Source organism: Sphingomonas sp. BK235, from assembly GCF_004345855.1.
Classification (GTDB): domain Bacteria; phylum Pseudomonadota; class Alphaproteobacteria; order Sphingomonadales; family Sphingomonadaceae; genus Sphingomonas.
Window position 1 is genome coordinate 56,875 of record NZ_SLXN01000012.1, and the last position, 44,947, is coordinate 101,821.

Here is a 44,947-nt window from a genome sequence, read left to right on the forward strand (position 1 = left end):
CGACGCCCCATGGCCCCATCATGAAGCGCGCGAAGTTGCCGACGGCGCCCTGCGCATACTGGAGCTGGCCGACGAGCTGTCCGCCCTGCACCACGAAGGCGTTGATGGCGTTGCCACCCATGCTGACCTGGGTGAAGAAGTCCTGGATCTGTGGCGCCGCGGCGGCGAACGACGAGCCCGCCTTCTTGCCGGCCTTGCTACCGGCGTCGCCGATGCCGTTGAGCCCCTGATGTGCGCGCCAGGCCGCCTTCGCGTAATCGTCGAGGGACAGCACGCCGGCGGACATGAGCGTGCGCGCCTCGCGGATCTCGGCATCGAAGCGCTTCTGCGCCGCGTAGAGCGGGTCGATCGCGACGCGCAGCGCCTCGGCGCGGCGCTCCATCTTGTCGAACGCGGCGGTGAAGACGGCGGCGCTCGCCTCGGCTTCCTTGCCGACGGTGTCGCGGATGCCGACGTTCATGTCGAGCTTGCTCGGGTTCAGGCCCGGCATCAGCGTCTCGAGCCTGCGCAGCGACTGCTGGTACTTCGCCGCCTTGGCCTCGGCGGTGTCGAACGCCGCCTCCATGTCGCGGCCGGCGCGCTGGGTGACCTTCGCCACCCGGTCCATCTCGGTGTTGCCGGTGCGCCCGATCTCCTTGAGATCCGCGACCACCTGGTCCTTACCCTGAGTGCCGAGACGGATGCCGACGCTACGCATGATCGTCGCCCTCCGGCTCGGTGCCCGGCTCCTCGCCGGTCAGGTTGTCGATGATGATCGGCTCGACGCGCGGCAGCACGTCGGCGAGCAGCTGCAGGTCGGCGCCGAGGTTGCGCCCGAAGGTCATGATCGCGCCGAAGTCGAGCCCGATCGGCGTGCCGGTGCCCGCGGTGCGGATCTGCCGGTCACACGAGGTCAGGACGCGCCAGACGTCCTCTTCCGCTTCGCTCTGGGGCTCGTCGACGACGTAGGCGCACGGCGCGCAGCGGCGCCCCTGGGCGGCCTCGCATGAGAGGTGGCAGAATCGCTGCCCCGCGTCGCCGCCTCCCCAATGCCACTCGGCGAGGCGGCTGAGCCGTTTCCCGGCTCGGCCCGCTGTCGCTCGCGCATGACGAACGGGGTGATGTACGCCTCCTCGAAGGCGTCGACCGCGATCGGATCGGAGAGCACCAGCGCCAGGTTCTCGGGCGAGAAGGGCAGCAGGTCGAAGACGGGATCGCCCTCGATCAGCAGCGGCTCGCCGGCGTCGTCGACCGCAGCGACGAAGACGTCGCGCCAGTCCTTCACGCCCTCCATGATCAGAGCGCGGGTCATGGCGTCGCCCATCTCCTCGATCATGTCGATCGCGGACATGGGCTCGGCACCTTCGAGCGTCTCGGCCAGCTCGGCCTGCGACGCCTCGCGCGCGGCGCGGCGCGCGCGGATCAGCATGGTGCGCGTGATCGGCTCGAAGAATACCTCGGCGCCCATGACAGGCGTCCAGACGGGCGCCGGCGCGGCTCGGTTCGCGATCAGCATCAGGCGTAGCTCGCCACGTCGTTCTTGAGCGTCACGACGACCGTGTTGCTCGCGCCCGGCTTGGAGCTCTGCCAGTTGTAGGACGCCTGGATGGCGCCCGGCCCCTGGATCGGGTTCTTCGCGCGCGGCAGGAACACGCGGCCGACGGTGAAGAGCAGCTCGTGATTGCCGACCTTCCAGCCGAAGACCAGCTCGATCGGCGTGGGCGGGCTCGAGGTCGCCGCGTTGAGGAGCGTGCGATCCTTGAACTTGATCGTGACCGAGCCCGTCATGGTGGCCATGGCGGGGTCGCTGTCCTCGATCCGGCCGTCGGGCTGGATGGTCTCGACCTTCTCGAGGTTGTTCGAGAAGGTGAAGTCGGCGCTGACGACCGCGCCCAGGACCGCGCCATCCTTGCGGATGTAGCCGGTCGCCTGCGGGAAGCGGGTGGTGGCCAGCTCCTCCGGGTTGGCCGCGCCGACGGTCAGGTTGGTCGGGTCGGTCTCGCCGATGCAGATGAGGCTGCACGTCGCGTTGAGCAGGCCGCCACGTGCCATGGAGATCCGCAGCTGGTTGCCGCGCGCGCCGCGATGCACCGAAAAGTTGGGCACCTCGGGCGAGCCGATCTCGATCGACATCGAGGGCAGCGTCTGTGCGCCCGAGCGGAAGACGTGGGTGAACACGTCCGCGCCGTTGAGCTGGACGGGACCGGCGGTGGTGGGATCGCCGAAGAACAGCTTGAGGAAGCGCGCAAAGTTGCGCACGTCGACCGGCACGACGATGTCGCCGTCGTTGGTCGCGACGTCCGGCGTCGGGTCCGAGGCCTCGCGGCCCTGACCGAGCAGATCGCTCTCGATGAGGCCGCGCTCTTCGCCCAGGCCATGCGACACGAAGGGCACGCGGAACCAGTCGGCGTCAGCGGCCGGCACGATGCCGGCCGTCGCCTCGAAAGCGCCGACGGCGCGCGCGTTTGCCCCGCGCGCGCGGGTGGTCGGGGTAAGAGCCATGCGGCGTCTCCTTGGGATCAGGTCAGGGGGGAAGAAGTGGCGTAGATCGCGACCAGGCTGAGCCCGGCGCCGCGCACGCCCGCTGCGTTCTCCGCGCGGACGTTCTGGGTGGCAGGCGCTTCGGCCTCGAGCCACTCGCACAGCCCGCCGAGCTGCCGATCGGAGTCGATCGCGCCGTCCAGCGCCTCGAGCGCGGCGTCGAGCGTGTCCTCGTCGGACATGAGGATCTCGAGCGGGATCCGGTGCGTCCAGTTGTAGGTAAGCGGGCTCAGGTCGATCGAGGGCTCACCCGGGTCGCCGGCGCGGACGATCGCGCGGCCGCCAGCACGAACGCGCGTAGGCAGGTCCTCCCGCTCGTCTAGCCCCACGACCTCGGCTGCGGGCAGCGCCGTCGCCACGAGCGCGATAACGGCGCGCAGCACCTCGAGGCGGCGGCTCATGCTTGCGGCAGCCTGGCGTCAAGCGCCTGCTCGAAGCGCGCTACCCAGCGGCCGGCGCTGGCATCCAGGTCGAAGAGCTTCGGCATGGTAACGCTCCGGGTGAGCACGAACATGAGGGTGAGCTTCGGCTCGCGACCCGCGGCGACCCGCCGGCGCGTCGCGGCGCGCACGTTGCTGCCGCCGCGGCGCGCGCGGCCGGCGACCAGATCCATGAAGGCGAGCAGACGCCCGGCACGGCCGCGGCGCATGACAAAGTCGGTGTTGAACCGGCTTTCGCACTCCTCCGGCGTGATCGCGCCCGAAGCGAGGCGCTGGGGGCGCTGACCGTTGCCGCGGATCCGTCCGCTCCTCGTCCGCGCCCGGGGCACGTTCGCGGTGGGGATCCAGAGGAACTGCGCGCCGCCTATCGGCCGGATGGTGGCGCCGCGGGTGAAGGCGTCCATGATGTCGGGCGCGCGCGACCAGACCAACCCGGCGGGATTGATGCTGTTCTTCTCGCCGTCGGGATAGGCCCGCGCGGTCCAGGTGTCCGGCATGCGATCGCCGAGACCAACCGAGCGGGTCTGGTCGCGCAGCTCGTCGCGCGTGCTGAGCGCGGTCACGAACATCGCCTCGGTCGCCGCTCGCGCGATATCGCCCTCGATCCCGTCGACCAGCTTCATGAAGTCGTCGAACGAGGCGGAGAGCATCAGATCTCAGAGCCCCCGATTTTCCAGCTCAGCCCTTCAAGGTCGAGCATCGCGTCGCCGAGCAGCCGGAACGACGTGCCTGCGATGATCAGCGTATCGCCGTGCCGCGGCTCGGCGACGTCGGCGCGTTGAATCTCGAAAACGTTGGTGCCCTCGATCGTGCGCGTCTCTGCGAGGTTGGCTTCGCTGTCCGGCTGGCCGCGAATGACGCGGATCGAGCCCGGCAGCGGCGCCGCGGCACCGCGCGGCTGGTACTGCGCCTCGACCGATCCCGGCCCCCGATAGAACACGCCCAGGGAGGCCGAGAACGGATCGAACATCACGCGGCGTCGCGGTGCGCGCGGATCTTGGCGGCGACGTCGGCCTTGGAGCGCGCATCACCGATATCGACGCCCTCGGCCGCGGCGACCTTCTTCAGATCGTCGAGTTTCAGACCGTCGAGATCGTCGCTGTCGTTGGCATCCGCGTCTTCCTCGTCATCGGCCAGCTCCTCGGCGAGGTCGGCCGCGACCATGTCGGCGGCGCGCGGTGCCGTCATCTCGAGCTTCTCGTCGCCGACCCGGACCACGGTGTCGACGGGAACGAAGCCGCCGCCATTGAGGTAGGCGGCGGTCAGGAGGAGGATCTTCATTGTGGTAGGTTCCTCGCTGTCGGCCGCCGGATGGCGCACCGATGCAGATGTGGGGGCGGCTTAGAAGCTGCCGTTGAGGCGGACGTTCGCCGTGGTGGCGCCCGCGGCGCGCGCGGCGGTGAACACGCCGATCAGCGTGTTGCCGGCCGCCGTGGCGGTCACGACCTTGGCCGTGTTGTCCCAATAGGCGCGCGCGCCTTCGGCGGCCGCGCCGGCGTCCTTTGCCAGGTCGTAGCAGCCGACCAGCTCGAACACGCCGCGGGCGCCGATCGCGAGGGCCGACTTGGCGACACCGAAGGTGGCGCCGATGAGCGCGCCGGCGCCGGCGGCGACGGCATAGGGCGCGGTGAGGGTGAGCGAGTCACCCTTGGCGGTGAAATTACGCATCGTGGGGATCTCCCGAAACGGCGCGGGCGGCTCGAGGCCGCCCGCGTCACGTCATGGCTGTTGGGGAAGGAGCGACTTAGTTGGCCGCGCCCGGGTTCTTGTAGAGGCCGCGGTGGTCGATCGCCTTGGCGCCGAACACGAGCCGGCCTTTGATGTCGATCCCGTCGACCTCGAAGCCCTGGCGCTCCTCGGTCTGCAGCCCCTCGTAGCCGGCGAGATACGCATATTCGATCGTGTCGATCGGCTGCGCGTTCGGGTCGGCGGCGAGGAAGAAGCTGTAGTCGAGGATCCGCGGCTCGACCTGCGGCTGCAGCGCCCGGTTGTAGTCCGGGTTGATGTCGCCGTTGATCGTCGCCTGGTAGTTGGCCGAGGTGAACTGGTTGGCCTGCTGCTCGCGCAGCGGACCCACCACCAGGTGCGCCGGGGTTGCCGAGGTGAAGCGGCCCTTGGGTGCGCGTTGGGTGCGCATCGCGGTGCGGCCCGCCTGCAGCGAGTCGATCGAGATGTTGGAACCCGCCGCGGCCAGGTTGCCGTGGCTGGCGTGGAACAGCGGCACACCGTCCGCCATGAGCGGGTTGCTCAGCAGGATCGCGTAAACGACGTCGCCTTCGACCTGCGCGGCCTCCTGGCCCATCGCCTGCGGGATGCGATCGAACGCACCGAGATCATCGTTGATGATCGTCTCCCAGGTCAGCGAAATGATCTGGCCCCACTTGCCGACGGTGTACTGTTCGGCCGAATCGCCGACCGTCGCGTACTGGTACTCGGCGCCCTCAGCGACCTGCTGCATCGCCGAGATGTCGGAGAGTGCGACACGGCTGACGGGCCGGAAGTCGGGCACCGAGACCTGGCGCGAGAAGGGACGGAAGGTCCGCGGCGCCAGCTCGTAGCCGCGACGCAGCGTCCGCGTCACCGTGTTGGCGAGCACCGCCGGGAAGTCGCCGGTGGCGTGCTGGCCGGCGTTGCGCGGCTGGCGGTAGCGGAACACCGCCATGGCGACCTCGGGATCGCTCATGTTGCGGGTGCTGACGCCGGTCGAGTCGAGGAAGTCGCGAGCGAGCACGATCAGGCGGCGGCCGGCGAAGCCGCGCGCGTCGGCAGTCAGCTCGTTGCGCGGGTTGGCGCGGTGCGCGATCGCCAGGCTCATCGCGTCGGCGCGCGCCTGGAACTGCGCGGCGGGGATCGTCGCGGGCGAATAGTTGGTGATGACCGGGGCGGTCGCGGCGATCTGGTCGATGATGCGGGTACGGGCGTCGGTGATCGACACGCCCTCGTTGACCAGGGTGTCAGCGAAGGCGCCGTCGAGGCGGGCCCGGCTCACCTCGTTGCGGATGGTCGATGCTCGCGCACGCTCCGCGACGATCGCCTGCTGAGCAGCAGCGCTCGCGGCGTCGGCGATGTTGGTTGGCTGGGACGGGTTCTCGATGGTGGTGGGGGTGTTCTCGGTCGACGCCGTGGTCGCCGTTGCTTCGTCGCCCATGATAGGCTCCTTCTGGTGTGAAACGGCGGCAGGCGCCGGGGTTCTCGCCGCATTTGCGATGAGGGGGTGAGGCGGCACGGCGCGGAAGCCAAACTTGCTCGGGTCGAGCATGTTGGTCGCGGTCGCGTTGCCGGAGATCTCGTCGATGAACTTCATGGCCAGCGCTTCCTGCGCGCTCATCCAGGTCTCGGCGTCGAGGAGCGGACTCAGCTCCTCCTCGCTCATGCCGGTGCGCGCCGCGTAGATCCCGACGAGCTGGCGTTGGAGGAAGTCGAGGCGGTCGGCGACCGTGCGCAGATCGTCGGCGTCGCCGTAGGTGCCGTCCGACGGCTTGTGGATCATCATCACCGCGTTCTCGGCCATGATGATGCGGTCGCCAGCCATCGCGATGACGCTTGCGATCGAGCCCGCGACGCCGTCGACGATCACAGTGACCTTGCGGGGCGACTGCTTGAGCGCGTTGTAGATTGCGAAGCCGTCGAAGAGCAGGCCGCCCAGCGAGTTGATGCGGACGGTGATATCGTCGGGCGCATGCTGGATGCGGTCGACCATCCACGCGGCCTCGAGACCGTCGCAGCTGTCACCGACGATCCCGTAGAGCAGGATTTCCATGAGGTCAGTCCTTTCGGGGCGGGGTGCCGGCGGACGGCTGGAGGGCATTGCCCACTTGCGTCACGCGGCGAGGATCGCAGTCGAAGGTGAGCGACGCGGCATCGACCTTTTCAGCCCAGCGCTTCCACCGGGCGAGCAGCGCGTCGGGATCCTCGCCGCGCTCGCGGATCGCGGTCTCGGGATCCATGAGGCCGGCGCGCACCATGTCGCGGATCGCCATGCCCTCGCTGGCAACGTCGAGCATCGCGCGCGCCGGCGGCGTCCACGCCACGGTGCAATCGTCGGTAATGTGGCCGGCGAGCTGAGCCGCACGCAGGAACCAGGCGCCGGCCGGCTCGCAGAATTGCGGGATCAGCATGTTCCACGTCCAGCTGTCCAGCTGGCGGTAATACTGGATCCGGCCGATGCGCCCCGACGAGAAGTTGACGGCCTCGAGGTCGCCGAAGACGTCATACGGCAGGTTCATGCCGGTGGCGAAGGTGCGCACCGAGATCTTGGTGAAGTCGGCATAGCCCTCCACGCCGGGAGGGTTCGCGAACTTGATGTCGGAGCCGTAGGGCAGATCCTCGATCAGGCCGGGCTCGATGAACTCGGCGCGATCGTGCTCCTCCTGCTCGTCGTCCAGCTCCTCGGCCGAGCCGATGCGGAAGACCGCCCAGCTCGAGGCGATCTTCTGGCGCAGCAGCTGCGCGTCCTGATAGTCGCGGAAATCCTGCATCGGCAGGATCACGGGCGCGAACCAGCTGGCGCCGTGCTGCTGGCCGGGCCGATCCTGCCGGAAGACGTGGATCACGTCGCGCGCCGGTACCGGCGTCGCCTGCAGGTTGCGCATGGCGATCGAGCCCGGATGCTGGGGGAAGAGCCAATAGGCCTCGCGAGTGCCGAGCTGGTCCAGCTGGATCCCCGACACGTAGGAGCCACGGTCGAAGACACCGTTGCGGGTAGCGTCGAGGTGATCGGGCTCGAGCAGCTGCAGCTGGAACGGCACCGGCAGGCCGTCACGCGCGAACCGCGCGCGGTACCGCGCCAGCACCGAGCCGCTCTCCACCACCGTGCGCGCCGCCTGCAGCTGGAGGCCGTAGAGGTTCTGGCGCCCGTCGGCGTCGCACGCGGTGCTCTCGAAGTGCGCCCGTGCGAGCGCGGTGAGCTCCTCGTCCGGCGCGCCGCCGCGCAGGACCTGGAACGTGATGCCCGTGCCGACCAGGTCGGTCGCGATCGCGGAGACGGCGCGCTCGGCATACGGATTGTTGCGCACCATGTCGCGCGCGGTCTGCGCGAGGACTTGGGCGGCGCCCTGCAGCTCGTAGTTGGCGTCCTTCGCGGTGCGGCGCCACCCTTGCGTCCGCCGCGAGCTGGTGGCGCCGTCATACTGCGCGCGGATCCCGCGCAGCGAGGCGCGCTGGGTCTGCGCCTTCTCCAGACGGACCATGGCTTCGGCGCGCTCGGCCGCATAGCGCGGCGCGATCGCGGCGATGGTGCGCTCGATCAGGCGCATCAGCAGCCGTTCCGCCACGCCGGCGCGCGGCGGCGACGTCGCCCGCTGCCCGGCGCCGACGCGATCGCGTCCATGATGCGCTGCTCGGCCGTCAGCATGGCTTCTGTCGACTGATAGGTGACCTCGCGGCCATCCGCGTAGCGCACGCGCATGACGCCGCTGGCGATCGCCGCGCGCAGCGTGTCGAGGTCGGTCTGCGAAAACGCCATCAGCGCCGCCCTCCGAAATGGCTGCCCCGGGGTTTCCCGGTCAGCGGGTTGATCTTGCGTGGCTTGGGTGAAGCCGGTGCGGGCTTCGTCAGCGGGCGAGAGGGTGGGACCTTTGAACCTGCTACCGGTTCGGACGGTGGCACTTCCGCGTTGATCGTCCGGATCTTGGTGCCGATCGCATTCGCCCATTTGGCGGCCGACCAGCGATCCAGCCCCAGCGCGTAGACGGCAGCGCGCGCGTAGACGCGGCAGTCGATCGCCTCGTTGCGCTCGCGGGTCTTCTGCCACTCCTGGCGGGTGAAGCCGGTGCGCTTGTTCTTCGTCGTGATGAGCTGCTCGGCGACGAGCTGCTGCAGCCACTCCGCGTCGACGCCCATCGGCAGGTGGATGTACCCAGGCGGATACGCTTCGCCGTCGAGCGGCTGCTCGAGCCGCAGCCACGCGTAGGTCTCCGACTTGAAGAGCGAAACCGCAATCGTCCAGAGCTGGACGCCCCGGGCGACCTTGGTGCCGCGCACCGTCACGTCGACCCAGGTGGGTCCCATCACCGGCACCGAGGCGTTGAAGCTGCCGGTGCCCTTGATCGCCATCACCTCGCGCGGGTGGCGCCGCGCCCAGGCATAGACGTGGGTGGTCGAGTGGCCGTCGCCGGTGTCGATCGCAAGCTTCGACATGCGAAGCCGGCGGCCGGACGGCGTCTCCCACTCCTCACCGAGGAAGGCGTCCATCTCCTTCCACACGTCAGGCTTCGACGGATCGCCGTGGAACACGCGGTGCTCGATGAGCACGCTGCGCATCCCCTCGCCCCAGCCCCACACGCTCGCCTCGACGCGGTCGCGCTGAACGTCCGAGCCGACGGTGATGCGGGCGACCCACTCCGGAGCTTCGCCCAAGGTCAGCTCCTGCGATCGGCGCTCGTAGAGCCGCTGCCAGTCGGGTGCTTCGCCCTTCTCGACCCAGGTCAGCCCGAGCGCGGTGTTGGTCCAGACCTTGTAGGTGTCCGGCGTCTTGCGCGCCTCGAGGAAGGCGGTGACTGTCGCCGACAGCTTCACCCAGGAGGAATAGGCCTCCCAGATGTGGAAGCCGGCGATCCCGGTGAACGGCGCGGTAGCGCGCCACTCGCCCTTGAGCACCGCGCCCCAGCGATCCGCGTCGTCCCAGATGCAGCCATGGTGCTCGCAGATGTAATGCGCGGTGTCAGGCCGGTGCGCCCCGGCCTTCGTCTTCTCCCACCGGACCTGCTCCCACTTGAGCACCTGGTGCTCGCCGCACTGGTGGCACGGCACGAAGAAGAAGCGCTTGTCCGACTCCTCGAACTTGGCCTCGATCCGGCTGGCGCCGGCGATCGTCGGCGTGGAGCCCGCCAGCTTGCGCCGGTTCCAGAAGTTGTTCGTCCGCTTGTACGCCAGCGTGAGCGGATCACCCTCGACGCCGGCCGACGCCGGGTAGCGGTCGACCTCGTCGGCCAGGATCACGCGCATCGGCCGCGAGGCGAGCGACGCCGGGCTGTTCGCGCCGACGATCACGAGCTGGCCGCCCGGGAAGCGCTTCTGCAGCAGCTTGTTGCCGCTGTCCCTGCTCTTGGCCTCCGCGATCTTGACCCGGAGCCGCGGTGAATCGCGCACCATCGGCGCCAGGCGGTCGGTCGACCAGCCCTCCGCCATCTCCAGCGTCGGCTGCATCACCATGATCGGTGATGGATCCTTGTCGATGAAATAGCCGGCGATGTTGTTGATGATCTCGGTCCACCCGACCTGGGCGGACTTCATCACCACGACTTCCTCGATCAGCGGATCGCTGACCGCGTCCATGATCCCGCGCTGGAACTCAGCTCGGCTCGTGTCCCACTGCCCGGGCTCGCTGCTTGCCTCGGGGCTTAGCTTGCGGTGCTTGTCCGCCCACTGGCTCACCGTCAGCCGCGGAGGCGGCGCGAACACCGGCCACCAGGCCGACGCCGCCTCCGCGATCTCCAGCGTCGCCACCAAGTGGCTCGCTATTGGGCTCGATCGGCTGGGCACCGACCGTCGTCCCGGAGAGCTCGGCGAGCGCTTCATGCACGAGCTCCGTCAGCTTCTCCTGGATCGCGATCGGCGACTTCATCGCCGCGATCGCCGGGGCGCATTTGCTCGGCAGCGCGAGCAGCTTGGCGCGCACGCGGGCGAAAGCGCCCTGCACCGCAAGGTTGACCTCGGCCCGGGGCAGCAGCTCGCGCCGCCGCTCCGCGTTCTTCATCGCTGCCTCGTCGGCCTTCTCGGCCGCGAGGCGCGCCTTGTGCTGGTCGAGCGTCTTGCCCTTGCCGGCGACCGCGTTGGCGCTGGTCCAGGCGGCGACGAACTCGCCGAGCGTGGCGCCGTCGCCGGGCAGCTCGCCCTTCGCGCGCAGATCCGAGATCCAGCGGCTGGACTTGCCGAACAGCGCCGCCACTTCACTCAGCGTCGGCCTGTAACCCGCCAAATCCATGGGTTTTCGCCCTCCATGATGATGAAGTGCGAGAATCGGCTGTAGCTAGCGCGATCGTGCGCCATCGCCCCCCGCATACCTCGGCCGCGCCGGAGGACCCTTCGGGTGGGGGGTACCCCCCCCCCGGGGGGGTGGGGGTCGGTCGACCCGGGAGCCGAGGGGCGCCCGAAGGCGCCGCCCGGCCGGCCCGCTCAGTCGAACTCTATGCCGAGGCCGTCCAGCTCGTGCTCGATGGCGTCGATGCGGCGTTGCAGCTCTGCCACGACCCAAGGCCGCACGGCCAGGAGCATGGCGTCATCCTGGTACTGGCCGTTGAGGGTGACGCCGAGAGCGCTGCCCTCCTTCACCGCGTCGCGACGGATGGCGAGCGAGCTGCGGTCGTCGACCAGGTGCTTCGCCCGGCCGACGTCGGCGAGCTTCACGCCGCTTTCCCCATGGTGCCTTCCTGGGCGGCGCGCTCGAGCACGAACTCCTCGCCGGGCATGGTGATGCCGAAGCCGAGGTCGCGCAGCTTGTCGCCATGCGGTCCCTTAAGCGCGGCGCGCACCGCGGTCTTGTCGACCGCCTCGGTGACCCGGACATAGTCCTTCGCCCAGCGATGCTTCTTGAGCGCGGCGACCGCCTCATCCTCGGTGCCGGGCACGATCACGCTGCTGCGGCCGGCCTTGCTGCCGACGAGGCAGCCGAGCAGCTCCATTGTCTTGCGCTTGGCGGGCAGCAGGCCGAAGCCCGTGCGGCGCCACCACGGCTCGATCTGCTCGCGCAGCCCGTCCCGCTCGGCGACCAGCGGCGCGATGATGGCGTCGGCGACGGCATTGGTGTCGGCGATCGCCTTGTCGCGCGCAGCCTCGGCCGTCTGGATCTCATAGCCGAGCTGGGCGAAGCGCTCGAAGAGCGGGCTGGCCTGCTCGAGCGAGCCGTTGATGCGCAGCTTTACGGTCATGCCGCGGCCGTCGGCGTCACGGCCGCGACGATCGGCGCGACGGCGATGCCGGCCGCGGCCGCGGGCGCCGCGAGCAGGGCACGCAGCGTGCCGAGCGTCACGCCGACGATCGCGGTGTCCGGATGGCCTGCGCTGAGGAGGTCGGAGAGCGTCTGTGGTGCGAGCTGCATTACCAGATCGCTCCTTCCTTGGTGATGCGCAGCGGCGGCCGCTGCGGGGTGGGCGAGCGGAGCACGGCGCGCATGTCGCGACAGAGGCGATCCAGCGCCTCTTCGACCTCGAGCACGTCGCCGGTGGATTGGGCCAGCCCCGCTCGGTGGACCAGCTCGTCGAAGCGCGGTGTGAAGCGTTCGAGCTGATGCACGTTCAAGCGGGGCTGGGGCGCCGCGCGCATCGCGCGGCGCAGCTGCTGACTCGGGTGACTTAGGCCCGACGAGGGGGGCGCGGAGAGAGCTGTGGTCATCGACGGCCTCCCCTCAGACCCGCGCAGGCCGAGCGCTCGCGGAGGTGAGCGACCGGGCCGCTGCGGGCGCAGCTATGGCGGGGTCGTTTGTGCCGGTTTCGTGACCGCTTTTCGCCGTGCCCTTGGGGGCAGTGCCCCTAAGGGCACCCCTTTCCCCACTGGTCGAGGCCAGCGACCAGGACGGCGCGCGCGCGGCGGTTCGACATGCGCCACCGCCGCGCCGACTCGGTCAGCGGCAGGTGATTGACGATGATGGCGAGCAGCATGGCGGTATGCGGCGCGCACGCGGCGCGCCAGGCGGTATAGCGCTGCTCGAGCAAGACCGCGCCGATCCGCTCGGCCGAAGCCGCGTTCGGGCCGCCGCCGGATCCGCGAGCGCCCCACTTCGCCGTGCGCACGGCGACGTCGGCCGAGATTTGCTCGTGCGCGGCGATGATGCGCTCGGCCGCGGCGAGCTGGTGATGGTCGATGGCGCCGGTGCGATGGAGGCGCGTGAGGGCGCCCTCCTGGCGCTGAGCCAAATCGAAGAAGTGGTGGGTCTCGGGCGTGCCCTGCCGGTGTCCGTACAGCTCGCGCAGCTGCACGCGCTCCTCGATGCCCGGCGCCAGCTCGATCGTGGGCGCCTTCGCCTTCTTCCGCTTGCTAGTCGGCTTGCGCCGCGGGCGCGGCGCGCCGAGCACCAGGTGTGCGATGCGCTGCTGCTCGCGCTCCGCCGAGCTGCTAGCCGCCGCCGTTGGCCGCGCGGCGATCGGAAGGTGTTGCATGAAGGTCCCCCGCTTCGAGCGCGGGTATATGCTCCAGGATCGCGATCAGCGGCAGGTGACCTTGGGGGCACGGCACCCCGGCCATGATGTCCTTGTCGACGACATAGCCTTCCCGGCGTAGCTCCTCGAGCACCAGCTCGCGGAAGAGGCCCGGAATGCTGATGCCGCGCTGCGCGCCGGGCACGCGCTCGATCATCTTGGCAACGGCAAGCTGGTGGACCAACGCCTTCGCCCGCGTCTTACTCACGCCAAGGGCGGCCATAATGTTGTTGATCGACGGGCTCTGGCCGGTGCGCGTGATGTACGCTCGGATGAAATTGTACGCCTCGTCCCGCCGGCTGAGGGGCTTTGCGCCATCGGTATTCACCGCGATTGAAACACCCATCTGGCCCCTCATCCCCGACCAGAGAACATAGCGCGATCATCGGTGAATTGCCATATACGCACGACGAAGCGACCAGTGAGGGGCGCTATTCGCGGTATCTTGGTGCTGGTACGCAACACCTATGGAAGGCGGGCTCATCCCCCACTGGAGCGAAGCGATCCGCGCGTGGGCAGCGGACACCGTCCTCGTCGAGGCCGTGTGGGCGTTCGGGTCACGCGTGAAGGGCGGGCATCGGCCCGACAGCGATCTCGACCTCGCGCTGATCATTGCCGGCGGCGACAACCAGGAGCGTACCGGCAATGCGATTTTTCTCGGGCCGAGATGGAGGGAGGAACTGCAGGCACTGCTGCCCGTCGTGCTCGACCTCCACTTTATGGAGCCCGATGATCAGGTCGTGCCGCCGGCGGTGCGCGATCACGGCTTCCTGATTTACAGTTCACCAGCATTGTCGTTGCGTAGCGCTCTAAGCGCCGCCACCTCAAGATAGACCTCACGCTACAAGCACTGCCCTTAGAAGCGAGCACAAGCAACGAGCACCAGGGTGATTCCCCCAAACGTCAATCAAAATCGTTCTTTTCGCTGTTGCAGGGCTCGGCCAGGGCGCTACGATCGCTGGTTTAGATACAGCCGTTGATTGAGTTTATCAAAAGTCTTTTTATCAAGGTCATCATAATGAGCCCTTCCTTCGCTAGAATAGCACTAAGCAACTGGCGTCAGTTTGGCGATGTAAACATTGATGTGCATCCTCGGCTTACTATAATCACTGGTGCAAACGGGGCCGGGAAAAGCACCATACTCAACATATTTTCTCAGCACTTTGGCTTTGCGAAGCCGTTGATATCCACGCCAAAGCGGAGACGAGGCGGTGGATTATTTTATGATCTAGGATATTACAAAAGGGAGTCCGTAACCCTTTCAGGTCAAATATTTAAGTATGATGATGAGATCGAACATCTTAAAGATTTTGACGATGAAGATGTGGTTGAAACTCCGCCGTCACCCACCGGTGAGTTCATTCCTATTGGGCATCTAGTTTATACGAATGGCATTCACGCTTCAATCGGGTACCAAGACCAGCAAGCAAACGTGTACGGAATACTGGTACTAAACCAGCAGCCAGTGATGGGGGTTCAAATCGGCTCGCATCGCATGAATGCGGCGTATCAACCCGTTCAAGGCTTGTCTTTGCAAGCTCTTGCGCTTGACCAAGCCTATGCTCTGTACCTGAACGAAGTGAATGCCAGGATGAGTGGCGGGCATACCGGATCATCCGCGCTTTATCGGATGAAGGAAACGCTCATAGCGATGGCCGCCTTCGGAGAGGGCAACGCTCATCTCGAGGCCAATCGAGATTTGAAGATTACCTTTGATGGATTTGAGGCCGTTCTACGAAAGGTACTGCCACGAGAGCTTGGCTTTCAGAAACTTAGCATACGCCCGCCAGAGATAGTTCTTAAGACAAGAACTGGCGAGTTTGTTGTCGATGCTTCATCAGGTGGAATTTCCGCGATTTTTGAAATCGCGTGGCAAATTTACCTCTTTTCTGTGGGAAAATCTCACTTTGTAGTCACCATCGATGAACCAGAAAACCACCTTCATCCCTCAATGCAACGCACTATCCTCTCGAACTTGATTGACGCATTTCCAAATGGTCAGTTCATCGTGTCCACTCACAGCCCGTTCATCGTGTCGGCTGTCGAAGACTCTTTCGTTTACGCGCTCAGATATATCGACCCGATTAGTGAGCAGTCCGGCTTACCATTAGGCAGCCGTCGAACTGTCATTTCCGAGCGGCTTGATCAAAGCACGCGAGCCGGCAGCGCTAGCGAGATACTCCGGGAAGTTTTGGGAGTCGACGTCACTCTCCCTCAGTGGGCTCAAGGCAAGCTAGACGCGATAGTAGAAAAGTTCGGAAGTACTAAGTTAACTAAGGCCACACTTGAGAGTCTTCGAGCCGACTTAGCCAAGGCAGGATTCGCAGAGTACTATCCTCAGGCGCTCGCCAAGCTGGTCAAAAACAGTGATTAAGCTCCAGAAGTTGGATGAGCCAAACGTGCTCGCTCTCAACAGCGCGACATGGCTGGCCGCGCTTCAAGTCGCCATAGCCTCGGGCGATGCGCAGGCTATCAAATTGGCTCAATCACGATACAATCATAAGGAAATCAAAGATCGTTTGATTGAGGAAACGTCGGCTAAATGCGCCTACTGTGAAAGCAAGATTTTACATGTCTCGCCCGGAGACATAGAGCACGTTCAACCGAAGTCCGCGGATGTCACCAGAACCTTCCAATGGGATAATCTGACGCTCTCGTGCAGCTCTTGCAATAACAATAAGAGAAATCACAGCGGCGTGGTTGACCCCTACAATGATGTCATTGGGGATCACTTTCAATTTCTAGGGCCGATGATGTTTCCCGTTTCCGCTAATACAAAAGCGGTTTTTACGGAAAGGCAGTTGAAGCTCAATCGACTTAGGCTTGTAGAGCAGAGAATGACTCGCCTTAGTGCTGTTTCCACACAGATACAGCTAATAGTGAAAACATCAGATGATGACTTGAAACAGGTTCTTATTGAAGATTTAGTTGAGAACGATTGTGCTGACGACGCTGAGTACTCGGCTTTTGCAAAAGCCTTGGTAACTAGCCTTCTTCCTGCCGCCATCTCAGGGGTCGATGACGGATAGATAAGCGAAGAACGAATTGTGCGCTACACCGCTCTTGCCGAGATGCCGTCGGCAGTATGAACAAATTTCAAGCTCAACCGAGGCGGAGATACCCTCCGGCGCAGTGCTATATGCCCCCTCTACCAACACCGTCGATCTCGCCCTTGTACCCACACGATACCCGCTGGCGAGGACGTGCGATAACGCCCATCAGTGGACGATTGTAGGACGCGGCAAGGCTCCCGACTTTTGCCATTCATTCATCCGCAGTATGCTTCCAAGCGCCTCGATCTTACCAGTACCCCGCTGGTCTCATCGGTGCCGGACACGCTGCAGCTCGGCGACCAGGAACGCCACGGACCATCCGAGGAGCAGGACACCATTGATGCCCTCGATCGCCCCCACGATCCGCCACGGCACCGCGAGCGGCGCGTCGGAAAAGCCGATGGCGCCGAAGGTGATCGTAGAGAAGTAGAGCGAGTCCTGGAGCGTGGCAGTCGCGCCGATTAGGAGGTACACGAAGGCATAGAACCAGATCTCCAGACCGGACAGCGTGAGCAGGCCGAGCACCACCGCGCTCGTATAGGCGGCGCCGCGGAGCGAGAGCGGGTTCAACTCGGACTCGGTCCTGCCGCGGTCGAGCGCGCTCAGGGCGCGCCCGATCACGAGAAGGCCGAGACCGTGGAAGAGCGCGGTTGCGAGCACGAGGATAGTCGACAGCGCCAGCTCGACCCACAATGACGGTGCCACCAGCAGCCCGCTAGAACCGTCGTGCCTCGTGGCCGATGGTGTCGCATGTGCCGCGAAAGCTGTACGAGGCAGCGCCGTCGACGGTGATCCGCCCCGTGCGGCGATCGATCACCAGCTTGGGCTTGTTGAGCCCGTTCAGGCGGTAGCTCGCACGGATGGTGTCTGGTCCTTCGACCATGTCGTGGAGGTCCCACCAGCCGTTATCGCCACCCGAGTGCAGCGGCGGTATGAGCGACTTGGGCAGGCGGATACGACCGCCGCCTTCCCAAGTCTGAACCATCAGCGAGGCGTCGAATACCTCTGTAGTGGTCTCGTTGTAGCGGCCGTAATCGTAGCGGCTCTTGTCTCGGTTCCACGTCCAGGTCGTGCCGCTCGCGATTCCCGCCTTGCTCCCGTCGCCGAAGCAGACGAGGCCTAGGTCGACGTTGCGGCCATCGACCACCGGCGCATCGTTCCCGACGTAGCTCGGGGCCGCCTGCTGGCGCTCCGGTGGGCGCGAGTAGCCACGATCGGGCTCGTAGCCGGCAGACGGTCGGCTGGCGGGTTGCCCGGTGTAATTAGAGTTCGGACGGACCTTCGCGGACTTACCGCAGTCAGGCGGCAACGTCGGCTGGATCGAGCTGTACCGCCCGTCCATGGTGGCGATGGTGACGCACTGGCGGCGTTTGGCATTCCACCAGTTGGTATAGGCGCGATCATCGCCTTGCTCCGCGCGCACATCGACGTACCCGCGGCGCCGGATCTCCAGCTCGCCCTGTCCTGCGCGGGCGCCAACCATGCCTTCGAGGCCGGTGGCCTGCGCCGTGGCGGTGCTCGGCAGCGCGGGCAGCAGCAGCAGCGCGGCGGCGAGAAGTGGCGAGGCGTTGGTCATCGACATGGCATTTCCCCTGTTTGCCGGCCTGGCCCCGACCGGACGTTGGCTCGTCACGGCTGCGGCACCACCGCGTCCATCACGGTCAGCGGCTCTCCGCCGCTCGAGCCCACCCGCGACTGTGTGATCAGGATCGTCGTGCCCGGACGCAGCGCGGCGCGTACCTGCTCGTAGAAGGCACGCGGCAAGCGCAGCCGGTTGATCACTCCTTCATCAAGCGGGCGTCCGGCCTCTTCCTCATGTCCGGGGAGGCCAATGTACGCCCAGCGCGGCGATCCGTCAGGTGCGCTCGTCAGCGTGATGACGTGGCTGCCGGGATCGTTGTCGTTCACCGCCGCGACGCTGCGTCCGATCTCGACGCCACCTCGCATCACGACCACCTGGCGATCCGACTTGGAGACGATGATGGTCATCGGACCGCTCGTTGACCGTTCGGGTTGCCAGCTGAACTGCTGCCGGTCGAGCAGCGTGCGCTCTACCCGGCGGCCCTTCGCATCGACGGGCGCGAGTAGGCTCGTCTCGGTGCTGCGGACGTGGCTCGCGGCGTCGCCGTCGATCACGACCGTGGCACCGAGCGAGGTGATGCCGAACAGCTCGCGCGAGAAACCATAGGGCAGGTGCACGCAGCCGTGGCTCTCCGGATAGCCCGGCAGTCCGCCCGCATGAAGCGCGACACCGTCCCAGGTGAGCCGCTGCTGGAACGGCATAGGCGCGTTGTTGTACTTGCTCGAGCGGTGTTGCGCGTCCTTCTGGAGGATCGTGAAAACGCCCGTCGGCGTCTCGTGCCCGGGCTTTCCGGATGAGACCGAACTGACCCCGATGCGGACGCCGTTGCGGTAGACGGTCGCCATTTGGCGCGAGAGGTCGACGTAGACGACGACCTGTCCATCGGGCGCGACACCCGGTGCCCACACCCACTCGCCGGGTTTGAGCCGCTCGGCCATGTGGACGAACTCGGTCGGCGAGCTGGCCCGCGCACCCTGTGCGAGAGCCGGGAGCGCGGACGCGATAGCGGCGCCGGCCACCATCGCCTTGAACACAGGGCATGACATATCGCTAGTCCCCCTTGATCGGGGGCAACCTGAGAGCGTTCGGCGTTGCTTTGCAAGCATATATTGCACCGCACCGACCTATCGCTCAGTGTGCGGCATGGACTTTATGAAGTGGCTCAACTCGCTCGACGAGCTCCTCTACGAGGTCATGAGTTGGCTGCTCTTTTTTCCAATTACGCTCATGCGCGCTATCTTTCGACCGCTCGGCATCATGCGCGAGATCGAGCGCGAGGCTACTCTCCCCGACGATGAACGCTACGGCGCCGTGCTGAGCCCGCCGCTCTTCCTCGCGCTGGCGTTGCTGCTCGGGCATGCCGTCGCCACGGCACTGGGGCAGACCGATAAGATCATCGCGAGCCATCATGGACTCGCTGATCTGATCAACGACAACGCCAGCGCGCTCGTGCTCCGCGTGATCGTATTCGCCGCTTTCCCGCTCTTCTTGGCAGCTCGTCTGGTGCGCCGCCGAGGCGCAAAACTCGACCGCGCCTCGCTCCAGCAGCCCTTCTACGAGCAATGCTATCCTGCCGCTGTATTTGCGCTAGGCGTGAGCATCGGCACCAGTCTCGGCATCGACCCGCATCCGACCGCGCGGCTGGTCGGTCACTGGCTTGTTGCTGTCGCCGTCGTGAACTACTGGCTGGTAGGTATCCGCTGGTTCGCGGACGCGCTCGATATCGGCGTAGTGCGAGCCGCCGGCAACGTTCTGATCGCCTTCATTGAAGGCACAGTTTTCCTCATCGGTGTAGGCTTTCTGTTTACCCGGTAGGTGCCGCAGCGATAGCTCCACCCGCTCCGCTGACGTGATCGGTGCTGTTCATCGCCTCGCTACAGCCGCCTGGAAGATGGCACGTCACCGCGGAACGGCGGCCGAAAGCAGACGGGCGGCTATCCTGCCAGTTGCGGACACTCAGGCAGGCGACGATCGGCGCCTTGGCGGTGAACCGAGCGCTTCACGGGCTCGACCGAGGCGGAGATGACCTCCGCCGCGGTCCCTCCGACTCGGCAGAAAAGCTAGGGTCTGTCCATGCCAGCCGCCTGCGATACCCGCGCGATACCCGCGCCGCCGGCGCCCGCGTGGCACGCGATCGCGCCCCCATAGCCAGGAGGCGTCAGGTCCTACGCCCGGTCGGCTGCTCCCGGCGGCGCCGGGCGCGGGCAGCGGTTTCGATTGCCGCAATCATGCGAACTCGTGCTCGGCCGGAACGAAGCGCGGCTCCACGTCGATCTCATCAGCGCGCTCTCTCACCTGCCGGATGTCCCACGCGAGCTGCATCCGCAGCATGGTCTCCGCGTTGAGGCCGAACACCTTCTCGAAGCGGATAGCCATCTCAGGCGACAGATCTGCCCGACCGTTCAGCAGCGTGCTGAGAGCCTGCCTGGTGACGTGCAGCAGGCGGGCCGCCTCGGTCACGCTGAGCTTGTGCGCCTCCACGATCTCGCTGGCGAGCCACGCGCCCGGGTGGACGTAGAAGCTGGAGTGAAGCTGAATAGCCATCAGTGATAATCCTCCAGATCGAGGTCGACGATCGCGCCTTCCTCATCCAGCGAGAAGGTCATCCGCCAATTGCGGGTGACCGTCAGCGCCCACGTTCCCGCCCGATCGCCGCTCAGCTGGTGCGCCCCGTAGTTGGGGGGCGCGAGGAGCGCGTCAGTCGAGACAGCCTGATCGAGGAACAACAGCATCAGCCCGATCCGGCTGATCACCTCGGAGGGCAGGCCCTTGGCCTTCCCGGTCTCGGCGAATCGGCGGAGGGCTTTGTGACGGATGCTCTCGATCAGCATGCGTCCATCTAGGAGCTAACGACCCGCGGTGTCAAGTGTCACGCGACAGGCGACGGAAGATGACGCGTGTGATGGCGTTGGCAGCGGCAAGTTGCTCGAGGCGCAAACTGGACACGAAAAGAAACGCTCGCCGGCTACGCGCCCGGTCCACCACTTTCCGCTGCGTCCTATGACAGGCACGTTGACCCAAAATGAGGTATGGAACACAACAAGAACGGAGAGAGTGAGTCGTGAGCATCCCAATATTTCGCAGCTCGCCAGGCTGCGAACATTCGTGTCCACGGTGTGACGTTATGTGCGCCGAGCTTGCCGGTCTGAGGTCAGACCTGGGGCAGGACGTTCACCGTCGCGAATCGGATCATCAGGCAAGGCCGGATCCTCAAACAGCTGCGCTTCTTGCAGCCGCGCGAGCCCGGTGGGCAATCGCCTGGCGAGAGCACGAGCAAGCTCGGCGCCGCTTAGATCGCGGAACACCAGTAGCTGCGCCTCAAACATCGACGCCAATGCTGCTTCACTCGGCAGTGGAACGCGCAAGCTGAGCCAAGTCGGGCATGTAGCTAGATCCTCCGCGGGGGGAGGAAGGATGCTAGGTGATATCCGGCCGAACCAACCTTCTAGAAATTGCTGACGCTCGGCAGGCGCCACTCGCCGCAGGTGCAGCGCTGCCTGAGCGTACTTCAGCCACTTAGGCTCGTTCTTCAGCTTCTTATTTTCGAATTGCGAGACGGCCTGTTGGGTCAGGCTTAGCTGATCGCCAACCTCATGAGCTACGTCGATCGCCGAACGCGCAAGCTCTGCAGCCGACCAGCCTGCCGCGATCCGTTCGGCCTGGAGGCGCTCAGCCACGAGGAAGATGCCTTTTTCCACGCCATGGGCTTAGATCAGCCTCACGACTGCGACCCCTACAATATGCTTGTAGTCCATTGTGGCTCGTTGTAGCAAAGCCGTGATGACCGACCCCGAGCGAGATTCGATGCATCTGGCGCTGAGATCTGCTGTTAAGCAGATCGGCAGCCAGGCGGCGTTCGAACGCGCTACGGGAGCCAAGCAGCAGAAGGTTTCCTACTGGCTTCGCGATGGCAAGGTCCTGCCAGGCGAATACGTGCTCAAGGCCGAGAAGGCGCTGCAGGATCTCGGGTCGCCAATTACCCGTCATGATCTGCGCCCCGACCTTTACCCGCGCGAAGAAGCCGTCAGCCAGTCGGCCGACGAGCTGCAGGCCGCGCGATGACCTGTTCGGCTGATCATACCGCTTCGCGCGCGCTTCCCCCCAGGTCACGCGCGGACGCCGGACAGGGGCGGGGAGCGTCGGCCGATTCGAATTGCCGGTCGGCGCACCCGTCCCTTGAAGGCTCACCATCTTCCCCCATCGGTCGCCGGCAGGCCGGCCGGTCCCCGCGACTTACTCCCGGCGGGGAAGCAGTCTGCCATCCCCTTCACCATAGGGGCGCCGGCCAGGTGTCACTGTCGGCGCCCCGCAACCCGGGAGAGCATGCGTGAGGCGTGCATCACGATCAGCGGCATTGTCGCCGCGCGTTCGCCGCGATGAGGCGCACCAGGCGGTGCGCGCCGCGCTGCGCGCTTTCGTCGGTACCGGGACACCGCTGACGGTAAAGATGCTGGCGAACGCTTCCGGCGTTCCCGACAAGACGATCGTCTGCGCCATGGCGGAGGTCGGCTCCGAGCACTGGCGCCCCATGCCGTTCGACCGATTGCTGTCGATCGCCGCGGTGCTCGGCGCCGAGTTTACGGCCGCCTGCCTCCAGCCGGCGCGGCAGGGCGCCTTCGACCTGCCGATCGCGGCGAACCTCGATCCTGCTGCGCTCATGATCGAGGTCACGACGAACGCACAGGCGATCGTCAGCCTCGCTGCGGACAACGATATCTGCGCGGCGGACCTCGTGAAGATGGACCCGCTCGCCCTCGCTCACATCGATCTCGGCGTCCGGATCAAAGCCGCTTGCTGGCAGCAGGCCGCATGACGGTTCATCGTATCTGGCGTGTCTTTGAAGGCGGCCGCCTATCTCAGATCCTTCTTTGGGGCGATTGGATCATACCCGGCGACCTCATCATCGGAGACCTGTCGAAATCCTTGGCGCTCAGCACTTTCCACGAGAAGGTTGCTCAAGGGGTTGTCGAAGGCGTCGACTCCAGGTCCATACCTGATATTTCCACCGTTCTTGAACGTCAGACCACCGACGATCTCAAGAGGTCCGCCGTTGTAGAAAGCTACGCAGCCGTCGAATGTGCAGCGCGTAAAGCTGTTTCCGTCGAGAACAATCCCGTCATCGACGAATGTACGGTCGACGTATTTCATTCAAAAGCTCCTGTCGTAGTGGGCAACTCGACAGTAGCCGAAGCCGGGGACGCCTCAAGCGTCCCCGGTGGAGGGCGGCCATGACGCGCTCGCGCATGCGGCGCCTCGTGCGCAGGGAAGTGGCGGTGCAGCTAGCCGCGCGGGCAGCGTTTGATCGCGCAGCTAGAGAGCGATTCACCCTCCAGATGCTGGCTGTTCTCGCCCGCGCGCCGCCTGACACCAGCTGAGCCGCCGCTCGGTCAAAACACGATCAACAACGAACCGCCGGACCTGCAAGCCACGTGCTTTCGGGAACGGCTTTCTGCTGCCCGGAGCTTGCCAGTGACCGCCGTCGATCTCGACACGATCCGATCCGACATCAACGTGCTTCGCGGCGAGCTGGTCGCTCATGGGGGCATGCTCTTCGAGCGCGAGGTCTCCGACCTGCGTGGCGCCGTTCACGCGCTCGCGATGCCGGGCTCCGCTGTCCGAGAGTTTCCGATCGGCCGCGTGCCGCGTGGCGTGCGCCAGATCCGCGCCAGCCTAGTGGAAGTGCGCGAGCGCTACGAGCAGGTGCTGCTGAGCGGCACCTGGCGTCACGGTGCCCGCGATGGTCTGGTTGATCTCAACCGCGCGATCGCGGCGCTCACCATCACCCTCGCTCGCGCCACTGAGAAGGCCGCAGCATGAGGCGCCCCGACCACCAGCCAGATCTGCGTCCGCTCGAGAAGCGCCGCCACCCGCTCGAGCTGCCGCTCGGCTTCGCTGGCGCGCTGGTCGGGCTCAGCCTGCTCGCGCTCGCCTTTCACGCCCCGGGCGTGGCGATCGCGATCCTAGCCCTCTCCCTCATCGTCCTTCTCGCGATCCTGCGAGATCTGATCCTCAACGGAGGTCGATAATGGCTCACGTCACCGTCGCCCGCTCGCGCCGCCACGATCGCGCTCGCGCCGCTCTCCCAATCCGCCCCGTCGCATCGCAGCCGCTGCAGGCACAAGCCGGCGATCCCGCCCCGCTTCTCACGGTGTCTGCGCAGGTGGTGATCGGCTTCCTCGCGCCCCTGCCGGTAATCCAGCTGGGCCACTGGCTGCTCGGCTGGCCGAGCATCCTCGTCATGTTCGGTGGCCAGTGATGAGGGAGGCGCTCGCCTTCGGGCAGCCGGTCGAGCTGCTGGTCGATGTCATGCGCCGGCACAACACCGACCTCGAAGCCGGCGAAGCGCTGGCGCTCGGCGCGTTGGCCCGGGATGAGCGCCTCGACCCGGCGATCTACCTCGCGGTCCTTCGATGGCGCGCGGTCCGCGCCCTGATGGCGGCGTGCGGTAACGACAGCCAGGCGTTTCAGACGACATTGCTCGAGGCGGCGCGGCTCAATCGGGTCGGCGTGCTGTGAGCGGGGGCGATCGCGCCCAGGGCATGGGCGGCGGCGCCGTCGCGGCCGACGAGCTGCGCCTGCTGATCGAACGCGCCGAGCGCCTCGAGGAAGAGAAGCGCGGCATCGCCGACGACATCAAGGACGTGTTCGCCGAGGCGAAGAACCGCGGTTACGACGCCAAGGCGATCCGGCAGATCATGCGGATCCGCAAGCAGAAGCGCGAGGAGTACCAGGAAGAGCAGTCGATTCTGGAGGTCTATATGCAGGCCTTGGGGATGATCTGATGACCGAAGCGGCAAAGGATCTTCCCACCACTTTCCACGAGTGGATCGCGAACGCCGTCGATGCTGACGGGTTTTTCCCTCACGGCCTCGTCATAGCCGAGGACGGTACCATGACCGTGATCGCCTTCGACGTTCCGCCCGACCAGATCTACCAGCTCATGCTGGCTCAGTGGGAGCAGGACCCGAGACTGCGCGAGGCCATCTTCGGCTTGGATCGCTTCACGAAGCCCGGGCAGGGGACCACTCTAGGCGACGTCGTAACGGGCTGGCACTTCATTCGGGAAGGGGCGCGACCGTTCATCGTCGAGTACCAGCACGAGCCGCGTGTCGTGAAGCCGCTTGAGTGGGCCAACGACTGGTGGAACGCCGTCCTGACCCGCGAACTGCTCGAGCACATGCGGCAACGCTTCGGCATCACCAGCCCGGGGGCGAGCTGCTGATGCGGCGCGCCGGGCACGACTGGACCGAGCAGCAGGTCGACCAGCTTTGCCGCCTCAAGGCGGCAGGCAAGACCAACGGCCAGGTCGCTGAGGCGATGGGCCTGAGCCGCAACGCCGTTGCCGGCCAGATCAACCGTCTGCGGGCCAAGGGCGACAAGCGCATATCGCCCGCCGCACCTACGGCCGCGGCCGAGCATTTCGCGCGCAAGGCAAGCCGCTCGATCGACGATCGTCTGGCCGAGCTGATGGAGCTGCGCTCGCCCACCCTGCAGCACGCCGCCTTCCAGCTCGGCGTATCGCTGAGGGTGGTCGAGGACGCGTGGGACCGGATCCTCGCGACCAAGGGAGACCAGGCGCGATGAGCCGGCGCTCCATCCTGTTCGAGCGCATGGTGGCGCTCTCCGCACCAGCCGGTTCGGGGAGCCGGCCGGATGCGTCGACTCCCCTCCCCATGTCCAGCACGCCAGCGGTTGGCCCCGCCGGTGCGCTCTCACGCAAGCCGGAGACCCACCATGCCTAGCACAACGCTGCGCATCAGCCAGCTACGCCTGTCGCCCCACAACGTCCGCAGCAGCATCCCTGACGCAGATGACACCGCGGCGATCGAGCGCTCAATCCTGGTCGAGGGACTGCGCGTCCCGATCGACTGCCACCCGATGCGAGGCGCGAAGACCTGGGGCGCGTTCGCTGGTCGGCGCCGCTACTTCGCGATCAAGCGCCTGGTCGAACGCGGCGAGCTGCCGGTCGACTGGCCGGTGCCGGTCATCATCCACGACAAGCCCGACGCCGAGCTGGTGGAGATGTCCATCACCGAGAACCTGCTGCGCAAGGACATGGAGGAGCACGAGCTATACGCCGGCGTCGCCATGGCGGCGGCACGGGGGCACAGCCCCGAGCAGATCTCCGAGGCGCTCGGGCAGAACGACGCCCGCAAGGTGACCCGGTGGCTGCGGCTCGGGCAGCTGGCCAAGCCGATCTTCGAGGCGTTCGCGCGCGGCGAGATCGACCAGGACCAGGCCAAGGCTTACGCCGGCACCGACGATCGCGAGCTGCAGGAGGCGACCTTCAAGCGCCTCGAGCGCTGGGTGCGAGCGTCGGAGATCCGCAAGGCGCTCGGCATCGGCGATGCGCTGGCGCGGCGCCACCTCTCCTTCGTCGGCGAGGCGATCTACCGCGCCGCCGGCGGCCGCTACGAGCTCGACCTTTTCGCCGATGCTGCGGAAGACCGCGGCCGTGTCGCCGACGTCGGCCTGCTCGAGCGGCTCGTCGAAGAGAAGATGGCCGGCATCCGCGACCAGGTGCGCGTGAGCACCGGGCAGCGCGACCTCCGCTTCGTCGCCGCCCCACCGCAGACCGAGTTTCGGCAGATCGACAACCAGCTCGCGATCACGCCGAAGCGGAAGGGCGAAATGCTCGAGCTACCGGAAGGCGATGTCGTCGCGCACATCGAGATCGATGCGGGCGGCGAGCCCGCGGTCAGCTACTGGTGGGCGAGCCGCAAGGCGAAGTTCGGCAGCGAGAAGGCAGCGGTGAAGCCTGTGTCAGCCGGCCCGATCGGCAACGCGGTCGAGGATCCGCACAGCGCGCGGCCGAAGGCCGACGCGGCGATCCGACGCGAAGAGGGGCTGAGCCAGGACGCGACGTTCGCCATGAGCGCGGTGCGCAAGGCGATCCTCAAGGCGGCGCTGGTAGATGACGCCGAGGCGGGCGGCAGCGTCGCGACCGATTATTTCGTGTTCGTCCAGGCGCGCTGCCTGCTCGCTGAGCGGGCACCGAGCGGCGTGGGCATGCGGCGGATCGCCAGCGACCAGATGGTCGGAGTATCGCACGAGGCGCTGGATCTCGGCCGCCGCTTGGTTGCTGACATGCCGGCGACGAAGACCACGGCCGGCGCCATCCTGCGGATCAAGGCTCAGCCGTTCTTCACCGAGACAGATCTCGCGGCAGCGTTCATCGCCTACCGGGAGGCCGACCAGGTGGTGAAGGACACGACGGCCGCGCTCGTCGTCGGTGCTGCTCTCGAGCGCAGCCTGGCTGCGCCCGGGTACGAGCACGCGATCCATGACGTGCTCGCGCATCTGGTTGGCGCCGATCGGGACGACGCGGTTCGCCGGCGCTACTGGCATCCCACGAGCGAGGTGCTCGACCTCTTCCCCAAGGATCCACGGCGCGCGATCGCGGAGCCCTTCGTCGATCGCGCGACCTTCACGGCCTGGGCGAAGCTGAAATCGAGCGAGCTGACCGCCGCAGTTGTCGCCGCGCTGACGCGCACGGCCGGCCCGGGCTCCACCTGGATCCCGCCGCTGCTGCGATTCCGGTCGGGGATCGTCACCTCCGACGAAGCCGCTGACATTCAGGAGCGGGCGGCATGATCCAGGAGCCACAGCCCGCCGCGGCCGCGGCGATCGGCGCGGTGCCGGCAGACGCCATGGCGGCGATCGTCGACCTAGTGGTGCGAACGTACCCGGGCAGCGGCAACAAGCTCGAGGCCGCGATCCGTCTGGCGGTCGATACGACCTGGGCGGCGGCTGGCGCCGCGCGCGCGCTCGCTCACGTCGACCAGATCGACGACGCGCCGTCGATCCTGATCTCGCCAAGCTCGCTCGGATGGCGTGCCACCGCGGTCCTCGCGGTCGGCGCCGCCGCTGTCGATGGTCCGAGCACCTCGTTCGGGAAGCACCCGGCCGACGCGCTCCAGCACCTGCTCGGCCGCCGCTTCGGCATCCTTGCCGACCAGGACCTACCCGCCACCGTCATCACCATTGGAGCCATGGAGGACGTGCCGTGAACGCCCCCTCGATCAACCACCTAGACCGACGCGTCAGCCGAGCCGCAGAGTTGGGCCGCGGCGTCGATCTAACGGCCAACGACCTCGATCTGCTCGTGAGTCTCGGTCTTATTCAGATGCTGCACGACGCGAAAACAAAGTATTTAGAGGAACAGTCGCGATGCAGGATCGCACGACGCCAGTCTATAACCGGGGGAAATACTGGCTCGACAAGCTCCGCCGAGCCGACGGGGCCGAGCGTTCGCCTCGTTGGTACATCTTCTGGTACGACCCAGCAGCGCGACGCGAGGCAAGCGTTTCAACGGGCACGGCAGACGAGGCAGACGCCATAGCCGCGCTTGATCGTCGCTACCTCGCCGATCGAGGGGAGGCGCACGTCTACTGCCCGACGTGCGGGCAGCCGGTCGCGTCAGCTGACGCGTATCTGCTGAGCGACGCGATCACCGACTACAAGCTCGAGCACGGCGAGCTGCAGGCGTCCGCCGTCACGATCTCGGCCCGGCTCAAGCATGTTCTCGACTTCGTCGCAGCCGAGGAGGAGCGGGGAGGGATGTTCGGCGTAGCGACCAGCTGCGCGGTCGCGTGCGGCATGCCATTCGTCACAGCGTTCCGCGCTTGGTCGAAGGAGCAGCCGGTCACCTGGCGCAACAAGGCCGGTGAGGTAACGGCCTCGCGCCCCCGCTCCGCGGCGACGACGGAGGAATCGGTCCTGCAGCTTGCCGCGGCGCTCAACCATGCTGCGGATGCGGATCCGCCGCGCTCGGAGCGACGGCCGGCGTACCGACCATTGCCGCGCAAGCAGGTCTCTCGGCCGCGGCGGCATCGTGTCGACGTCCCCGTGCTGGCCGATCTGCTCGCCTATGCCGCTGAGCCCGCTCAGAAGCGGGCATCGCTGCACGCGTTCATCGTCGCTTCGCTCTGCACGGTAGCGCGGCCGGACTCCGTCGTGGACATCAGCGTGGCGCCCGAGCGGGAGCAGTGGTTCCCCGGCTCACCGACACTCGATCTCAACCCGTTCGGCCGCGCTCAGACGAACAAGCATCGGCCGACCATTCCGGTCGTGCCGGTGCTGGCCGAGTGGCTGACGGCCGAGCTGGCGATCTACCAGCGCCTAGACCGCAATGCGCGCAAGGGCGCCGGTCACCTGGTGAACTATTACGGGCGCTCCGTCCTCGACGTCGACACGGCGTGGAAGACGATGCTGCGCAATCTCAAGCTGCCCAGCGGGCGCGAGTGGAAGCCGTATCTGCTGCGCCACAGCCTCGCGACGATCCTGCGCAACCGCGGCGTCGCGAAGTGGGATCTCGAAGGCTTCATGGGTCACGACGCGGGCGGAACAACGGAGGTCTACGCCATCGGGCGATTCGACACCGTCCGCCGCGCAATCGAGGACATTCTCGGAGAGATCGATCTCCGCGCACCAGGCGCTTTGCGCCGAAACTGCGCCGAAGTTGCTCTATCCGGCCCGGCTAGGGGAGGCCTCAAAATGACCGGATAGAGCCAACTTACGTGGTGGGCGTGGCAAGGATTGAACTTGCGACCCCTGCGATGTCAACACAGTGCTCTACCACTGAGCTACACGCCCGAGGGTGGCGCCTCTAACCGGCCTGATCGGGCGGTGCAAGCACCTTTTCGCGCTCGCTCAGATCAGCTCGTTGGCGGCGTCGACGTCGAACAGCCGCTCCACCTCCAGCACCAGGTCGCGCAGGTGAAACGGCTTGGAGAGAACGCGTGCCTGCGGCATCGTGTTGCCCGCCTTCAGCGTCACCGCGGCGAAGCCGGTGATGAACATCACCCGCATCCCCGGCGCCAGCTCCTGCGCCTTCTGTGCCAGCTCGATCCCGTCCATCTCGGGCATCACGATGTCGGTCAGCAGCAGGTCGAAGCGCTGCTCCGTGATCAACGGCAGCGCGGCGGTGCCGCGGTCCACCGCGGTGACGGCATAGCCCGACCGCTCGAGCGCGCGAGTCAGATACTCGCGCATCACCGCATCGTCTTCCGCCAGAAGAATCCTGATCATCACTCTGTCCATGCTCCCGAGCCGCCGCTTATGCCCGATCCGCGTTGATTTTTCCACCAGCGGACATGGTGAACGCGCTTGCCGCGAACACCTTGCCCGCTCGCACGCGCCGATAAACGAGCGACGATGCGTTGCGGTGCCGCGGCGGGTTCCATAGGGTCGCGCCAGATGACGCGCAGCTTCCGACTGATCGGCGATACGCCGCCCGCCAGCCCGGTGGTGTTGTCGGTGCCGCACGCCGGGCGCGACTATCCCGCCGCGGTGCGCGAGTCGCTGCGCGCGCCGCTGGCCTGTCTCGCCGCGCTGGAGGACCGCCGCGTCGACGCGCTGGCGCTCGACGCGCGCGGCAAGGAGACGCTGCTGGTGCAGGACGCGCCGCGCGCCTGGATCGATCTCAACCGCGGCGAGCATGAGCGCGACCCGCTGCTCGACGACGGTGCCCGCGGCGGCGCGCCGCTCTCGGCCAAGGTGCGCGCGGGGATCGGGTTGGTGCCGCGGCGCACCGCCGCCGCGGGCGAGTTGTGGCGCTGCAAGCTGAGCGCGGGCGAAGTCGAGGCGCGGATCGCCGCGGCGCACCGGCCGTATCACGCCGCTTTGGCCGAGGCGCTGGCGCAGGCGCGCGCGCGCTTCGGTTGTGCGGTGCTGCTTGACCTCCACTCCATGCCGCCGATCGCGGGCGGGCGGACGCGGCTGGTGATCGGGGATCGCTTCGGCCGCGCCGCGGGGGCGCGCTTCGTCGCGCGGGTCGAGGCGACGGTGCGCGCGTCCGGGCTCACCTACGCGCTCAACACGCCTTATGCCGGCGGACATATCCTGGAGCGGCACGCCCAGCCGCACCAGGGGATCCACGCGATCCAGCTCGAGCTGGACCGATCGCTGTATCTCGATCGCAAGCTCGATGCGCTCGGCCCGGGCGCGCCCGCGATGGTGGCGCTGGTCCGCGCCACGATCGATGCGCTCGCCGACGAGGCGCTCGCCAGCATCGGCCCCGGCGCGCTCGCCGCCGAATAAAAAAACCACCGCGTGCGAGCACGCGGTGGCCTAGGTTCAGGGAGGAGACACGCCAGAGGCGTGTCATACGGGCTCGCGAAAGGGGGGACACGAGCGCCGTACGCCATTAACTTAAGAAGCCCGGTTTTGGTTTCAACCCCGGCGACGTGAAATGTCGTTCCCGTGCGACGAATCGTTGCCGTGCTTCCCCGCTCCCGAAGCTCGATCGTACCGGACCGGAGGCCCGACTCGCTCAGCGCGCGCCGGGCAGCATCCGGGCGAGCACGCCGTCGCGCAGCAGCAGATGGTGGCGCAGCGCCGCACCGACATGGAGCAGCACCAGCGCGAGCATCACCCAGCCGAACAGGCCGTGCAGCGCCGCGGCGCGCTCGGCGGTGGGGGAGGTGACCGGCAGATAGGGCAGATCGGCCGCGCCGAACCAGGTGAGCGGGCGGCGCCCCTGCGGCCCCGACACCATCGCCCATCCGCTCAGCGGCAGCAGCAACAACAGGAGATACAGCGTCGCATGCGTGGCGTGCGCCGCGCCGCGTTCCCACGACGGCAGGTGCGCGGGCAGCGGCGGGGGGCGGTGCGCCAGCCGCCACGCCACGCGCAGCACGGTCAGCGCCAGCACGGTGATGCCCACCGCTTTGTGCGCGGGCATCAGCGCGCGCAGCGCGGGGATGGGATCATGGCCCAGCCCGACCGCGATGTTGAAGACCACCAGCGCGGCGATGGTCCAGTGGAAGGCGATGGCGACCTGCGAGTAACGCGTCGTCGCCGGATACCGCGTCGCCATCGCCGTCTCTCCTCACCGATCCCGCGCCGTCGTGCCGCGTGCAGGGACGGTGCAGCGTGATCGGTCCCGGCGCGCGATGCAACGGCCTCGTCGCGCGACGAGGCCGTGGCGTGCCGCGTCAGGTCAGATCGTCAGCTGCGGCTGCGGCATCTTGCCCAGGCGGACCTGGCGCGCGAAGATGTCGCGCATCAGCGACAGCGAGAACAGGTGCGCGTAGAGCAGCGGCAGCAGCCCCGACTGCGAGATCTTGCGCAGCTGGTCGCCGCGCAGGTCAACCAGCTTCTGCTCGTCGATCATCTGGAAGCCGCGGTAGATGAAGGGCTGCTCGACGCCGTCCTGCTGGATCGTCACCTCGCCCTCCATCAGCAGGCCGAGCTCGCGCACCTCGTTCATGAACTGCGCGGTGCGGGCCGCGGCCTGCTCGAAGTTCTCGTTGAACTGAAGGATGTTGCGCGTCAGCTCGGTGGGCTGGCCGGCCTCGAACAGCGCGTCGCCATCGTCGAACGCGCCGATCGTCGGCGAGGTCGGGTCGAAGCACAGCGACAGCTCCTGCGCGTCCGGCGTCAGCCGCGCCAGCATGTACGGGTAGCGCCGCACATAGGCGGGAACGTAGATCGACTCCTCGATCAGCTTGCCGCTGTCGTCGAGGAAGACGTTGACGCCCTCGTTGAGCCCCATCAGCGCGAGCGGGATGGCGTCGTCGCCCGACGAGAAGACGATCGGCATATGGCGCTGCACCAGCGGGAATTCCTCCACCGTCAGCGGCACCGCATGCTGGTTGGCGAGGAAGGGGGCGACCGTCGAGGGCTTCACCTTATATTGGGCGTGCGTCTCGCTCGAGAGCGGCTCGAGCCCGTTGTAGAAGAGCGGCAGTTGCGGCGCGCTGGCCATGAGAATCTCCAATGGACGATGAAGGGTGGCAGTCAGGTCGCGGCGCGTCGCGTCCGGTCGCCGCGCGGATGGTCGCCGGGGTTATTCACTGCCGCGGTCGGGCGCAAGCGCGACGAGCTTGCCGGGGTTGAACAGCTGCCCCGGATCGAACGCGCGCTTGATCGCGCGCAGCGCGTGGAGCCGCGCCGGCGGGCCGAGCCGTTCCAGCTCGGCGATCTTCATCTGGCCGATGCCGTGCTCGGCCGAGATCGAGCCGCCCGCCGCCACCACCAGGTCATGGACGAAGCGCGACACCACCGGCACCTGCTCGGCATACCAATGCGCCGGGTCGGTGCCGGGGGCGGCGCGGACGTGGAAATGCACGTTGCCGTCGCCGAGATGCCCGAAGCCCGAGGCGCGCGTGCCGGGGAAGCGCGCGTCGCACGCCGCCGCGGCCTCGACCATGAAGCGCGGCATCGTCTCCACCGGCACCGAGATGTCGTGCTGCGCGGCGGGGCCAGTGGCGCGCTCCGCGTCCGAGATCGATTCGCGCAGCCGCCAGAAGGCCTCGGCCTGCGCCTCGCTCTGCGCCAGCGCGGCGTCGGCGATCTCGCCCGCGTCGAGCGCGGCGGCGAGCTGCGCCTCGACCAGCGCGCCGGGGTCGTCGTCCGCGACGTCGGCGGTGACCTCGATCAGCACGTGCCACGCGTGCCGCCCCGCCAGCGGCGCGCGCGCGTCGGGCAGATAGGCCAGCACCGCGGCGAGCGACTCGTCGGGCAGCAGCTCGAAACTCTCCAGTGCGGGCGCGGCGCGCTGCATCCGGCGCAGCAGCGCCATCGCCGCGTCGGGGGAGGCGACGCCCGCCCAGGCGACCGCGCGCGCCGCGACCGCGGGCACCAGCCGCAGCGTGGCGGCGGTGACGACCCCCAGCGTCCCCTCCGCGCCGATCAGCAACTGGTCGAGGTCATAGCCGCGATTGTCCTTCTTGAGCGCGGGCAGGCCGTCGTGCAGCGTGCCGTCGGGCAGCACCGCCTCGACCCCGGCGACCAGCCCGCGCATCGTCCCGAAGCGCAGCACCTGCGTCCCGCCCGCGTTGGTCGAGACCAGCCCGCCGACCGTGGCATTGCCCTTGGCGCCGAGCGACAGCGGGAAGCGCCGTCGCTCGGCCAGCGCGGCGGCGTGGAGATCGGCGAGCACCACGCCCGCCTCGGCGACCACCAGCCCCGCCGCGGGATCGAGCCGGCGGATGCGGTCGAGCCGCCGCAGCGACAGGATCGCGGCGCGGCCGTCCGCGGGCGGGGTGGCGCCGCCGACCATCGAGCTGTTGCCGCCCTGGGGCACCAGCGGCACGCCGAGCGCGCGCGCGGCGACGACGATCGCGCGCACCTCGGCGGTGTCGCGCGGCTGGAGCAGCAGCGTCGCCGCGCCGTGGTAGCGGCGTCGCCAATCGGTGAGCCACGGCGCGATCGCGTCCGGATCGGTGACGATCGCGCCCGGGGCGAGCAGGGCGGCGAGCCGGGCGGCGAGCGCTTCGATGCTGGGGTGTTGCACTTCGGTCACGCCCGTCCCTTGCTCCCAAAAGCGGCTCCGTTCAATTCAGGCGGCATTCAACCGATTCACCGCAACCGGCCACGCCGCATGTTCCAGCGCCTCCTGCCCGTCCTGCCGCTGCTGCTGGCCGCTCCGCTGGCGGTGTCGGCGCGCGCGCCCGCGGCGGATTGGGACGGGACGGAATATGCGCAGCTGACGATCCACGAGCGGCTGATCATCCGCATCCCGCGGGTCGCGCCCGCGCCGCGCGGCGCACGTGCGGTGTCGCCCCCGCCGGTGGAATGGGACGAGAAGCGCGGTCCCGAATGCCTGCGCGTCACCGCGCTGACCGGCGCGGCGATCGACCGTTCCGGCGACGTCGACCTGGTGATCGAGGGCGCGCGCCGTATCCGCGCCAAGCTGGACGACGATTGCCCGACGCTGGATTTCTACGCTGGCTTCTACCTGCGGCCGACCAGCGACGGCCAGATCTGCGCGGGGCGCGACGCGATCCGCTCGCGCTCGGGCGCGCTGTGCCCGATCAGCAAGTTCCGCACCCTGGTGCCGAAGAAGCGGAAGTAGCGGGTGGATCCGGGGTAGCGCCGCGCTCGCCTCTCTTCGCCGTCATCCTGAACTCGTTTCAGGATCCACCGTGCCGCCAGCGCCGCCGCCTCTGGGTACGCGGCACCGTGGATCCTGAAACGAGTTCAGGATGACGCTGGTGAACAAGGCATGCGTCCCCCCTCCACAGCGCCGCCGACCCGCATTCTCCTTGACTTCTCATCGCGGATAGGGAAGCGCACGGGGCCAGGCTTTCCCTGCGGTTCCGCCCGCGCCCCACAGCCCGGACATCTGCATGAGCTTCGCCGATCTCGGCCTCTCCGACGAACTTCTCCGCGCGGTCGGCGACACCGGCTATACCGAGCCGACGCCGATCCAGGCGAGCGCGATCCCGCCCGTGCTGATGATGCGCGACATCATCGGCATCGCGCAGACCGGGACGGGCAAGACCGCCAGCTTCGTGCTGCCGATGATCGACATCCTCGCGCACGGCCGCAGCCGCGCGCGCATGCCGCGCAGCCTGATCCTCGAGCCGACGCGCGAGCTCGCCGCGCAGGTGGCCGAGAATTTCGAGAAATACGGCAAGTATCACAAGCTCTCGATGGCGCTGCTGATCGGCGGCGTGCAGATGGGCGATCAGGTCAAGGCGCTGGAGAAGGGCGTCGACGTGCTGATCGCCACGCCGGGCCGGCTGATGGACCTGTTCGGCCGCGGCAAGATCCTGCTCACCGGCTGCTCGATGCTGGTGATCGACGAGGCCGACCGCATGCTCGACATGGGGTTCATCCCCGATATCGAGGAGATCTGCACCAAGCTGCCGGCGCAGCGCCAGACCTTGCTGTTCTCGGCGACGATGCCGCCGCCGATCAAGAAGCTGGCCGACCGCTTCCTCAGCAACCCCAAGACGATCGAGGTGGCGCGCCCGGCCACCACCAACGTCAACATCACCCAGTGGGTGGTGCCGGTGAAGGGCACGTCGTTCGAGAAGCGCCGCACGCTGCGCCAGCTGCTGAAGCAGGACGAGGTGCGCACCGCGATCATCTTCTGCAACCGCAAGACCACCGTGCGCGAGCTCAACAAGAGCCTGCAGCAGCACGGCTTCGCCAGCGGCGAGATCCACGGCGACATGGACCAGCCGGCGCGGCTCGCCGAGCTGGACAAGTTCAAGAAGGGCGAGGTCAACATCCTCGTCGCCAGCGACGTCGCGGCGCGCGGGCTCGACATCAAGGGCGTGAGCCACGTCTTCAACTTCGACGCGCCGTGGCACCCGGACGATTACGTCCACCGCATCGGCCGCACCGGCCGCGGCGGCGCGACGGGGGTGGCCTTCACGCTGGCGGCGCCCGACGATCTCGAGAATATCGAGAATATCGAGAAGCTGACCGGTCAGGCGATCGCGCGGCTCGAGTCGCTGCCCGAGACCGAGGCCGAGGAGGCGGAGCGCGGGCGCGGCCGGCGCACGCGCGGCGAGCGGCCCGAGCCGGGCGAGCGCCGCGGTGCGCGCCGCCCCGCCCGCGCGACCGACTCCGAGGCGCTGCCGCGCGAGGAAGCGATCGGCGAGGAGCGTCCGGCGCGCCGTGCGCGCGAGGACCGCGCCGCCGCGCCGCGGCAGGAGCGCTACGCCGACCGCCGCCGCGACCGCGACGACGGTCCCGACGACGGCGGCTGGAATGGCCCGATCCCCGAATTCCTCCAGGTGACGCTCACCGTCTGAGCCACCAGCCGGGCTGTGTCCCCTCCGCCCCGGCACGGGGAGGGGGGCCAGCCGCGGTGCCTCACCCCTTCTTCGCCGCGATATAGCGGTTCACCTGCTCCTCCAGCACGCCCAGCGGCAGCGCGCCCTGGCTCAGCACCGCCTCGTGGAAGTCGCGGATGTCGAACCTCGGCCCGAGTTCGCGCTCGGCGCGCGCGCGCAGCTCGGCGATCTTGAGCTGGCCGACCATGTAGCTGGTCGCCTGCCCCGGCCAATTGAAATAGCGGTCGACCTCGCGCGCGATATCGGTGTCGGACACCGAGCTGTTGCCGCGGAAATAGGCGATCGCCTGATCGCGCGTCCAGCGCTTGGAATGGATGCCGGTATCCAGCACCAGCCGGATCGCGCGCCACACCTGGAGCGACAGCATGCCGAACCGGTCGTAGGGCGTCTTATAGACCCCCATCTCGTCGGCGAGCCGCTCCGAATACAGGCCCCAGCCTTCCATATAGGCGCCGTACCCGCCGTATTTGCGGAACTTGGGCAGGTCGGTCAGCTCCTGCTGTCGCGCGATCTGGAAATGGTGGCCGGGCGCGCCCTCATGCGCGGCGATTCCCGCCACCTGGACCTTCTGCGTCTGGTTCATGTCGACCAGATTGACGTAATAGATCCCCGGCCGCTTCCCGTCGGCGGAGGGCGGGTTGTAGAAAGCGGTGGAGGCGGTGCCCTCGCGCCATTTCTCGACCGCGCGCACCTCCAGCGGTGCCTTGGGCAGCACGCGGAAATAGCGCGGCGCCGCGGTCATCACCCCAGCGATCACCGCGCGCGCGTCGCCCAGATATTGTTCGCGCCCGGCGGCGGTGTTGGGATATTTGAGCGCGGGATCGCCGCGCACCTTGTCGAAGAACTGCTCCAGCGTCCCGGTGAAGCCGACCTGGCGCTTCACCGCCTCCATCTCGGCCCGGATCGCCGCCACCTGCTTCAGGCCCAGCTCGTGGATCTGGTCGGCGCTGAGATCGGTCGTGGTCGATTCGCGCAGCCGGTCGGCATAATAGGCCTGGCCGTCGGGCAGGTGCCACGCGCCGTAATTGCCCGTCGCCTTGGGTGCGATCTCGTCCAGCGCCGCGATCAGCACGTCATAGCCCTGACGGAACGGCCCCTTGAGCGCGGCGGTGGCGTCGGCGATCAGTTTGGTCTTGGTCGCGGCGGGCGCGCCGAGCGCGGTGACCTTCTTGCGGAAATCGGCGAGCACCGTCGAATCCGCGCCGGCGTCGAACGGCGCGCCGGTGACGACCTTGAGCGCGTCGGCGCGCGCGGGGGCGAAATTGACCTTGTTGGGGATGATGCCCTTGGCCGCCTGCGCGCGCATCGTCGCGGCGACCTCGCGCATCACGCGCTCGGTGTCGCGCAGCCGCGCGACATAGGCCTGCGCGTCGGCGACGGTGTCGACGCGGTGGTTGTTGATGAGCAGCACGGGGATCGCCCCCGCCGGGCTGCCGTTGGTCGACACCGGGAAGCGCAACTGGCGGAAGCGGAACGAGGCGCGGCCGCGCGCCACCTCCTCCTCGAACAGGCGGTAGCTCACCCGCGCCGACTCGCCGAGCTGCTCGGGGCGGAAGCGCGCGTGCAGCTCGGCCAGCTGGCGCTCGGCGAGGTCGCGGGCGCGCACCTGCGCGGCATCGGTATAATCGTCGAGCCGGTCCTCGTCGGTCTTGAGCCCGAGCTGGGTCTGACTCTCCGGGCTGAGCGCGAGCTGCTCGTCGAACTTCTGGTCGAGGAAGGTCAGCAGCGCGCGATCCGCCGCGGCCGTGCTCGCGTCCCCGGCGGGGGCGGCCGGCGCCTGCGCCGCGGGGGCGGCGGCGAGCAGGGGCAGGGGCAGGGTCAGGGGCAACAACAGCGCGGCAACTCGACGCATCACTTTCTCCCGGTGCAACGCGCCCCTTGTGTCGCGCCGCCGCGACGCGCGCAATGCCGCCCCACCGCGGCCCGGCGCGATCAGCCGAGCGCGCGCCGGTACAGCGCGATCGTCCAGGCGACGCCTTGCAGGAACAGGGCGGGATCGTAGCGCGGCCCCTCGTCGCGCAGGAAGGCGTGCGGCGCGTTGACCTCATGCCATTCGTAGCGCGCGTCCACCGCCTCCAGCCGCGCGCGGATCGCCTCGCGCCCCGCGAAGGGGACATGCGGATCCTGCCGTCCCCAGACGAACATCGCCTCGCCGCGCAGCTCGTCCATCCGCGCGAGGCTGTCGTCGGCGCGGCCTTCGCCCAGCGTGCCCGAGTGGATGTCGGTGGCGTAGAAACAGGCTGCGGCGCCGACGCGCGGGTCCAGCGCGGCGCGATAGGCGAGATGCCCGCCGAGACAGACCCCGAAGGTGGCGAGCCGTCCGTCGCACGCGGGATGCGCCGCTAGCGCGCTCAGCGCGGCGCGCGCGTCGGCGTCATAGGCCGCGACCGGCTTGGCGAACTTGAGCGCGTTACCGCGGTCGGTCCCCGCCTGGTCATAGGCCAGCACCGTGCCGGCGGGTTCATATTCGTGATAGACCTCGGGCACCGCGACGACATAGCCGTTGCCCGCGAGCAGGGTGGCGAGCCGGCGGATCGGCGCGGTCACCTGATAGATCTCGGAGAAGAACAGCACGCCCGGGAAGCGCCCCTCGATCGCCGGGCGGAACAGATGAATCCGCATCGTGCCGACGCCGGGTACCGCCACGTCCTCGGTCTCGTCGCTGCGCACGATCATGGCTCTGCTCCCTCGCGATGACGCGGCGCGCTGTGCCAGCCGCGCACCGCCGCGGCAAGGCGGGCGATTGTGTCGCCGATACGATCCGTATATGGACCATATCGTCACACGGAGGGCAGGCGATGGGCATCGTGAAGATCGACGACGGACTGCACGCCGAGGCACGCCGCGCGAGCACGGTGATGTGCCGCTCGATCAACGCCCAGGCCGAGTTCTGGATGACGATCGGGATGCTGGCCGAGGCCAACCCGACGCTGACGTTCAACGAGATCGTCCAGCGCCAATATGAGTCCGCGCGGCGCCAGGCGGTCGCGGCCTGAGATGGTCAAGACCCCCGATGAGCTGGCGCTGATGCGCGTGTCGGGCCGTCTGCTCGCCTCGGTGTTCGAGATGCTCGACCGCCAGCCGCTCGCGGGCATGTCGACGCTCGCGGTCAACGATCTGGTGGAACGCTATATCACCCAGGACCTGCAGGCGCGCCCCGCGAGCAAGGGGCAATATGGCTTCCAATATGTGCTCAACTGCTCGCGCAACGAGGTGGTGTGCCACGGCGTCCCCGACGCGGGCGAGATCATCCGCGACGGTGATATCGTCAACTTCGACATCACGCTGGAGAAGAACGGCTTCATCGCCGACTCGAGCAAGACCTACGAGGTCGGCGCGGTGGCCCCCGCGGCGCGGCGGCTGGTGGCGGTGGCGCAGGCGGCGATGTGGAAGGGGATCGGCGCGGTCCGGCCGGGCGCGCGGCTCGGCGACATCGGCGCGGCGATCGAGCGCCATGCCAAGAAGCACGGCTATGCGGTGGTGCGCGAGTTCTGCGGCCATGGCATCGGGCGCGAGATGCACGAGGAGCCGCAGATCCTCAACTTCGGCCGCCCCGGCACTGGGCCGGCGCTACGCGAGGGGATGGTGTTCACGGTCGAGCCGATGCTCAACCAGGGCAGCCGTCGCGTCGACACCAGCGACGACGGCTGGACGGTGCTGACGCGCGACCGCAAGCTCTCGGCGCAGTTCGAACATACCGTCGCGGTGACCGCGGGCGGGGTCGAGGTGCTGACCCTGCGCAGCGACGAACGCCGCGCCGCGTGAGCGGGCTCAGCCAAACGGGCGGTCGAGCGACTCCTGCGGCGGGGTGAACCAGGCGGCCCCCTCGGCGGTGACGCGGAAATGATCCTCCAGCCGCACGCCATAGCGATCCGGCACCACGATCATCGGCTCGTTCGAGAAGCACATCCCCGGCTCCAGCGGGGTAAGGTCGCCGCGCACCAGATAGGCGGGCTCGTGGATCGACAGCCCGATGCCATGACCGGTGCGGTGCGGTAGCCCCGGCAGGCGATAGCCCGGCCCCAGCCCGGCACGCTCCAGCACCGCGCGCGCCGCGGCGTCCACCGCCTCGCATGTCACCCCCGGGCGCACCGCGGCGAACGCCGCCGCCTGCGCCGCGCGCTCCAGCGCGAACGTCTCGTGGATCGCGGCATCGACCTGGCCGAAGGCATAGGTTCGGGTTATGTCCGAATGATAGCCGTGGACGCGACAGCCGGTGTCGATCAGCACCAGCTGATCCTGCTCCAGCGTCTGGTCCCCCGGCAGCCCGTGCGGGAAGGCGGTGGCACGCCCGAACTGCACCGCGCAGAAGAACGATCCGCCCCCGCCGATCGCGCGATGCGCCGCGTCGATGAAGCGCGCCACCGCGCTCGCCGCGATGCCGGGGCGGAGGATCGCGGCGGCGCGGCGCTGCACCTCCAGCGTCATCGTCTTGGCGGCGGCGAGGCAGGCGAGCTCCGCGGCCGACTTGACCATGCGGCAGCGGTCGATCGCCGCGCCGCCGTCGCTCACCGCCAGCCCCGCGCCGCGCAGCCGCTCGCCCCAGCCGAACGGCAGCAGCGGATCGAGCGCCAGCCGCGCGCCCGGCGCGAGCGCGCGCGCCACCAGCGCGACCGGATCCTCGTCCTCCTCCCACAGCGCCACCTCGGCGTCGATCGCCAGCTCGGCGGCGAGCGAGCCGCGCTCGAACGCGGGGCAGATCATCAAGGGATCGCCCTCGACCGGGAGCAGCAGCGCTACCATCCGCTCGCTCGCGCCCCAGCTCACTCCCGTGAAATAGCGCAGGCTCGCGCCCGCGCCGATCAGCAGCGCCGCGGCGCCGCTCTGCTCGGCCAGCGCGCGCGCGCGATCGATCCGCGCGCGATGCTCGGCGGCGGTGATCGGCGGCACCGCGGGCGCGGGGCGGATCGCGGCGAGCTCGGTATCGGGGTCGGAGGTGCCGATGGTCATGCGAACGTCCCGAAGCGGCGGAGGTCGAAAGGGGAGAGATCGATCGCCGGCGCCGCGCCGGTGATCGCGTCGGCCAGCAGCTCCGCCGTGACGGGCGCGAGCGTCAGCCCGAGATGCTGATGACCGAAGGCGTAGAACATATTGGCCGCGCGGGTCGAGCGCCCGATCGCGGGCAGATAGTCGGGCAAGGTCGGCCGGGCACCGACCCAACGCTCGAACGGCGGCCGCAGCGGCAGCCCCAGCGCGGCGGCATGCGCCTCGAGCCGCTGCCATTTGCGCGGATCGGGCGCGGCATCGGCGCGCGCGAACTCGACGAAGCCGGCGAGCTGGACGCGATCGGCGTAGCGCGTCGCGATGATCGAGCGGTCCTCGAACACCAGCGGGGGCAAATCGGCGGGCCAGTCCGGCGCGGCGGCGCGGATATGATAGCCGCGCTCGGCGATCAACGGCGCGCGCTCGCCCGCCGCGGCGAGCAAGGCACGCGACCCGATCCCCGCGGCGACGACGATCAGGTCGACGTCATGCCCGGGCACGCGCATCCGCTCGCCGTCGCGCGCGAGCGTCGCGGCGCCGGTCGCGCGCGTCACTCCCGCCGCCGCCAGTGCGGCGTCGAGCGCGGCGGCGAGCCGGTCGAGGTCGCTCACCTGCGCGCTGCCGATGAAGCGGATCGCGTCGGCGATCGCGGGGGCGAGCGCGCGCGCCCGCGCCAGCGTCGCCGCGTCGACCGCGTCGACGCGGGCGGTGCCGGTGTCCGCCGCTTCCCAGGCGGCGCGGCCGCGCGCGGCGCTGGCGGCGCTCTCCCAGGCGACGAGATGGCCGTCCGCGCGCACCAGCGCGGGATCGCCGAGCGCCTGCGCCAGCCGCTGCCACGCCGGCAGCGCCGCCGCGAGCAACCCCGCCAGAGCCGCGCGCCCGTGCCGGAACCTTGCCGGGCGCGACGCCAACGCGAGCCGCAGCGCGAAGGGCAGCCAGACATGCGCCTGCGCGGGGGGCAGGCTGAGCGGCCCGCCGCGCCAGAACAGCCGGCGCGGGACCGAGCGCAAGGTGGCGGGCGAGGCGATCGGCTCGACCTGCTCGGTCGCGATATGACCCGCATTGCCCCAGGAGGCCGCGGGCAGGGCGGCCTGTCGGTCCAGCAGCGTCACCCGCGTCCCGCGCTGCGCGAGCGCGAGGGCGAGCGTGCGCCCGACGACGCCCCCCCCGACGATCAGGATCCGCATCGAGGACACCGGCTGGTCACTTTCCCGGTCCTAAAGTATACGATCGGCGCGGGCAAGCCGCGCGCGTCGATAAGGCTGATCCTGAACGCGATGTTGATTGATCGTTCACAACCCATCTGAGATGATCCATGTCCGCGCCGGGTTGCCGCGCGCTCCCCGAGGGACCGTCATGACCGTCAGTATCATTGCCCGCACCCTGTCCGATCGCGTGTTCGAGATCGTGCGCGAACGCATCGTCACGGGTGAGCTGCGCGGCGACATGCCGATCCGCCAGGACGCGCTGGCCAGCGAGCTGGGCGTGAGCAAGATCCCGCTGCGCGAGGCGCTGGCGCGGCTCGAACAGGAGGGTTTGCTGTCGAGCCAGGCCAATCGCGGCTATTCGGTCCAGCCGATGTCGGCGGAGCAGGCGGACGAGATCTACGCGCTGCGGCTGTCGATCGAGCCCGCCGCGGCGGCGAGCGCGGCGGCGGTGGCGGACGAGGCGGGGCGCCAGGCCGCGCTCACCGCGTTCCACGCGCTCGACGAGGCGGCGTCGAGCAACCTCGCCGAGGTGGCGGTGCGCAACCGCGTGTTCCACATCGCGCTGGTGCGTCCGGGCGGGCGCCGGCTGACGACCCAGTTGGTCGAGCGGCTCGGCATCCTGGCGGAGCGCTACACGGTCGCGCATCTCGAGCCCGCCGGGCGCGACGCGCGCGCGCATCTCGAGCATCAGGGGCTGATCGACAGCTGGATGGCGCGCGACGTGGCCGCGCACGAGCGCCTGCTCCACGATCATATCGCCGGCACGCTCAACGATCTGCGCACGCAATTCGCCGCGGGCACAGTGGCGGCGGCCTGATCGCCGCCGCCCGGGTCACAGCCGGTCGAAGTCGATCGGCGCGTGGCGGTCGAGCCGCTGCTCGGCGGCGGGGAGCGGGTATTTGAGGCCGGTGGCGCAGTTGAACAGCACCACCTCCTCGTCCTCGTCGACCTCGCCGTCGCGCAGCGCCTGCTGATAGGCCGCCAGCGTCGCGCCGCCCTCGGGGCAGAGCAGCAGCCCGTCGCGCCGCGCGCAGGCGTCCACCGCGGCGAGGATCGCGGGATCGCCCACCGCCAGCGCCTTGCCCTCGCTCTCGCGCACCGCGCGCAGGATCAGGAAGTCGCCCACCGCGCGCGGCACGCGGATCCCGGCGGCGACGGTGTGCGCATCCTCCCAGCGCTCGGCATGCTCCTCGCCCGCCTCGAAGGCGCGGACGATCGGCGCGCAGCCCGACGCCTGCACCGCGTACATGCGCGGCCGCTCGCGGCCGATCCAGCCGAGCCGCTCGAGCTCGTCGAACGCCTTCCACATGCCGATCAGCCCGGTGCCGCCCCCGGTCGGGTAGAAGATCGCCCGGGGCAGCCGCCAGCCGAGCTGCGCGGCGAGTTCCAGCCCCATCGTCTTCTTGCCCTCGATTCGATAGGGCTCCTTGAGCGTGGAAAAGTCGAACCAGCGCCCCTCGGCGGCGCCCCGGCCGACGATCGCGCCGCAATCGTCGATCAGCCCGTTGACGCGCCACACGCGCGCGCCCTGCGCCGCGATCTCGCGCACGTTCACCTCGGGCGTGTCCTCGGGGCAGAACACGATCGTCTCGATGCCGACGCGGCTGGCATAGGCCGCCAGCGCGGCGCCGGCATTGCCGTTGGTCGGCATGGCGATGCGGGTGACCCCCAGCTCCTTGGCCATCGCCACCGCCATCACCAGCCCGCGTGCCTTGAAGCTGCCGGTCGGCAGGCGCCCCTCGTCCTTGACCCAGACGTTGGCGCCGCCGCTGCGCGCGATCGGGACCAGCGGCGTCTCGATCTCGCCGAGGCTGACGACGTTGGCGGTGTGCCGCACCGGCAGCAGCTCGCGCCAGCGCCACAGGTCGGTCGCGCGCGCCGCCAGCGTCTCGCGCGGCAGCGCGGCGCGGACCGAGTCGAGGTCGTAGCGCACCAGCAGCGGGCGCCCGGCGCGGGAGAGATTGTGGAGCTGGTCCGCCGCATAATGCTCGCCGGTGAGCGAGCATTCGAGATGGGTCACGAAGGTGGCGCGGTCGGCGGTGAGGTTGTCGTTCATCCGCCCGGTCTTAGCGCGTGCCGCGGCGGCGTCCATGCGCCGCGGTGGCGCGGGCGTCGCCGCGATCCTCCCCGGCGCAGGGGATCGTTGAAAATACCGTCATCCCGGCCGCGAGCCGGGATCTATCGTGCCGCGAACACCTAAGCCGTGGCTTTTGCTGCCCCATGGATCCCGGCTCCAGGCCGGGATGACGAGGGTGAGGCGCGCGAACACAATTTCGCAACGAGCCCCGGCAGCGCAGGGGAGGACCGGCGGTCGGTCGATATCAGGCAGCGAAGGCGCGGAAATAGTCGATCGTGCGCTGCAATCCCTCGCGCAGCTGGACCGTGGGCTCCCAGCCCAGCCGGCTCTGCGCCAGCGCGATGTCGGGCTTGCGCTGCATCGGATCGTCCTGCGGCAGCGGGCGGTGGTCGAGCGTCGAGGACGAGCCGGTCAG

At 68.2% G+C, this 44,947-nt stretch carries 58 protein-coding genes and 1 tRNA gene (1 of these 59 cut by a window edge); 23 read left to right on the plus strand and 36 right to left on the minus strand.

Going from position 1 to position 44,947, the window contains the following annotated elements; genetic code table 11:
- The 20 genes from EV292_RS20310 to EV292_RS20400 form a co-directional block, all read right to left on the minus strand.
- Window positions 1–697 carry the start of a hypothetical protein gene (locus tag EV292_RS20310; RefSeq protein ID WP_132911096.1) on the minus strand. 1,775 nt of this gene lie to the left of the window's left edge, so the window shows 697 of its 2,472 coding nt (coding positions 1–697); it begins with the start codon at window positions 695–697; the stop codon falls past the left edge of the window.
- A complete protein-coding gene (locus tag EV292_RS23410) occupies window positions 690–824 on the minus strand; it encodes a hypothetical protein (protein WP_279432447.1) in 135 nt (44 codons plus the stop codon). Before EV292_RS23410 ends, EV292_RS20310 begins: the two co-directional genes overlap by 8 nt.
- A 68-nt stretch (window positions 825–892) precedes the next feature.
- Window positions 893–1,495 (minus strand): hypothetical protein, encoded by a 603-nt coding sequence (locus tag EV292_RS20320; RefSeq protein WP_132911098.1) that lies wholly within the window; start codon window positions 1,493–1,495, stop codon window positions 893–895.
- A complete protein-coding gene (locus EV292_RS20325; RefSeq protein ID WP_132911099.1) occupies window positions 1,495–2,481 on the minus strand; it encodes a phage tail tube protein in 987 nt (328 codons plus the stop codon). Before EV292_RS20325 ends, EV292_RS20320 begins: the two co-directional genes overlap by 1 nt.
- A gap of 17 nt (window positions 2,482–2,498) precedes the next feature.
- Window positions 2,499–2,921: a hypothetical protein gene (locus EV292_RS20330; protein WP_132911100.1), complete on the minus strand. Its 423-nt coding sequence runs from the start codon at window positions 2,919–2,921 to the stop codon at window positions 2,499–2,501.
- Complete coding sequence (locus EV292_RS20335; RefSeq protein WP_132911101.1) at window positions 2,918–3,610, minus strand: DUF6441 family protein; 693 nt, start codon at window positions 3,608–3,610, stop codon at window positions 2,918–2,920. The genes EV292_RS20330 and EV292_RS20335 overlap by 4 nt, the downstream gene beginning before the upstream one ends.
- On the minus strand, window positions 3,610–3,930 hold the full coding sequence (locus EV292_RS20340; RefSeq protein ID WP_132911102.1) for a hypothetical protein: 321 nt from the start codon (window positions 3,928–3,930) through the stop codon (window positions 3,610–3,612). The genes EV292_RS20335 and EV292_RS20340 overlap by 1 nt, the downstream gene beginning before the upstream one ends.
- Window positions 3,930–4,280, minus strand: coding sequence for a hypothetical protein (locus EV292_RS20345; RefSeq protein WP_132911103.1), 351 nt, complete (start codon window positions 4,278–4,280; stop codon window positions 3,930–3,932). The genes EV292_RS20340 and EV292_RS20345 overlap by 1 nt, the downstream gene beginning before the upstream one ends.
- A gap of 21 nt (window positions 4,281–4,301) precedes the next feature.
- A complete protein-coding gene (locus EV292_RS20350) occupies window positions 4,302–4,628 on the minus strand; it encodes a DUF2190 family protein (protein WP_132911104.1) in 327 nt (108 codons plus the stop codon).
- Window positions 4,629–4,704: 76 nt separating this feature from the next.
- Entirely contained in the window at window positions 4,705–6,720 is a 2,016-nt protein-coding gene (locus EV292_RS20355) for a ClpP-like prohead protease/major capsid protein fusion protein (RefSeq protein WP_165927210.1), read from the minus strand.
- 4 nt (window positions 6,721–6,724) lie between these two features.
- Entirely contained in the window at window positions 6,725–8,215 is a 1,491-nt protein-coding gene (locus EV292_RS20360; RefSeq protein WP_132911106.1) for a phage portal protein, read from the minus strand.
- The gene (locus EV292_RS20365; protein ID WP_132911107.1) at window positions 8,215–8,424 is read right to left on the minus strand and encodes a hypothetical protein; all 210 of its coding nucleotides are present in this window, start codon (window positions 8,422–8,424) and stop codon (window positions 8,215–8,217) included. Before EV292_RS20365 ends, EV292_RS20360 begins: the two co-directional genes overlap by 1 nt.
- Window positions 8,424–10,235, minus strand: coding sequence for a phage terminase large subunit family protein (locus EV292_RS20370; protein ID WP_347812610.1), 1,812 nt, complete (start codon window positions 10,233–10,235; stop codon window positions 8,424–8,426). The genes EV292_RS20365 and EV292_RS20370 overlap by 1 nt, the downstream gene beginning before the upstream one ends.
- A gap of 16 nt (window positions 10,236–10,251) precedes the next feature.
- Entirely contained in the window at window positions 10,252–10,884 is a 633-nt protein-coding gene (locus EV292_RS23235) for a hypothetical protein (RefSeq protein ID WP_243693889.1), read from the minus strand.
- A gap of 191 nt (window positions 10,885–11,075) precedes the next feature.
- Window positions 11,076–11,306, minus strand: a complete 231-nt coding sequence (locus tag EV292_RS20380) for a hypothetical protein (RefSeq protein WP_132911110.1) — start codon at window positions 11,304–11,306, stop codon at window positions 11,076–11,078.
- Window positions 11,303–11,827: a host-nuclease inhibitor Gam family protein gene (locus tag EV292_RS20385; RefSeq protein WP_132911111.1), complete on the minus strand. Its 525-nt coding sequence runs from the start codon at window positions 11,825–11,827 to the stop codon at window positions 11,303–11,305. Before EV292_RS20385 ends, EV292_RS20380 begins: the two co-directional genes overlap by 4 nt.
- Window positions 11,824–11,997: a hypothetical protein gene (locus tag EV292_RS22810; RefSeq protein ID WP_165927212.1), complete on the minus strand. Its 174-nt coding sequence runs from the start codon at window positions 11,995–11,997 to the stop codon at window positions 11,824–11,826. The genes EV292_RS20385 and EV292_RS22810 overlap by 4 nt, the downstream gene beginning before the upstream one ends.
- Complete coding sequence (locus EV292_RS20390; RefSeq protein WP_132911112.1) at window positions 11,997–12,290, minus strand: hypothetical protein; 294 nt, start codon at window positions 12,288–12,290, stop codon at window positions 11,997–11,999. The genes EV292_RS22810 and EV292_RS20390 overlap by 1 nt, the downstream gene beginning before the upstream one ends.
- A gap of 137 nt (window positions 12,291–12,427) precedes the next feature.
- Window positions 12,428–13,054 (minus strand): hypothetical protein, encoded by a 627-nt coding sequence (locus EV292_RS20395; protein ID WP_132911113.1) that lies wholly within the window; start codon window positions 13,052–13,054, stop codon window positions 12,428–12,430.
- Window positions 13,011–13,439: a hypothetical protein gene (locus EV292_RS20400; protein WP_165927213.1), complete on the minus strand. Its 429-nt coding sequence runs from the start codon at window positions 13,437–13,439 to the stop codon at window positions 13,011–13,013. Before EV292_RS20400 ends, EV292_RS20395 begins: the two co-directional genes overlap by 44 nt.
- Window positions 13,440–13,560: 121 nt before the next feature.
- Here EV292_RS20400 and EV292_RS20405 point away from each other — a divergent pair, with 121 nt between their 5' ends.
- The 3 genes from EV292_RS20405 (at window position 13,561) to EV292_RS20415 (ending at window position 16,122) form a co-directional block, all read left to right on the plus strand.
- On the plus strand, window positions 13,561–13,926 hold the full coding sequence (locus tag EV292_RS20405; RefSeq protein ID WP_132911115.1) for a nucleotidyltransferase domain-containing protein: 366 nt from the start codon (window positions 13,561–13,563) through the stop codon (window positions 13,924–13,926).
- A gap of 143 nt (window positions 13,927–14,069) precedes the next feature.
- Window positions 14,070–15,467 carry an AAA family ATPase gene (locus tag EV292_RS20410; protein ID WP_132911116.1) on the plus strand — a complete coding sequence of 466 codons (1,398 nt, stop codon included), beginning with the start codon at window positions 14,070–14,072 and terminating at the stop codon, window positions 15,465–15,467.
- Window positions 15,468–15,492: 25 nt separating this feature from the next.
- Window positions 15,493–16,122 carry an HNH endonuclease gene (locus tag EV292_RS20415; protein WP_165927214.1) on the plus strand — a complete coding sequence of 210 codons (630 nt, stop codon included), beginning with the start codon at window positions 15,493–15,495 and terminating at the stop codon, window positions 16,120–16,122.
- A gap of 291 nt (window positions 16,123–16,413) precedes the next feature.
- Here the strand turns inward: EV292_RS20415 and EV292_RS20420 are convergent, their stop codons facing one another.
- The 3 genes from EV292_RS20420 to EV292_RS20430 are packed head-to-tail and all read right to left on the minus strand — an operon-like array spanning window position 16,414 to window position 18,774.
- Window positions 16,414–16,839 carry an ion channel gene (locus tag EV292_RS20420; RefSeq protein WP_132911118.1) on the minus strand — a complete coding sequence of 142 codons (426 nt, stop codon included), beginning with the start codon at window positions 16,837–16,839 and terminating at the stop codon, window positions 16,414–16,416.
- Between the two features lie 22 nt (window positions 16,840–16,861).
- On the minus strand, window positions 16,862–17,728 hold the full coding sequence (locus EV292_RS20425) for a hypothetical protein (RefSeq protein ID WP_132911119.1): 867 nt from the start codon (window positions 17,726–17,728) through the stop codon (window positions 16,862–16,864).
- A gap of 47 nt (window positions 17,729–17,775) precedes the next feature.
- Window positions 17,776–18,774 carry a L,D-transpeptidase family protein gene (locus EV292_RS20430; protein WP_132911152.1) on the minus strand — a complete coding sequence of 333 codons (999 nt, stop codon included), beginning with the start codon at window positions 18,772–18,774 and terminating at the stop codon, window positions 17,776–17,778.
- Between the two features lie 97 nt (window positions 18,775–18,871).
- Between EV292_RS20430 and EV292_RS20435 the strand changes: the two genes are divergently transcribed.
- Window positions 18,872–19,543, plus strand: a complete 672-nt coding sequence (locus tag EV292_RS20435) for a hypothetical protein (RefSeq protein ID WP_132911120.1) — start codon at window positions 18,872–18,874, stop codon at window positions 19,541–19,543.
- 411 nt (window positions 19,544–19,954) lie between these two features.
- Here the strand turns inward: EV292_RS20435 and EV292_RS20440 are convergent, their stop codons facing one another.
- From EV292_RS20440 to EV292_RS20450, 3 genes are all read right to left on the minus strand, one after another.
- A complete protein-coding gene (locus EV292_RS20440) occupies window positions 19,955–20,272 on the minus strand; it encodes a HigA family addiction module antitoxin (RefSeq protein ID WP_132911121.1) in 318 nt (105 codons plus the stop codon).
- Window positions 20,272–20,559, minus strand: coding sequence for a type II toxin-antitoxin system RelE/ParE family toxin (locus tag EV292_RS20445; RefSeq protein ID WP_132911122.1), 288 nt, complete (start codon window positions 20,557–20,559; stop codon window positions 20,272–20,274). Before EV292_RS20445 ends, EV292_RS20440 begins: the two co-directional genes overlap by 1 nt.
- A gap of 291 nt (window positions 20,560–20,850) precedes the next feature.
- Window positions 20,851–21,426, minus strand: coding sequence for a hypothetical protein (locus EV292_RS20450; protein WP_132911123.1), 576 nt, complete (start codon window positions 21,424–21,426; stop codon window positions 20,851–20,853).
- Between the two features lie 82 nt (window positions 21,427–21,508).
- Here EV292_RS20450 and EV292_RS20455 point away from each other — a divergent pair, with 82 nt between their 5' ends.
- The 13 genes from EV292_RS20455 to EV292_RS20515 all read left to right on the plus strand — a co-directional run bounded on the left by EV292_RS20455 (window position 21,509) and on the right by EV292_RS20515 (window position 29,236).
- Window positions 21,509–21,790: a YdaS family helix-turn-helix protein gene (locus EV292_RS20455; protein ID WP_132911124.1), complete on the plus strand. Its 282-nt coding sequence runs from the start codon at window positions 21,509–21,511 to the stop codon at window positions 21,788–21,790.
- Between the two features lie 331 nt (window positions 21,791–22,121).
- On the plus strand, window positions 22,122–22,541 hold the full coding sequence (locus tag EV292_RS20460; protein ID WP_132911125.1) for a hypothetical protein: 420 nt from the start codon (window positions 22,122–22,124) through the stop codon (window positions 22,539–22,541).
- Window positions 22,538–22,960, plus strand: coding sequence for a hypothetical protein (locus tag EV292_RS22815; protein ID WP_165927215.1), 423 nt, complete (start codon window positions 22,538–22,540; stop codon window positions 22,958–22,960). Before EV292_RS20460 ends, EV292_RS22815 begins: the two co-directional genes overlap by 4 nt.
- Before the next feature lie 237 nt (window positions 22,961–23,197).
- Complete coding sequence (locus EV292_RS20470; protein ID WP_132911127.1) at window positions 23,198–23,545, plus strand: hypothetical protein; 348 nt, start codon at window positions 23,198–23,200, stop codon at window positions 23,543–23,545.
- Window positions 23,542–23,754, plus strand: a complete 213-nt coding sequence (locus EV292_RS20475; RefSeq protein ID WP_132911128.1) for a hypothetical protein — start codon at window positions 23,542–23,544, stop codon at window positions 23,752–23,754. Before EV292_RS20470 ends, EV292_RS20475 begins: the two co-directional genes overlap by 4 nt.
- Window positions 23,754–23,984 carry a hypothetical protein gene (locus EV292_RS20480; RefSeq protein WP_132911129.1) on the plus strand — a complete coding sequence of 77 codons (231 nt, stop codon included), beginning with the start codon at window positions 23,754–23,756 and terminating at the stop codon, window positions 23,982–23,984. Before EV292_RS20475 ends, EV292_RS20480 begins: the two co-directional genes overlap by 1 nt.
- Complete coding sequence (locus EV292_RS20485) at window positions 23,984–24,244, plus strand: hypothetical protein (protein WP_132911130.1); 261 nt, start codon at window positions 23,984–23,986, stop codon at window positions 24,242–24,244. The genes EV292_RS20480 and EV292_RS20485 overlap by 1 nt, the downstream gene beginning before the upstream one ends.
- A gap of 23 nt (window positions 24,245–24,267) precedes the next feature.
- A complete protein-coding gene (locus EV292_RS20490; RefSeq protein ID WP_132911131.1) occupies window positions 24,268–24,510 on the plus strand; it encodes a DUF2312 domain-containing protein in 243 nt (80 codons plus the stop codon).
- Window positions 24,510–24,950, plus strand: a complete 441-nt coding sequence (locus EV292_RS20495; protein ID WP_132911132.1) for a hypothetical protein — start codon at window positions 24,510–24,512, stop codon at window positions 24,948–24,950. The genes EV292_RS20490 and EV292_RS20495 overlap by 1 nt, the downstream gene beginning before the upstream one ends.
- Window positions 24,950–25,312 carry a GcrA family cell cycle regulator gene (locus EV292_RS20500; RefSeq protein WP_132911133.1) on the plus strand — a complete coding sequence of 121 codons (363 nt, stop codon included), beginning with the start codon at window positions 24,950–24,952 and terminating at the stop codon, window positions 25,310–25,312. Before EV292_RS20495 ends, EV292_RS20500 begins: the two co-directional genes overlap by 1 nt.
- Before the next feature lie 150 nt (window positions 25,313–25,462).
- Entirely contained in the window at window positions 25,463–27,322 is a 1,860-nt protein-coding gene (locus EV292_RS20505) for a ParB/RepB/Spo0J family partition protein (protein WP_165927216.1), read from the plus strand.
- Window positions 27,319–27,738, plus strand: a complete 420-nt coding sequence (locus EV292_RS20510) for a hypothetical protein (protein WP_132911135.1) — start codon at window positions 27,319–27,321, stop codon at window positions 27,736–27,738. Before EV292_RS20505 ends, EV292_RS20510 begins: the two co-directional genes overlap by 4 nt.
- Before the next feature lie 160 nt (window positions 27,739–27,898).
- Window positions 27,899–29,236 (plus strand): tyrosine-type recombinase/integrase, encoded by a 1,338-nt coding sequence (locus tag EV292_RS20515; RefSeq protein ID WP_132911136.1) that lies wholly within the window; start codon window positions 27,899–27,901, stop codon window positions 29,234–29,236.
- A gap of 12 nt (window positions 29,237–29,248) precedes the next feature.
- Here the strand turns inward: EV292_RS20515 and EV292_RS20520 are convergent.
- Window positions 29,249–29,323: transfer RNA gene (locus EV292_RS20520), tRNA-Val, on the minus strand.
- A gap of 57 nt (window positions 29,324–29,380) precedes the next feature.
- Entirely contained in the window at window positions 29,381–29,758 is a 378-nt protein-coding gene (locus EV292_RS20525; RefSeq protein ID WP_132911137.1) for a response regulator, read from the minus strand.
- A gap of 168 nt (window positions 29,759–29,926) precedes the next feature.
- Between EV292_RS20525 and EV292_RS20530 the strand changes: the two genes are divergently transcribed.
- Window positions 29,927–30,769, plus strand: a complete 843-nt coding sequence (locus tag EV292_RS20530; protein WP_132911138.1) for an N-formylglutamate amidohydrolase — start codon at window positions 29,927–29,929, stop codon at window positions 30,767–30,769.
- A 232-nt stretch (window positions 30,770–31,001) separates the two neighbouring features.
- Here the strand turns inward: EV292_RS20530 and EV292_RS20535 are convergent, their stop codons facing one another.
- The 3 genes from EV292_RS20535 to EV292_RS20545 all read right to left on the minus strand — a co-directional run bounded on the left by EV292_RS20535 (window position 31,002) and on the right by EV292_RS20545 (window position 33,968).
- Complete coding sequence (locus EV292_RS20535) at window positions 31,002–31,547, minus strand: cytochrome b (protein WP_132911139.1); 546 nt, start codon at window positions 31,545–31,547, stop codon at window positions 31,002–31,004.
- A gap of 123 nt (window positions 31,548–31,670) precedes the next feature.
- The gene (locus EV292_RS20540) at window positions 31,671–32,438 is read right to left on the minus strand and encodes a SapC family protein (protein ID WP_132911140.1); all 768 of its coding nucleotides are present in this window, start codon (window positions 32,436–32,438) and stop codon (window positions 31,671–31,673) included.
- Window positions 32,439–32,519: 81 nt separating this feature from the next.
- Window positions 32,520–33,968, minus strand: coding sequence for an FAD-binding oxidoreductase (locus EV292_RS20545; protein ID WP_243693891.1), 1,449 nt, complete (start codon window positions 33,966–33,968; stop codon window positions 32,520–32,522).
- A gap of 87 nt (window positions 33,969–34,055) precedes the next feature.
- Between EV292_RS20545 and EV292_RS20550 the strand changes: the two genes are divergently transcribed.
- Together EV292_RS20550 and EV292_RS20555 are read left to right on the plus strand one after the other, a co-directional pair.
- Window positions 34,056–34,529 (plus strand): hypothetical protein, encoded by a 474-nt coding sequence (locus tag EV292_RS20550; RefSeq protein WP_132911141.1) that lies wholly within the window; start codon window positions 34,056–34,058, stop codon window positions 34,527–34,529.
- A gap of 274 nt (window positions 34,530–34,803) precedes the next feature.
- Window positions 34,804–36,222: a DEAD/DEAH box helicase gene (locus EV292_RS20555; protein WP_132911142.1), complete on the plus strand. Its 1,419-nt coding sequence runs from the start codon at window positions 34,804–34,806 to the stop codon at window positions 36,220–36,222.
- Between the two features lie 61 nt (window positions 36,223–36,283).
- Here the strand turns inward: EV292_RS20555 and EV292_RS20560 are convergent, their stop codons facing one another.
- Window positions 36,284–38,116, minus strand: coding sequence for a DUF885 domain-containing protein (locus tag EV292_RS20560; protein ID WP_132911143.1), 1,833 nt, complete (start codon window positions 38,114–38,116; stop codon window positions 36,284–36,286).
- Between the two features lie 80 nt (window positions 38,117–38,196).
- Window positions 38,197–38,940 (minus strand): dienelactone hydrolase family protein, encoded by a 744-nt coding sequence (locus tag EV292_RS20565; protein ID WP_132911144.1) that lies wholly within the window; start codon window positions 38,938–38,940, stop codon window positions 38,197–38,199.
- Window positions 38,941–39,062: 122 nt separating this feature from the next.
- On the opposite strand from EV292_RS20565, the gene EV292_RS20570 reads away from it, so the two are divergent.
- Window positions 39,063–39,260: a ParD-like family protein gene (locus EV292_RS20570; protein WP_132911145.1), complete on the plus strand. Its 198-nt coding sequence runs from the start codon at window positions 39,063–39,065 to the stop codon at window positions 39,258–39,260.
- 1 nt (window position 39,261) lies between these two features.
- Window positions 39,262–40,029 (plus strand): type I methionyl aminopeptidase, encoded by a 768-nt coding sequence (gene map, locus EV292_RS20575; protein WP_132911146.1) that lies wholly within the window; start codon window positions 39,262–39,264, stop codon window positions 40,027–40,029.
- A gap of 6 nt (window positions 40,030–40,035) precedes the next feature.
- Here the strand turns inward: map and EV292_RS20580 are convergent, their stop codons facing one another.
- Together EV292_RS20580 and EV292_RS20585 are read right to left on the minus strand one after the other, a co-directional pair.
- On the minus strand, window positions 40,036–41,214 hold the full coding sequence (locus tag EV292_RS20580; RefSeq protein ID WP_132911147.1) for a Xaa-Pro peptidase family protein: 1,179 nt from the start codon (window positions 41,212–41,214) through the stop codon (window positions 40,036–40,038).
- Entirely contained in the window at window positions 41,211–42,434 is a 1,224-nt protein-coding gene (locus EV292_RS20585; RefSeq protein WP_132911148.1) for an FAD-binding oxidoreductase, read from the minus strand. Before EV292_RS20585 ends, EV292_RS20580 begins: the two co-directional genes overlap by 4 nt.
- Window positions 42,435–42,603: 169 nt before the next feature.
- On the opposite strand from EV292_RS20585, the gene EV292_RS20590 reads away from it, so the two are divergent.
- Window positions 42,604–43,272, plus strand: a complete 669-nt coding sequence (locus EV292_RS20590; protein ID WP_132911149.1) for a GntR family transcriptional regulator — start codon at window positions 42,604–42,606, stop codon at window positions 43,270–43,272.
- A gap of 15 nt (window positions 43,273–43,287) precedes the next feature.
- On the opposite strand, the gene EV292_RS20595 is transcribed toward EV292_RS20590, so the two are convergent.
- Window positions 43,288–44,511, minus strand: coding sequence for a threonine synthase (locus EV292_RS20595; protein WP_132911150.1), 1,224 nt, complete (start codon window positions 44,509–44,511; stop codon window positions 43,288–43,290).
- Between the last annotated feature and the right edge of the window lie 436 nt (window positions 44,512–44,947).

Excerpts from the sequence above, each read along its gene's own strand:
- EV292_RS20425 (WP_132911119.1), bottom strand. The coding sequence starts at position 17,728 with ATGTCGATGACCAACGCCTCGCCACTTCTCGCCGCCGCGCTGCTGCTG.
- EV292_RS20595 (WP_132911150.1), bottom strand. The coding sequence starts at position 44,511 with ATGAACGACAACCTCACCGCCGACCGCGCCACCTTCGTGACCCATCTC.
- EV292_RS20500 (WP_132911133.1), top strand. The coding sequence starts at position 24,950 with ATGCGGCGCGCCGGGCACGACTGGACCGAGCAGCAGGTCGACCAGCTT.
- map (WP_132911146.1), top strand. The coding sequence starts at position 39,262 with ATGGTCAAGACCCCCGATGAGCTGGCGCTGATGCGCGTGTCGGGCCGT.
- EV292_RS20515 (WP_132911136.1), top strand. The coding sequence starts at position 27,899 with ATGCAGGATCGCACGACGCCAGTCTATAACCGGGGGAAATACTGGCTC.
- EV292_RS20320 (WP_132911098.1), bottom strand. The coding sequence starts at position 1,495 with ATGCTGATCGCGAACCGAGCCGCGCCGGCGCCCGTCTGGACGCCTGTC.
- EV292_RS20475 (WP_132911128.1), top strand. The coding sequence starts at position 23,542 with ATGAGGCGCCCCGACCACCAGCCAGATCTGCGTCCGCTCGAGAAGCGC.
- EV292_RS20395 (WP_132911113.1), bottom strand. The coding sequence starts at position 13,054 with ATGCAACACCTTCCGATCGCCGCGCGGCCAACGGCGGCGGCTAGCAGC.
- EV292_RS20330 (WP_132911100.1), bottom strand. The coding sequence starts at position 2,921 with ATGAGCCGCCGCCTCGAGGTGCTGCGCGCCGTTATCGCGCTCGTGGCG.
- EV292_RS20455 (WP_132911124.1), top strand. The coding sequence starts at position 21,509 with ATGACCGACCCCGAGCGAGATTCGATGCATCTGGCGCTGAGATCTGCT.
- EV292_RS20485 (WP_132911130.1), top strand. The coding sequence starts at position 23,984 with ATGAGGGAGGCGCTCGCCTTCGGGCAGCCGGTCGAGCTGCTGGTCGAT.
- EV292_RS22810 (WP_165927212.1), bottom strand. The coding sequence starts at position 11,997 with ATGCAGCTCGCACCACAGACGCTCTCCGACCTCCTCAGCGCAGGCCAT.
- EV292_RS20525 (WP_132911137.1), bottom strand. The coding sequence starts at position 29,758 with ATGATCAGGATTCTTCTGGCGGAAGACGATGCGGTGATGCGCGAGTAT.
- EV292_RS20505 (WP_165927216.1), top strand. The coding sequence starts at position 25,463 with ATGCCTAGCACAACGCTGCGCATCAGCCAGCTACGCCTGTCGCCCCAC.
- EV292_RS20560 (WP_132911143.1), bottom strand. The coding sequence starts at position 38,116 with ATGCGTCGAGTTGCCGCGCTGTTGTTGCCCCTGACCCTGCCCCTGCCC.
- EV292_RS20440 (WP_132911121.1), bottom strand. The coding sequence starts at position 20,272 with ATGGCTATTCAGCTTCACTCCAGCTTCTACGTCCACCCGGGCGCGTGG.
- EV292_RS20535 (WP_132911139.1), bottom strand. The coding sequence starts at position 31,547 with ATGGCGACGCGGTATCCGGCGACGACGCGTTACTCGCAGGTCGCCATC.
- EV292_RS20370 (WP_347812610.1), bottom strand. The coding sequence starts at position 10,235 with ATGGACGCGGTCAGCGATCCGCTGATCGAGGAAGTCGTGGTGATGAAG.
- EV292_RS20565 (WP_132911144.1), bottom strand. The coding sequence starts at position 38,940 with ATGATCGTGCGCAGCGACGAGACCGAGGACGTGGCGGTACCCGGCGTC.
- EV292_RS20510 (WP_132911135.1), top strand. The coding sequence starts at position 27,319 with ATGATCCAGGAGCCACAGCCCGCCGCGGCCGCGGCGATCGGCGCGGTG.
- EV292_RS20385 (WP_132911111.1), bottom strand. The coding sequence starts at position 11,827 with ATGACCGTAAAGCTGCGCATCAACGGCTCGCTCGAGCAGGCCAGCCCG.
- EV292_RS20530 (WP_132911138.1), top strand. The coding sequence starts at position 29,927 with ATGACGCGCAGCTTCCGACTGATCGGCGATACGCCGCCCGCCAGCCCG.
- EV292_RS22815 (WP_165927215.1), top strand. The coding sequence starts at position 22,538 with ATGACGGTTCATCGTATCTGGCGTGTCTTTGAAGGCGGCCGCCTATCT.
- EV292_RS20350 (WP_132911104.1), bottom strand. The coding sequence starts at position 4,628 with ATGCGTAATTTCACCGCCAAGGGTGACTCGCTCACCCTCACCGCGCCC.
- EV292_RS20445 (WP_132911122.1), bottom strand. The coding sequence starts at position 20,559 with ATGCTGATCGAGAGCATCCGTCACAAAGCCCTCCGCCGATTCGCCGAG.
- EV292_RS20365 (WP_132911107.1), bottom strand. The coding sequence starts at position 8,424 with ATGGCGTTTTCGCAGACCGACCTCGACACGCTGCGCGCGGCGATCGCC.
- EV292_RS23235 (WP_243693889.1), bottom strand. The coding sequence starts at position 10,884 with ATGGATTTGGCGGGTTACAGGCCGACGCTGAGTGAAGTGGCGGCGCTG.
- EV292_RS20495 (WP_132911132.1), top strand. The coding sequence starts at position 24,510 with ATGACCGAAGCGGCAAAGGATCTTCCCACCACTTTCCACGAGTGGATC.
- EV292_RS20540 (WP_132911140.1), bottom strand. The coding sequence starts at position 32,438 with ATGGCCAGCGCGCCGCAACTGCCGCTCTTCTACAACGGGCTCGAGCCG.
- EV292_RS20570 (WP_132911145.1), top strand. The coding sequence starts at position 39,063 with ATGGGCATCGTGAAGATCGACGACGGACTGCACGCCGAGGCACGCCGC.
- EV292_RS20580 (WP_132911147.1), bottom strand. The coding sequence starts at position 41,214 with ATGACCATCGGCACCTCCGACCCCGATACCGAGCTCGCCGCGATCCGC.
- EV292_RS23410 (WP_279432447.1), bottom strand. The coding sequence starts at position 824 with ATGACCTTCGGGCGCAACCTCGGCGCCGACCTGCAGCTGCTCGCCGAC.
- EV292_RS20550 (WP_132911141.1), top strand. The coding sequence starts at position 34,056 with ATGTTCCAGCGCCTCCTGCCCGTCCTGCCGCTGCTGCTGGCCGCTCCG.
- EV292_RS20490 (WP_132911131.1), top strand. The coding sequence starts at position 24,268 with ATGGGCGGCGGCGCCGTCGCGGCCGACGAGCTGCGCCTGCTGATCGAA.
- EV292_RS20405 (WP_132911115.1), top strand. The coding sequence starts at position 13,561 with ATGGAAGGCGGGCTCATCCCCCACTGGAGCGAAGCGATCCGCGCGTGG.
- EV292_RS20555 (WP_132911142.1), top strand. The coding sequence starts at position 34,804 with ATGAGCTTCGCCGATCTCGGCCTCTCCGACGAACTTCTCCGCGCGGTC.
- EV292_RS20590 (WP_132911149.1), top strand. The coding sequence starts at position 42,604 with ATGACCGTCAGTATCATTGCCCGCACCCTGTCCGATCGCGTGTTCGAG.
- EV292_RS20430 (WP_132911152.1), bottom strand. The coding sequence starts at position 18,774 with ATGTCATGCCCTGTGTTCAAGGCGATGGTGGCCGGCGCCGCTATCGCG.
- EV292_RS20360 (WP_132911106.1), bottom strand. The coding sequence starts at position 8,215 with ATGCGCCTGATCGAGCGCACCATCGCCGCGATCGCGCCGCGCTATGCG.
- EV292_RS20400 (WP_165927213.1), bottom strand. The coding sequence starts at position 13,439 with ATGGGTGTTTCAATCGCGGTGAATACCGATGGCGCAAAGCCCCTCAGC.
- EV292_RS20335 (WP_132911101.1), bottom strand. The coding sequence starts at position 3,610 with ATGCTCTCCGCCTCGTTCGACGACTTCATGAAGCTGGTCGACGGGATC.
- EV292_RS20355 (WP_165927210.1), bottom strand. The coding sequence starts at position 6,720 with ATGGAAATCCTGCTCTACGGGATCGTCGGTGACAGCTGCGACGGTCTC.
- EV292_RS20435 (WP_132911120.1), top strand. The coding sequence starts at position 18,872 with ATGGACTTTATGAAGTGGCTCAACTCGCTCGACGAGCTCCTCTACGAG.
- EV292_RS20340 (WP_132911102.1), bottom strand. The coding sequence starts at position 3,930 with ATGTTCGATCCGTTCTCGGCCTCCCTGGGCGTGTTCTATCGGGGGCCG.
- EV292_RS20390 (WP_132911112.1), bottom strand. The coding sequence starts at position 12,290 with ATGACCACAGCTCTCTCCGCGCCCCCCTCGTCGGGCCTAAGTCACCCG.
- EV292_RS20480 (WP_132911129.1), top strand. The coding sequence starts at position 23,754 with ATGGCTCACGTCACCGTCGCCCGCTCGCGCCGCCACGATCGCGCTCGC.
- EV292_RS20325 (WP_132911099.1), bottom strand. The coding sequence starts at position 2,481 with ATGGCTCTTACCCCGACCACCCGCGCGCGCGGGGCAAACGCGCGCGCC.
- EV292_RS20585 (WP_132911148.1), bottom strand. The coding sequence starts at position 42,434 with ATGCGGATCCTGATCGTCGGGGGGGGCGTCGTCGGGCGCACGCTCGCC.